The sequence below is a fragment of the Brevibacterium sp. ZH18 genome (genome assembly GCF_022748595.1).
Lineage (GTDB): Bacteria > Actinomycetota > Actinomycetes > Actinomycetales > Brevibacteriaceae > Brevibacterium.
Genome location: NZ_JALDSX010000026.1, coordinates 1 through 53,164, shown reverse-complemented (window position 1 = coordinate 53,164; position 53,164 = coordinate 1). Strand labels below are relative to the sequence as shown.

The following is a 53,164-nucleotide window of genomic DNA, read 5'->3' as shown; positions in this document are numbered from 1 at the left end:
GTGGTCCGCTCGGTGCTGGGCGCTGGGCGCTAAGTGGTCCGCTCGGCGGCTGGTGGCCGGGGTTGTGGCCCGGCCTCGGAACTCAGCGCGAACTCAGTGGTTCGAGTGGTGCGACCGGATCGCCTCGGCGACGGCGATGGCATCGCCCTCCGGGGCGTTCGACTTCCGGTCGGGGCGCGCGATGAAGAGGTAGAGGAACCCGGCCGCCAGCACCACGACGAGCCCGATGAGCACGACATTGTCGGCGAAGAACGACCCGGTGTCCCCGGGCATCGCGAGCAGGATCATCGCGAAGATGCCATAGGCCAGCGCGAGGATGTTGACGATGATTCCCCAGCCGCGGAGCGACCACGGACCGGCCGGCTTCCAGCCCTTGATGCGCTGCCGCAGGGCGCCGAGGACGACCATCTGGAACGAGAGGTAGATGCCGAGGATCGCAAATGAGGTGACCGCGACGAGGATGCCGTCGTTGAACCAGATGAGCACGGAGATCAGGGCCGGCGCGGTGCAGGCGACGATGAGGGCGTTGCGCGGAATCTTCGTGCCGTCGGTGACCTTCGACAGCCACTTGTGCCCGGGCACCATGCCGTCGCGGGCGAAGCTGAAGATCAGCCTCGACGCTGCGGCCTGGAGGCTGAGGACACAGGAGATAAAAGCGAGGATCGCGACGACGAGGAAGATCTTGGCACCCACCGCGCCGAGGCTGCCTTCGAGGATCGAGGGAATCGGATCGGCGACCTCGCCGGCGACGATCTCCTCCAGATTCGGGGCCGCAAGGACGTATCCGCCGAAGGAGAACAGCGCCGAGACGGCGCCGACCACGATCGTCATGAGCATAGCCTTGGGGATGCCGCGGGCGGGGTTGGAGACTTCCTCGGCGACGTCGCCGCAGGCCTCGAAGCCGTAGAAGAGGAACAGTCCTGCCACAGCGGCGCCCAGGAATGTCCCGACATAGCTGCCGTCACCAGCGGTACCCATGGTGTCGAAGAAGACCGAGAAGCTGTGCTTGCGTTCGAAGATGAGGAGGAAGAGCCCGAGGCCGATGACGCCGATGAGCTCGGCGAAGAGTCCGATCCGGGCGATGCGCGCCAGCCATTTGGTGCCGCTGAAGTTGATGGCCAGCGCCAGCACCAGAAGCGCCAGGGTCACAGCGAGCGTGGTGTTGCGGTTGAGTTCGAAGCCGAGCAGGCTCGAAGCGAATCCCGAGCCGAACTCCGACACCGAGGTGATGGTGACGATGAGCGCGCAGATGTAGACCCAGGCAGCCATCCAGGCGTAGCGCTTGCCCCAGAGCCTACGTGCCCACGGGTAGATTCCGCCGGCGATGGGGAACTGGGAGACGACCTCGCCGAAGACCAGTGCCACCAGCATCTGACCGCAGGCAACGATGACGATCCACCAGATCGACGGTGGTCCGCCCGTCGAGAGTGCGACGGCCATGAGCGAGTACACGCCGACGAGCGGCGAGAGGTACGTGAAGCCGAGGGCGAAGTTCGCCCAGGGGCTCATCGATCGTTCGAAGGAGTCGCTGTAGCCGAGGACGGAGAGATGGTCGTCATCGGAGAGATGGGGATTGCGGGATTTCTCGGTCATGAGCCTGAACTTTCATAAGAATCGACGGTGATTCAACGGTGCTCATCGTAGCTCAGGTCTGCCCCGTGCGGACGAGAGCGGAATCATCCGCGCGGCGGAGGCGGCCATGTGGCTCGGGCCGTAGGTTGGAAACCAAGAACAACACGCGCATCCTCGTGAATGGAGCAGAGGCATTCGTGAGGGGTCCGAGGAGGAGCCATGAGCATGGGAACGAGAGACTGCGGAACAGACACTCGACAAGACACCCGACTCGATGAGAAGGGTCGGCCCTTGGCTGTCGTGCCCGCGAAGGTGCCGTGGGTCGCGCTCGGGGTCTTCGTCCTGGTCGCCGGCTGCCTTGCCTGGGTGGCCTGCCTGCCGCTGTGGATTTCCGGCGAAGGCTTGAAGAATATGGTCGCGGTCCAGCTGTGCGGGCAGGCCATGATGTTGGCCCCGCTGGTGGCCGTGATCGCTGCGATGATCGTCCAGCGAAAGCGCGCCAAACGCCGCGGCATCCCGCAGCCCGGCGTAGCGAGATACCTGGGTATCTGGCCTCTGCGCCCGGCCCGTCGAGTTGTCGGATTCACGCTCCTCGCGTTGTTCGGCACCTTCGTCCTCGTTGCCCTCGCGTACTTCCTCAGCGCCGCCTTCGGTTGGGTTCGCCTCGACCTCGCCGGCCTCTCCGGCTTCAAAGCACAGCTGGGGCAGCTGCTGCCGGGTGTGGAGAACCTGCCGATCGGATTGGGTATCGTCATCTACTTGGGCCTCATGGTCTTCAGCACGCTGGTCACAGCAATCTTCACCTTCGGCGAAGAGGTCGGCTGGCGCGGATGGCTGCTGACCTCGCTGCGCCCGCTGGGCACCTGGCCGGCGCTCATCATCGTCGGAGTCATCTGGGGTCTGTGGCATGCGCCGCTCATCCTGCTCGGCTACAACTTCGGCCGTCCCGACATCTCAGGCCTGGGCCTTATGGTCATCGGCTGCGTGATGGTCGGAATCCTGCTCGGCTGGCTGCGGATGCGCACCGGTTCGCTGTGGCCGGCAGTCTTCGGTCACGCCGCGATCAACGGCTCCTCGGGGATGCTGCTCGGCCTCTTCATCGATGCGAATTCGCCCACCCCGGACATGGCACTTGTGGCCCTGCTCGGAGCGGCCGGATGGATCCTCTCCGCCGTCGTCGCCATCATCCTCGTGGCCACCGGCCAGTTCCGCAGGCAGCCCGAGCTGAGCATCGGGCCGCCACCGCCCGTCATTGTCACCCGCACCGAGGCGGACGCTCCCACCGCTGCAGAGACCGGTGATCTGGCAACGACTTATGAGTCCTCGCTTTGAGGCTGGGGTTGGGCATCGGTTAGGCTCAAAACCCACGACTTCAAGGAGAATTCCATGCCTTTAGGATCATCGCTGCTGCAGACTGCAGGACGCGTACTCACCGCACCGATCTTCATCACCGGCGGATACTCGGCGCTGACCAACCCGGGTGGCCGGGTCGAGGCGGCCGCTGCAACGCTGGACACGATGCGCGAATACGTACCTTTCCTGCCTGAGGATGATGAACTCCTGGTCCGCGCCAACGGTGGTCTGCAGCTCCTTGCAGGCACCACGCTGATGTTGGGCATCAAGCCGCGACTGTCCGCGCTCGCCCTCGTCGGATCCCTCGTCCCGACCACGCTGGCCGGCCACTCCTTCTGGGAGATGGAGGGGGCCGACGCCGCCGCGCACAAGACCCATTTCTCGAAGAACGTCGCAGCCCTGGGCGGCCTGCTGCTCGTCGCCGGCACCGACGTGAGCAAGAAGGCCATGAAGAAGGCCGCCGACAAAGCCGCTGACAAGGCTGCGAAGACAGCGACGAAGCAGGCGCTGAAGCAGAACTGAAAAGTGTCTCGGCAGGCTCTATGCTCGGAGCATGTCGAAAGCACTTCTCATCGTGGACGTCCAGAATGACTTCACTGAGGGCGGGGCCCTCGGCGTGACCGGTGGTGACCGCGTCGCCGCCGAGGTCACACGCCACCTCGGTGCTCATGCGGGCGACTACGACGCGATCATCGCCTCCCGCGACTGGCACGATCCCGACAGCGACAACGGCGGGCACTTCAGCCCGCACCCTGACTTCGTCGACACCTGGCCGGTCCACTGCGTTGCCGGCACCGAAGGCGCCGACTACGACCCGCTCCTCACAACCGACGCCGTGACCCACCACGTGCGCAAGGGGCAGGGAACCCCGGACTACTCCGCCTTCCAGGGGACCACGGAAGCCGGGGACCGCCTCGGCGATCTTCTGCAGAACCTCACCATCACCGAGGTGGACGTCGTCGGCATCGCCACCGACCACTGCGTACGCGCCACCGTCCTCGACGCGCTCAGCGCCGGAGTCTTAGTGCGGGTCCTGCGGGACCTCATCGCAGGCGTCGGCGAAGAGTCGAGCGAGGCTGCTCTGACTGAGATGGAGACGGCCGGCGCCGAACTCATCTGAGCTGGTCAGATGCACTTCTCCATCAAAAGTTGCAGATTTTATCTGAACTCCTAGGCGATGTTCTGAGCTCCGAAACTTGATGAGCTTAGGACATGAACACAACACTCACGAAAACCGCCAACACGCTCGTGTCGAAGCGCGGCTCGTGGTTCGTCCTCGGCGGGGTCGTCGTCCTCGTCGCTCTCCTGTTCGGCCTCCTCTCCGGGGCCGGCGAGGACCGAGCCAACGAATCCGCCCCCGCCGACTCCGAATCCACCCAAGTCGACCAGCTGCTGAAGAAGTTCCCCGATGCTGACAAGCAGTCGGTGATGGTCGTCGCCACACGCGACGACGATGCGGCGCTGAGCAGCAAGGACCAGTCCGAACTCGGCAAGCTCGGCGGATCGTTGGGCGACTACGTCAACTCTGAGCAGAAGGATGCGTCGACCAGCTCGACCGGCGCCGACGAGAAGGTCTCCGGGCCGATCGTGAGCGAGGACGGTAAGGCCGCGCTTCTCATGGTCCCCATCCAGGTCGGCCTCAACAACTCTGACACCGCCGACACCGTCGACGGGCTCCGCACCTTCATCGCCGACAACTCGCAGGCGGGCCAGCTCGCAGACTCGGGAATGTCACTCTTGGTCACCGGCGGACCCGCGATCGGCGCAGACATCGCATCGGCGTTCAGCGGAGCGGACTTCACCCTGCTCATCGTCACGATCGTCATCGTTGCGCTGCTGCTCATCATCACCTACCGTTCGCCGATCCTGTGGCTGCTGCCGCTCATCGTCATCGGCACCGCAGACGGGCTCGCCTCCACGGTGACCGCCGCTGTCGGCGACGCGCTCGACCTGCAGTTCGACGCGGGCATCATCAGCGTCCTGGTCTTCGGCGCGGGAGCGAACTATGCTCTCCTGTTCATCTCCCGCTACCGCGAGGAACTCGGCCGCGAGAGCGACCACCGCATCGCCCTGGGCTCCGCCTGGACCCACACGGCATCGACGATCCTCGCCTCGAACCTCACCGTCGTCCTGTCCCTGCTCAGCCTCGTCTTCGCAGTGATCCCGGGAACCCGCGGACTGGGCATCTCCGCCGCCGTCGGACTCATCATCGCCGCGGGCGCCGTGCTCTTCGCACTGCCTCCTGTACTGGCGATCTGCGGCAAGGGCGTCTTCTGGCCCTTCGTGCCGAAGGTCGAAGACGACGCATCCGCTGGAACGAAGTCGGCTGCCAAGCCCTCCATCTGGCGGAACATCGCCACTCGGGTCGTCCGGAAGCCGGGGATCCACCTCGGCGCCGGAATCATCATCCTGGGGGTCATGGCAACGGGACTCATCGGCACCTCGGTGGGACTCGATCAGTCTGAGAAGTTCCGTGTGCAATCGGAGTCAGCGCAGGGACTGGATGTCCTCTCCGAGCACTTCCCGCCCGGTGAATCGCAGCCGATCTGGGTCGTCACCGACACCGCGCAGGCCAAGCAGGTCGAGGACTCTGTCGCGGACCTCGACGGAGTCGTGCGCGCCAACGCCATCGACGACACCGCCGCGAACGGCGGCTCGATCACGAAGATCATGGTCACCGGCGAATTCGCGCCGGACAGTCCCAAGGGCCTCGACCTGGTCAAGGACATTCGCGCCGATGTTCACGGCATCGACGGTGCCGATGCGAAAGTGGGAGGGGCAGCCGCGACCGAGCTTGACGCTCGCGACGGCAATGCGCAGGACTTCTTCACCGTTGCACCCCTGATCCTGGCCATCAGCTTCATCATCCTGCTCGGTATCCTGCGGGCACCGATCGTGGCGGCCACGCTGCTCATCGTCAACGTGGTGTCCTCGGCGGCTGCGATCGGACTCGGTGCGTTCCTGTCCCGAGTGATCTTCGGCCAGGCAGCGCTCGATGCCCAGGTTCCGATCCTCGCGTTCCTGTTCCTCGTGGCGCTGGGAATCGACTACTCGATCTTCCTCTCCCACAGAGCGAAGAAGGAGTCGCTCGTCCACGGCGCTCGCCAGGGCATGATCGAAGCCGTCAGCCACACCGGCGGTGTGATCACCAGCGCCGGCATCGTTCTGGCAGGCGTGTTCGCCGCCCTGGGCATGCTGCCGCTCATGGTCCTCGGACAGCTGGGAATCATCGTCGGCGTCGGCGTCCTCGTCGACACGATCGTGGTGCGCACGGTCATCGTCCCGGCCATCTTCGGACTCGTCGGCAACCGGATGTGGTGGCCCAACAAGGCGATCACCCACTCGGAGCAGACGAAGGCCGATGCGGACGAGGCGACGCCGGTGAGCTCGACGGCAGCTGCCGAGGATGCGCTCAGCAAGCACTGACGAAGGATCGGGCCCGGTCGTCGAGTCACCTCGGCGACCGGGCCCTTCGCCGACTGAAGGTGGGACAGGTGCCGTGTTGAGTGGGCCCGCCTCGGCGGCAGCTGGGAATGCAATCGTCGCGGATGCGGCCGGGACAGTCGCGGATGTGATTGAGTTGGCAGGGAGTACGACAATCAGACAGAACACACGGCTCGGTGCGATTGCGGCCGTGGCGGACATGCGGAAAGGTGAGACCGTGAGCACACGCGGGTGGACAGAGCGGACGATGGAGATCGGCCAGCACGCGATCGCCCTCGTCCTCACCGTCATCTCCTGCCTCCGCGCGATCAGTGACGGAGCCTCCCCGCTGGCGGCGATCGCGGTCAGCGTCGTGTTCCTCGGCTGGTACACCCTCGGTGCCGTTCGGGCCGCCCGCAGCGGAGCCATCGTGCTCGCAAAATGGTGGCTCGTGGTGCTGGCTGCGGCGTGGCTGTGTTCGCTTCTCGTGTCATCCGAATTCATCTGGGTCGCGTTCATTTTGTGGCTGCTGGCCGGGCACCTGTTCTCGCTGCGCATCGCCGTGGTCTTCACCGCGCTGACCTACATCGCCACGATCGTCGCACCGCTGGCCCACCACGGCGAAGTGCGCACAGCCAGCATCATCGGCTCGCTCATCGGCGCGGTCTTCGCCCTGGGGCTCTCCCGCGGCTATATCGAACTCCTGCGGGAAGGTCGTCGCCGCGAGGAGCTGCTGCAGTCCTTGGAACTGGCCCACCAGAATCTGCTCGACCTGCAGGACGAGCTCGCCCTGACCCAGCGTCACGCCGGTGAGATCCAGGAGCGCACCCGCGTTTCCCGCGACATCCACGACACGATCGCGCAGGAGATCTCCTCGATCCGTCTCATCGCCCACGCCGAGGTGGACAAGACCACCGATGAGCACGCTCGCCAGGTTCTGCGCCAAGTTGAGGACCTCGCCGCGCAGAGTTCGCGTGACGTGCGCCGGATCATCGCCGCACTCGCTCCCGCCGAACTCGAGGACGGTGCCCTGACTGCCGCCATCCGCCGGCTGCTCGCACGGTTGGAAGAGGATACGTCCATCCGCGGGAACGTCGACGTCGACGAGACGATTCCGTCTCTGCCCGCCGAGGTGGAGGTGGCGCTGCTGCGGACCGCGCAGTCCGCGCTCGCCAATGTTCGCCAGCACTCGCAGGCTTCGCGGGTCATGGTCAGCCTGATGGATGTGGGCGGCTCGATCCGCATGGACATCGTCGATGACGGAATCGGGATGGCCGATCCCGACTCGCGGCAGAGGGGGTCGGAATCGGGATTCGGGCTCGACTTCATCGGCTCGCGGATGCGCGAGCTGGGCGGCGAGCTCGTCATCGAGACGACGCCGGGGTCCGGCTTCGCGATCTCCGCCACGCTGCCCAACAACGAACGCACACGAGGAGAAGGCGCATGACGATTCGAGTGATTCTTGTCGACGACCACCCGGTGGTGCGTGCGGGCCTGCGGTCCGTCATTGACGCCCCGGACCATATCGCCGTCATCGGTGAGGCCGGCAGCGGCGAAGAGGCACTGACCTTGGTCGAGGAGCTCGAACCCGATGTTGTGATGTGCGACCTGCGACTAGGTGAGGGCATCGACGGCATCGAGGTGACGAAGCGGTTGCAGGCGCTGCCGACGAAACCTGCAATCCTCATCCTCACGACGTTCGACAATGACTCGGAGATCGTCGCCGCGCTCAATGCCGGAGCTTCGGGCTATCTGCTCAAGGACATCAATCCCGAAGACATCTCGACTGCGATCGAGAAGGCCTCCCGCGGGGAGACCTATCTGCCGCCCGAGATCTCGTCGAAGGTCATCGCCGCGATGCGCAATCCTGGTCCGAAGTTGACCCGGCGCGAACGCGACGTTGTGAAGCTGCTGGCTACCGGTGCTTCGAACGCGCAGATCGCCCAGGAGCTCTTCGTCACCGAGGCGACGGTGAAGAGTCACCTGGTCAACGTGTTCACGAAGCTCGGCGTGGACTCGCGTTCCCGCGCCATCCGCGTCGCCGAAGACCAGGGGCTGGTGTAGGGGCCGGCGCTCTGCTGCTTAGGCTGTGCAACCCTCGTCACTACATTTGCCCCGGTGCACCATATGATCAGGACATGAACCGGGATAACGAACAATGAGGTGGCGATCCTCTCTCGCAGTGGCCGCGACGATGCTGATGCTCGCAGGGTGCGGCGAACAGCCTGCAGCGGACCCAGCAGCACCGACTCCGACGACAGTGCCGACGCTGGCCGATCCCATCGAACTAGACTATGCGGCGACCTTGGTGGTCGACGACGGAGCCGGTCATGCGCTGGTGACAGACTGGAATGAAGAGAAGCTCAAAGCCGTGGATTCTTCCGGCAAGGAACTCTGGAAGGTCGACGCGAGACTCAACGACGACATCGGCGGAGGTGTCAGTGGCTTCTCTGCGGCAGGATCGGTGGTCATCAACGACTATTCCGGTGCACTGCGGGCATACAGTTGGTCCGACGGCAGTGAACAGTGGTCATTCGACATCCCGGGCGAGAGCAGCTCCTGTCACCCGGCCGAAGGATTCAGCGCGCAGACGACCGGGACGAATCCCATCCTCGGCGAGGGCGATCTCATTCTCCTCACCTATTCAGGTGTTCTTGAGGAGGACGGATGCGAGACCACGTCGGATAGCGGAAATGCTGTCGTCCTCGCGATCGATCCGACCAGCGGTGAAGAGGCCTGGCCCGCGCTGTCGATGAACGACGAAGGGCGTACGTTCGGCGGCACACCGCTGCACATCACTCCTGATCGCAGTTACGGTTTCCTCTCGTGGTCCGAAGGTAGGGACTCGGTGCTCACTCGCATCGATCTCAAGACGGGCAAGCACGCAGACATGGCCTTGACTAATGCGCGGTCTATCGACGATACGGGAAGCGAATTCTACGACGTCTACCCGACGACCGATCCGACCAAGCTGCTCTATGTCTACGGCTCGGACGACCCGGACAACCCGACAAGTTCGGCGGTCACCCGAGCAGCTGACCTGACGATTCCCGCTGCCCTCGCTGAATCCGATTCGCCGACTATGTCACTCGCGGGCACCTCTGGTGACGATTCTGAAGGCGACGATGTCGGCGACTCCGACAGCGTCACGATGGAGGACACGTTCGAACCCGTGTGCGCCACCGACCTGAGCTTCACTCCGAACGGCGAATCGGTGTGCATCCAGCCGCAGCTGTTCGCTTCGGCGGTGAAATACCAGGGATCGAATGGCACACCTCAGGCGTGGATCGCCGACGCTCCGGAACGGTCGGTGGAGTCGCTGGGGTATTTCGGAGCGTTGGAACCGACTCCAGTTGACGGACCCGATGGGCCTCTGCTGATCGTGCCCGGCACAGAGTCCGGAATCATGGCGGTGAACGCAGCGGACGGTAAGACCGCGTGGACAGCGGGCGACTATGAGACCGATCTGCCTTGGGGCGGACAGGGATACCTGCCCGAAGTGGATCTTATCGCCGTCACCGATGACAAGAAGACAAGCTTCTACACAGCGACGACAGGTGAATTCGTCAACGAACATCCGGCAGGCGAATATGCCTCGTTGAGTTCCGGACGGCGCGTCGTACTCGTCACCGATGAGAACTCAACGACGCTGTGGAGCGTGGTCGACCGCTGAGCGTCTCAGCACCGCGCAAGCGGCCCGAGACGCTCTACTTCTTCGAAATGTCAGGTGAATAACTGATAAGTAACCATTGGGTATGACTCGCCTGGTCACAGACGTGGATCGTCCGAGCGCACCACCCGAATCGGCGTTTTCGCAGGTGTTCCAACTGTCGCGGGTGTCAACATCCAGGTAGGCTCGTCCATGCACATCGAGACCGCGGAGGCGACACATGGCAGATATGAAGAAGATGCTGCACAGCCTCACCGACAATCCGGCGACCCGTCAGTTCGGCGCACTGTCCGGCAACACCAAGGGCATCGGCGCCGATGCGAGCAGCAGCGACTCGGCCGAAGCAGACAGCTCTGCGGGCCCATCAGGTTCGAATGACCCAGCGACGTCCGGTCCGTCGACCCCCGGCTCCAACACTCCGAAGAACCCGCGTTCACCGAAGAGCTCCGCAGATTCCGAGGAATCCGACAATGCGCTGCCGTTGCCGAAAGCCGGCGAACTCACCTCAGCGAGCGAAGATGCCATCGTCGACCCCTCCGAAGCGATCCTCGAACGCATCGATCTCGACTCCTGGAAATGGCCCGAATACTTCGCGTTCTCGTTGACTCGGATGGAAGAGCTCTTCCCCGTCGGCGGCATCCCTCGCGGAATCGGCCCCGTCCGCGACTTCGTCACCGAAGAGCACGACTTCCGCCCGCTCCTCATCGACCGTGAGAAATGGCCCGGCGCCGATGAATCGTGGTCGACCGTCGGCGACGTCCTCGCCAACACCTTCACCGACGCGTGGCTCGTGACCCGCGACGGCGTGGCCCTGGCCGAGGAATACGCGTGGCCGATGAAGCCAGCTCGTCAGCACATGCTGTTCTCGATCAGCAAGTCCATCGTCTCTGCAGTCATCGGCGCGCTCGTCGACGCCGGCAAGCTCTCTCCGGACGACCTCGTGACCGCATGCATCCCGGCTTTGGCTGAGAGCGGCTACGCCGGCGCGACGATTCGCAACCTTCTCGACATGCGTTCGGGCATCAAATTCTCGGAAGAATACCTTGAAGAGGGCTCAGAGATCCGGGCGCTGTTCGAAGCCGTCGATATGGCGCCACGCACCCCCGCCTCGGCGAATGGGATCAAATCCTTCCTCACCGGCCTCACCGCCGAACGCGAGCACGGGGGAGCTTACGTCTACCGCAGCTGCGAAACGGACGTGCTGGCATGGATCTGCGAGTCCGTGGTCGGCCAGCCGTTCTCGGTCATCGCCAGCGAATACGTGTGGTCGAAGATCGGCGCAGCGCACGCCGCGCAGGTATGCCAGGACAAATGGGGCGGATCCATCGCCGACGGCGCCATCAGCACCACCCTGCGTGACCTCGCCCGATTCGGCGAGATGATCGCCCGCGGAGGCACCACTGCTGATGGTCGACGCGTCCTGTCCGGCCAGTGGATCGACGACATCTTCACCGGTGCAGCCGACTCCGCGCAGGTCTTCGCTGAATCACCTTCGGGCAAGTCGTACCCCGGCGGCATGTACCGCAGCCAGTTCTGGGTGCCCTCGGCCAGCCGCGACGTCGTCATCGGCGTCGGAATCCACGGCCAGATGCTCTACATCGACCGCGCCACGCAGACTGTGGGAGTCAAGCTCTCGAGCGACCCCGAACCCGTGAGCATCGCTGCCCAGCATGGCACCTTGGCGATGTTCGAAGCCATCGCCGAGGCGGTCCCCACCCGTCCCGTGCCCACAGCGGATCCGATTGTCACCGACGACCAGACCCCCGCCGAGGCGGTGACAGTCCCGGAACCGACCACGTCCCCTGGGGCCGTGCCGAGCCCCGAAGCCGCTGTGAGCCCCGCAATTCCCGCGGCAGTACCGATTGCAACTGTGGCGGCGAGTGGCGCGGTCGACCCGAGCGGCGAAGTCTCACCGATAGGTGAAGTCGCACCGATCCCACAGGCGATCGATCCTCAGCTTGGTGTCCAGCCGATCGGCGTCCCGACCAGCGTCGCCTGATTGCTGACTGCCGACGACTGACTGCCTACTGCTGGCTGCTGTTCACCGACTGCTGTTTGCGGTCGTCTGGGCGCTGGGAGGCCTGTGCAGGAGACCTGTGGCGGACATCTGTCTGGGAACTCTTATGACGAAACCCCTGGGGTGCGCGCCGGTTTTCGCGTAGCGTGACGGGTGCAAGGACACCTACTCAGGAGGCAATACGCTATGTCTGAATTCCTCGATCGCGAAGGCGACGCCAAGTACGACAAGGCTTACAAAGAGACCACCCCAGACATCCTCAAGGCATTCGGTGGATTCAATGACGCGGTCTTCGCTGAAGAAGGTCGCGAGATCCCGCTGAAGTACCGCGAGCTCATCGCTTACGCTGTCGGTCTGACGACTCAGTGCCCCTACTGCATCGACGCGCACTCGAACAACGCGGTCAAGGCCGGTGCAACGGAGACGGAGCTCGCCGAGACCGCCTGGGTCTCCTCGGCCATCCGCGCCGGTGGATCCTTCACCCACGGTCGCCTCGGCTTCAAGTTCACCGGAACCCACGACCACAGCTGAGGTCTCGCAGAAGCGTTGAAGTGTGGGCCGTCCCGGATTGCTTAGACTGAAGAACAATCATGAGCGACGAACCCCGATCAACACTGCGCCGGACACCCCGTCTGAAGCCGCACCGAATCCTCGTGCTGGCTCTGGGCGGGGTGTCTGCCATGGATCTCGGAATCCCGCTGCAGGTCTTCGGCGCAGAGTCGAATGCCGCTCTTGCACAAGCGCAGGTGCCTACAGGGAAGTGGCCCTACTGCGTCGACGTCTGCGGTGTCGTGCCCGGAATGGTCGTCGGTGCCGACGGACTCTCCTATGCAGTGGATGTAGGACTCGAGGCCATCGAGACTGCCGATACGATCATCATCCCCGGAGCCACCTCGGTGGTCGACGATGAACCACCGGCCGTCGTCGTCGGTGCTCTTCTCTCTGCCTTCGAACGCGGAGCGAGGATTGCTGCGATCTCGACGGGCACCTATGTCCTCGCCCGGACGGGACTGCTCGCTGGGCGGCGAGCCACCACGCACTGGTCGACCGCGAAGGAACTCGCCCGACGCTATCCTTCGATCGAAGTGGACGAGAACGTCCTCTTCATCGACGAAGGACAGCTGCTCACCTCAGCAGGAGCCGCCTCGGCGGTCGACCTCTGCCTTCACCTCATCCGCGGCGATCACGGGGTCGGCCTGTCCAACCAGGTTGCGCGTCGACTCGTGGCCGCCGCGTACCGCAGCGCTGGTCAGGCGCAGTACGTGCCTCGCAGCGTGCCCGAGCCGTTGGGCGACGTCTTCGCCGACACGCGGGAATGGGCCTTGCAGCACATCGGTGAACAGCTGACCCTGACCGATCTCGCGGAGAACGCTGGCGTTTCCGTCCGCACCTTCTCCCGGCGTTTCGTCGACGACACCGGGTACACCCCGATGCAGTGGGTGCTCCGTGCCAGAGTCGATCTCGCCAGAGAGCTCCTCGAGGACAGTGACCTCGGCATCGAGCAGATCGCTGACCAGGTGGGACTGGGTACCGGAGCGAATCTGCGGATGCATTTTCAGCGCATCCTCTCGACCTCACCGAGCGAATATCGCCACACGTTTTCCGAGTGACTGTGGGGGAGGGGCTTGGTCCACGACCGACCTCCTGTTGCTTGGCAATGAAGTAACGGCGGATCTCTGCTGATGCTGAGGTGGGGCGGGTCTCTGCCTGCGAAGTCGATTTCTGCCCGAACGCACGTGCGAGATGGCCCTCACCGGACGCGATAGTTCTGACTGGCCAAATACTTTCGGCATCTGGCAATACAACTGGCTTGAACCTTTCGGAAAGTGTCGTGCTGGCCACTGTCGGAAAGATCTGAAATCGCCGATCATAGAGATGTACCCACAATCAGGTCTCTGCAAGGAGTGACATTGACTCGCATCGCCATCAATGGTTTCGGTCGTATCGGACGCAGCACACTGCGCGCGCTGACAGAGCGCGGCAGCGATCTTGAGGTCGTTGCCATCAATGATCTCGGACCCATCGAGGACCTGGCCAGGCTGCTCAAGTTCGACACCACCCTCGGTCGATTCGGCTACACGGTCGAGGTCTCCGGGGACACGCTCATCGTCGACGGCAAGCCGATCAGGATCCTCGCCGAGAAGAACCCGGAAAATCTCCCCTGGGGTGAACTGGACGTCGACGTCGTCCTCGAATCCACCGGACGTTTCACCAAGGCCGAGAAGGCGCGGGCGCACATCACCGCCGGTGCGAAGAAGGTCCTCGTCAGCGCCCCGTCGAAGGGGGCAGACGTCACGCTGGCCTACGGTGTGAACACCGAGGCGTACAAGCCGGAACACACCATCATCTCCAACGCCTCATGCACCACCAACGCTTTGGCGCCGCTGGCGAAGGTCCTCGACGATCTTGCCGGCATCGAACAGGGCTTCATGACCACGGTCCACGCCTACACCGGTGACCAGAATCTGCAGGACGGGCCGCATAAGGATCCCCGTCGTGCTCGCGCCGCTGCGGCGAACATCATCCCCACGTCGACCGGGGCCGCCAAGGCCATCGGCCTTGTGCTCCCGCAGCTCGAAGGCAAGCTCAGCGGCGATGCCATCCGCGTTCCCGTGCCGGTGGGCTCCATCGTTGAGATCAACACGACCGTCTCCCGTGAGGTCACCCGCGATGAGGTGCTCGACGCCTACCGCACGGCTGCTGATGGAGAGCTCAAGGGCATCCTCGAATACGAGACCGAGCCGGTCGTCTCAAGCGACATCGTCGGTCAGGCCGCATCGTCGATCTTCGACTCCGCGCTGACTCGTGTCGAAGGCAAGCGAGTCAAGGTCGTCGCCTGGTATGACAACGAATGGGGCTTCTCCAACCGCGTCGTCGACAACCTGGAGCTCATCGCGGAAGGCTGAACACTCTGACCTCAGTGCCGACGGTCTGTTGTCAGTACATCACCTGAGGGCGGTCTTCCAGAAGCACCAATGACCCCGAGCATGCGCAACGCATGCTCGGGGTCATTCGTATTTGCCGTGTGAGAGGGTCGGGCCCAAGCAAGGGTGGCCTGAGGGCTGTATCTGTTCGGTCTCAGACGTCGTCGTCGGCGGCCATTCCGCCTTCGCCTTCCCAGCGTTCGATGGCACGGACCTTTGCGCGGTTGAACTTCAGGCGAACGCCGTAGCCGCCGTTGGAATCGTCGCGGACGAACCTGGCGCCGTATTCCTCGAGAGCTTCCAGCAGGCGGTGCTCCTGCTGCTCGGTGAGATCCTCACGTCCCTTTTCGTAATCCTTGAGCTCGGCCTTCTTCAGGTCGGCTCTCGAAGACACTTCTTTTGCCGAGATGCGGCACAGGGCGCGGGCGGCGCGAGCCAGCGGTCCGTCGATGATGATCTCTTCACTGCTCATGGACTCACCATGCCAGAAGCCCTGCGATTCCGCCACATGGTCACGCGGCGAATTCCGGCGCCGGCGCCGACGCGAGCTGCGGTGCACCTGCAGCCTTGGTTCTCGTCACATTTCTAGGCATCAGTTCTTCTTTATGTTCTATTCATGCTCGATCATGTCATGTCAGTGCCGAGGTCTAGTGTCTTTATTGAGCCCGCGACTATGGGGTCGGGGCAGACGCGCCGCCGAATGTGACGCATGACGGAAGGTCAGAACAATGATGATCACGACCAACAGTGTGGCCCGCTTGGCACAGCGCTGCGGAGAGTTCCTTGACGAACTCGGGCAGCCTTTGACGATCGGCTATCCGAGGAGCCTCGCCCTGTGTCTCCTCGACGCGATCTATTCCACTGGGTCGCACCCAAGGGCGGTGGACAACGTCATCGACAGATACACTGCACGGCACGGACGCGAGGACGGCGCCAAGGCATTGCGCTATTCGATCGCCGCCGCCGGTGGGGCGCGCATGTGGGCAGAGTCCGTGGCGTGCAATCTCAAGCCGGCCAGCACCCATCCGGGCGCCTTGCTCAAGGCGGAGGTTGTCGACCGTGCCACCCGGGTCATGGCCGACCACGACATCGACACCGTGGCTGACCTGCTCGATGTGGTCGGGCGCGAACCGTGGATCAGCCCATTCTCCAACGCTGTGTCCGGAAGCTGGCTGGCTCTGCCCAGCCAGAGTTCGGGCATCACGTGGCTCCACCTGCTCATGTTCGCAGGTTCCCCGCATTTCGAAGTCGATGACAGGGTGACGCGCTACCTTGCCGAGGTAGCTGACCCTGAAGCCGAGCTCACCATCGACTATGTGCACGCCGAGATTGCAGCGGCCGCGCATGTTCTCGATGCCGAGGTGGGGATGGTGGAACGGATCGTCTGGCTGGCCTCACATGGGCGGATCCTCTCGAGGCTCAAAGCAGAGGATCTCCTCCCTGCCGCTGGTCCGATAGTGGGGCTCGAAACCACCAGTCTGGTGTGGGAATTTCCCGACGAGTATCGGAAAACCCAAGAGGCGGGGCCCTTCTGAGCGGTTCTCCCGATTAGAAGCGAAAAGGGGAGGTAACACAAGGCCGCGACGGAACTGTCGCGTCAGAGCCCGGCGTTGCGTCGATGCTGCGCGGCCAGGCGCACCGGCGCTCCTGGAGCACCGTAGCCCTGATAGTCGCTTCGGCGTTCGACCATCTCGAAGAACACGGATCCGATGGTGGACGTGTAGAAATGCAGGAACTGGCCGCGTTCGTCGCGGTCATAGAGGATGTTGTTCTGCTCCAAACGCTGCAGGAGGTCCTCATCGAGGTCGAAGCGAGCGGCGAGGTCCTCGTAGTAGTTCCGCGGGACCTGCAGGAACTCGAGCCCGCGCTCTACCGCGGTCGAAGCGGCAGTGAAGATGTCCTCGCAGGCGATGGCCACATGCTCGGGATAGGACTCGGCCGGCGACCCGGTGCCACGGACGGCTGCCTCGACGCTCTGACTGGGGGAGACGTTGAGCGGCATCCGCACCCCACCGTCGGCACTCGACATCACCTGCGACCTGACCAGGCCTGATGGGCTCGGCACGTCCTGAGAGGGTTGGGCATGAAGTGCCAGCAGTGAGGAGTAGAACAGCACCGCTTCGTCGTAGTGATTCGACGGTTGTGCAAGGTTGATGTGATCGATGTTCGAGACCCGCTCGTCCTCGTCGGTTCCGAATTCCGAGACCCAGGCAGGGGTGGAGCCGTTTGACTGGTGGAAGAAGACCTCGGATCCGTCGGGGGCGAAGACTCCGCGCAGCACCTCATCGTTGCGGGTCTGCTCCCTGGGAACCTCGACCGCGTACAGCAGCGAGGCGCGTTCCATGCTCGCCGTCGAATCGTCGACATCGAATCCGATTCCACGCAGGAATGTGCCCTGCAACGGAACCAGCGCCTGTGACGGCACTTTCGCCGAGACCGGAGCCGAGGCGGCTTCATCCCTTGCAGCTCCGACGACGTCTGCTGGCCCGATCATTTCGGTGACGATGATGCGGGCATCTCCGCGCGACCACAGCTGCACGTGCGGCTTCGCATGGTGGAAGCCTATGAATCTGAATCCGAGCTGATGCATCTGCCTGGTCAGTGCGCCGAGATCGTCGGTGCTCAGTTCAACAAAGTTGAATCCGCGGGGCTCGGTGACCTCGGGCAGAGGCTGCAGATCGAGGGTGAAGTTTGCGCCAACGCTGCCGTTGATCCTCGCAGTGACGCTGGCCTCGAGCCAGCGCAGGGACCGCAGACCATCGACAGCCGTCCGATTCGTGTCGGCCTGACGGAACGAGTCGTTGAAGACCTCGAGTGAGACGGGGCCCGCATACCCCGTGCCGGCGACCCGGGTCAGGAAATCGCTGAGGTCCCAGGCGCCCTCGCCGGGGAACACCCGGTGGTGGCGAGACCAGCTGAGGACGTCCATCGTCAGTGCAGGGGCATCGGCGAGCTGGAGGAAGAAGATCTTGTCACCGGGGATCTCCAAGATCCGGTCCAGGTCTGTACTGCGCGAGAGGATGTGGAAGCTGTCCAGGCAGGTTCCGATCCGACGATGATCGGCGGCGCGGACAAGGTCCCAGGCATGGTCGTATTCGGAGACGAAGCGTCCCCACGCCAGTGCCTCATAGGCGATGTCGACGTTGTACTTCTCGGCCAGGTCACCGAGGCGGCGCAGCTGCTCGACGACGACACGGTCGTCGTCGATGGTTGCTGTTCCCACGTTCGAGCACAGGAGCATCGTGTCCATGCCGAGCCTGGTCATGAGCTGGAACTTCGTCTCTGCGCGCCGCAGGTTCTTCTCGAGCTGCGCTTCGTCGACACCTTCGAAATCCCGGAACGGCTGATACAGATCGAGGCTGATGCCCAGGTCGCGGGCCAGCTGTGCAATGGACTCCGGGGAGTCAGGAGAGACGACGAGGTCCTGTTCGAAGATCTCGACCCCGTCGAAGCCTGCCAGCGCTGCGGCCCGGAGCTTCTCCTCCAGGGTTCCGGACAGGCACACTGTTGCTATCGACGTTCTCATGGGCGTCTCTCCTTGGTCTCGGGTGCGGACACAGAGACCATTGTCTCGTGTCCGCGGATGCTGTGGTGTTCGAGCGGGGAAGTGATGGTGCTGCCGGAGTCAGTGCCAGTCGCACTCAGCTAGCGCGAGGAGCACTGACTTCGGCAGCGATGCGGTCAGCGGGAGCGGTCCGCGTGGACGACGTCGATCTCCTCGAGGGTCAGGCCCTTGGTTTCCTTGGCAGTCATCGCTGCCAGTGCGGCGAAGACGCAGACTGCGGCGGTGAAGCTGGCCACGGAGACCCAGTTCTGACCGGTGGCACCGGCGACGGCGGAGGCCAGAACGGGAGCGAGGCCACCGGAGACGGCGAAGCCGATCTGTGTGCCGAGCGCGAGCCCGGTGACCCGAACCTTGGTCGGGAACATCTCCGCATAGAAGGAGGGCCAGATCGAGTTCGCCATCGAGTAGGCGCAGCCGGACATGATCGCGCCGCAGACGAAGATGAGGATCCAGCTTCCGCTGGAGACCGCAGCCAGATACGGGAACATCATCAGCCCGGAGCCCAAGGCGCCGGCGATGAAGATCGGTTTGCGCCCGAAGCGGTCGGAGAGGAGCGCGGCGGCCGGGATCGCGAACAGAGCAACCCCGTTGGCGGTGACGGAGACCATGAGCATGGTCGAACGCTCGAGTCCGACGATCGAGGTGGCGAACGACAGCGACCAGACAGTGAACACCATGTTCACGGTGTTGACCATGGCGCAGGCCGCTACACGAAGGACCGCAGCCTTGTGCCACCGGAACACCGACATGAGCGGTGGCTGGTCTGCGCGGGCTTCCTTGAAAGCGGGCGGCTCGTCCAGGCCGCGACGGATCAGCCAGGCGGTAAGCACCACGAATGCCGAGAGCCAGAAGGGCACCCGCCAGCCCCAGCTGAACAGCGCCTCCTCTGGGAGAAATGCGGTGAAGGGAATGAAGACGGCTGTGGCCAGGAGGGTGCCGAACTGGGTGCCGTGCAGCGTCCAGCTCGTCGTCCAGGCGCGTTTGGTCTCTGCCGAGTGCTCGAGGGAGACGCTGATCGCGCTCGCCTGTTCACCTGCTGCGGACAGGCCCTGGATCACTCGACACAGCACCAGAAGAGCAGGTGCGAGGTATCCGACCTGGTCAAACGTAGGCAGGCAACCGACGACGAAGGTCGAGAACCCCATGAGGAACAGGGTGAGCATGAGGACGAACTTGCGTCCGAACCGGTCTCCCAGCGGCCCCATCACGAGGGCGCCCAGCGGGCGAACCACGTACGCGACGCCAACGGTGCCCATTGCCAGAAGGATGGCCATGCCCGGGGCGGTCGTGTCCGGGAAGAACAGGACGTTGAGCACCAACGCCGCAGCGGTCCCATAGACCGCGAAGTCGTAGTACTCGAGGGCTGAACCCGTCCAGCTCGACAGTGCCGCTCGCAACGGGGTCTTGGCCGGGCGAGCATCTTCGGTCGCGTTGATCATGCTTCCTCGCATCTCTCTATTGCCATAATGTGGAAGTAATTGTTACATTATGGTTTACAGTGTGATTGAGATGACATAGTCTGTCAACGTTCGGTTCATGAAAAGTACTTTCAGATGATGTGCTGAGTGAGTCGCACGGTCTGTGCAGGACAACGAAGCAGGGAGGCGACGAATGCCGGCAAAAGGGTCGAATTCAGTGACCAAAGCCTTCGATATGCTCGAACTCCTCGGCGATCACCCTGACGGCATCAGCGCCGCGCGAGCCTCCGAACTCAGCGGACATCCCTTCAGCACGGCATATAGGCTGCTTCGCGGACTCGTCGAGTCGGACTATGCCGACTATGACACCTCCACCAAGCTCTACACCTTGGGTATGGAGGTGTTCCGCCTCAGCCAGAAAGTTGCGCATCGTCGCGGCTTCAACGGTGCGACCAAGGACCTGCTGCAGGCACTGACGAAAGCCACGGGGGAGTCGAGCATCCTCGCGATCCGTCAGGGCAACGTCGCGCTGACTGTTCTGGCTGTCGATGGCCCGCATTTCCGCACCACGACCGACCCCGGTGACGAATCACCGCTGCATACCTCCGCGATCGGGCAGGCGCTTCTGGCCCACGACCCGAATTGCGATGCGACCATCAATGCCCTCGAGCTGGAGCCGCGGACGCCCAACTCGATTACTGATCCTGCGCAGATGCGCAGGAAGGCCGAGCAGATCAGAGAATTGGGTTGGGCCGGACAGTCGGAGGAGAACGATGTGGGGATGAATGCTCTTGCTGTCCCCGTCATCGACCTCGATGGCAGGCTCCTGGCTTCCCTCGCGCTCGCCGCTCCCGTCTTCCGCAGATCGCTCGACGAACTCGTCGAACTCGTCCCCCTACTGACAGAGGCTGCGACCGCGATCGCCGCCAGATTGCCCAGGTGATGATGAATACCGTCCTCGTCCTCAACGGACCGAACCTCAACCTCCTTGGTGTGCGGGAGCCCGAGATCTACGGGCGCACGACTTTGGCCGACATCGAAGAGATGTGTTCAATCAGTGCCGCCGAGGCGGGGCTCGGCATTCGCTGCGTGCAGAGCAACCATGAAGGCGGACTCATCGATGCCGTGCACGAGGCACGGGAGACGACGGTTGGTGCGGTCATCAACGCAGGTGCCTATACGCACACCTCGCTCGCACTCCATGATGCGCTGAAATCCTATGACCACCCGATCATCGAAGTGCACCTGAGCAATCCGCACGCACGAGAGTCCTTCCGCCATCACTCGTACCTCTCACCGGTCGCCGCTGCGGTCATCGCCGGAGCCGGGGCCAGGGGATACGTGCACGCCATTGAGATTCTGGCGGAGAAGCTCCGCCGCACGGATTCTGCCGAATGACGACGCCAGCCCCGACATCACACGAAAACTTCCCCGACATCACACGAAAGTGAGACCATGACTCGATCACTGCTGCTGGGACTCATCGGAGAGGGCATCTCCGCTTCCCGCACTCCGCGAATGCACGAACTCGAAGGTGCACAGCACGGCATCCCCACGATCTACCGGACCATCGATGTCTCTGAGGCCAGACTCGAATCGGCATCACTGGACGAGCTGCTCACCGCCGCCGTCCGTCTCGGCTTCAACGGTCTGAACATCACCCATCCGTTCAAACAGCAGGTCATCGATCTGCTCGACGAGGTGGATCCGCGAGCCCAGCGGATCGGCTCGGTCAACACCGTCGTCATCGATGAATCGGGGCGAACCACGGGTCACAACACCGATGTGACCGGGTTCGCACGGGGGTTCGAAGCCGGACTCGAGGGTGCGGCGAGGAACCGCGTCGTGCAGATCGGTGCGGGCGGAGCAGGTCGGGCCGTCGCCTTCGCCCTGTCGGAATTGGGGGTCAAAGACCTCGTCATCGCCGACATCAGTGCGGAGCGAGCACAGGATCTGGCCGCCGAGATCGGCGAGCACGTCCGCGCGATCTCCACCTCAGAGCTGGAACCGGCGATCACCTCGGCGGACGGAATCGTCAACGCCACCCCGGTCGGCATGGTAGCCTTTCCGGGCACACCCTTCGACACGGGTCTGCTGGATCCGCAGACCTGGGTCGCCGATGTCGTGTACTTCCCGCTCGAGACCCAACTGCTCAGAGAAGCGAAGGACAAGGGTTGCCGGACCCTCGACGGTTCGGGCATGGCAGTCAATCAGGCGATCGACGCCTTCGAACTCTTCAGCGGATGCAAGGCCGACCCCACGCGGATGCGCGAGACTTTCCTGTCCTTCGGCGCCTGATCAGTCTCCCAAGAGCTCCTTGACTGCGCGATCGATGAACTCGGTGTCGGTGGGGTTCGCGCCGATGCCGGCGAAGTGGCCCCAGACTCCCGGTATCTCTCGGAACTTGCTGCCCGTGATGAGTTCACCGGCCCGCTGATCCTCCTCCGGTGCGAAGTACCGGTCCTCGTGAGCCGGCATCTGAATCAGTCGGGCCTTGATGGCTCCGAGTGCCTTCTTGGTGTCGCCGTCGAAGCCGGCCGTGTTGCCGACGTCTCCGTGCTTCCAGGTCCGGAGCATCGTCAGCAGGTTGTTGGCGTCGCGCTGGAGGAAGTGCCCCTCCCAGAAGCCCACCATGAAGTCGTCGAGGCTGACATATCCGAGTTGGCGCCACACCTCGTCCCAGTAGAACTGTGCGGAGAGACCCCAGCCTGCATATACACGGGCGAACGCGCGAAGGCCGACGTCGGGCTGGCGGTCGTACCATCCGTTCTGCCAGGTCGAGTCGGCGGTGAGTGCAGCGTACAGCGAGTTGAGGAAGACGATGTTGTTCGGCGACGTCTTGGTCGACCCGCAGAAGGGGAGCAGCCCGTCCATCATGTCCGGATATTGCACGCCCCACTGATAGGTTTGGCCGGCACCCATCGACCAGCCCAACACGAGGCGCAGGTGGTCGATGCCGAAGTGCTCGGTCACGAGCTGGTGCTGTGCCCTGACATTGTCGTAGAAGGTGCAGTCGGGGAATCGAGAACCATTGCGGGGCTTCGGGGTGTTGCTGGGCGATGATGATTCGCCGTTGCCGAACAGGGCCGGGATGATGATGAAGTACTTCTCCGGGTCCAGTCCCATGCCGTCTCCGACCAGCCAGTAGTTGTCAGAGATGAACCCCGAGTACCAGGTGGGGTAGACGATCGCGTTGCTCTTCTCGGCGTTGAGTTCGCCGAAGGTCACGTATGCCAACTTCGCTGACTCGATCGTCATCCCGGACTGAAGTTCGAAGTCACCGAGCTCGTAGGTCGTGTAGTTGTCTGTCATGATCAGCCATCCTTCTCACTGGGGGCCGTCAGGTCTGCCAGATCAGATCATGCGGCCAGGAGTGCTCAGCCTGTCGATGCACAACTGCGGTGACGCAGAGCAGGAACGAGAGCGCATTCCTGCAGTTCGCTCCTTTGCGTGAACTCGATCGCCAGCACCGGACTGCGATTCAGTCCGCTGACTGCAAGCTAGCAGGGTTCCCGGGGAATGCAATGGCAGCGGCTCAGTGCGCGTTCTTCTGCTTCCGATATTCCCGGATATAGGTGATGACGAAGATGCCGACGATGATCGCCAGCGTCAGCCACAGCGCATACTTGTCGACGACCTTGAGGACGTCGACGGCGGCCTCGCCCAATTGGTAGCCGAGCGTCGTCCAGATGAGGGTGAAGAGCAGGCAGCCGAGCAGATCGGCAATGAGGAACAGTGACAGTCGCATCCGTGTCCAGCCGGCGACCAGGTAGACGAGTGTGCCGGGAACGCCCGGGCACCGCGACACGATCGTCATGAGGAACAGCGCCCAGTTCGGGATCCGTTTGAGGCTTTCGATGCGTTTGATCTGACGCTCATTCTGAGCGAAGAGTCGCAGGATTCCATCGCCCCAGCGCCTGCCTGCCAGCCAGAACGCCCAGTCGAGCTTGGCCATTCCGATGAAACCGGCGACAATGACGAGCCACAGCGGGATCTCGCCGATGCGGGCGTAGGCGCCGCCAGCGACCACTGCGGTTTTTGCGCCATTGATGAACTCCTGCAGAACAGGAGCGTTGACCAGCATCCACGGGCGCAGCGGCATGAGCGCCAGGTAGACGATCGGCACCCCGATGATGAGGAAGAGCAGAATCTTATCGAGGCGCGTGGCCTTGCCCTGCCACGGTTTGATCGCGGCCCAGGGATTCTCCTCTGACTTTGTGGACGACTCAGCTGTGTCGGGCGCTTCGGATACCTCTGATGCCTCAGATACTTCTGACGCCTCGGACGCCGTGGGCGCCTCGGATACCGGTGAGTCTGTTTCCGCGGGCCTGCCGGTGGAGGTGCTCCGCTCTTCGGAGCAGCTGAACTCGGCTTCGCCGCCGAAATTGCCCGAGTTGCCGGATCTGCCGGAGTCGCCCGAGTTGCCGGATCGGCCGAAATCGCCGTTCGCACCGGAGTCGCCGAATGCGGCTTCGTCGTCGGGGAGTCGGTTGTGGCTCATCGAAGAAGGCTCCTGGGTGCGGCTTGGCGGTCGGCGCTCACGCTATCACGGCAATATTCGCGTCCCCACGCATTGCTTCTGTCCCGGGTTCGTTCCCCGGTGAGAACCGATATTCGCAGAAAGATATGTCAGTCCTTCGTGCTGCGACGAGCATCGCCCCAGATGTCGACTCCGGAGTCGACGGCGAACTCGTCGATTTTGGATAGCTCCTGGTCGCTGAACGGCTCTGCTTTCAGGGCTGCGACATTGTGTTCGAGCTGATCGACTCGGCTGGCACCGATGACCAGCGATGACACGCGATCGTCGCGCAGCGCCCAGCTCAATGCCATCTGCGCCAACGACTGGCCGCGGGCCGCCGCGATGTCATTGAGGCTGCGAATGCGGGTCAGGTTGTCCTCGGAGAGGAACCCGTCCTTGAACGACGGGGTGGCTTTGCCGGCCCGTGAGTCCTCAGGAACTCCGCCCAGATACTTGTCGGTGAGCAGCCCTTGGGCCAGAGGTGAGAACGCGATGACGCCGAGGCCCTCGGAGTCGGTGGCCTCGAGCAGTCCGTCGGATTCGATCCAGCGGTTGACCATCGAATACGAAGGCTGATGAATGAGCAGAGGTGTGCCCAGGTCCCGCGCGATCGCCGCTGCCTGTGCAGTGTCGGCAGCTGAGTAGGACGAGATGCCCACGTGCAGTGCGCGACCCGAACGCACAGCGGTGTCCAGAGCGCCGATGGTTTCCTCCAGCGGAGTCGAAGCATCGGGGCGGTGCGAGTAGAAGATGTCGACATAGTCGAGGCCGAGTCTGCGCAATGACGCATCGAGGCTCGAGAGCAGATATTTCCGGCTGCCTCCGGGGCCGCCGTAGGGTCCGGGGTGCATCGCCCAGCCGGCCTTCGTCGAGATGATGAGCTCATCCCGATACTGAGCGAGGTCCTCCCGCAGCAGACGCCCGAAGTTCGTTTCGGCCGATCCAGGCGGAGGCCCGTAGTTGTTCGCCAGGTCGAAGTGGGTGATGCCGAGGTCGAAGGCCCGACGGACGATGTCGCGCTGGTTCTGGAAGGCGACGTCATCGCCGAAGTTGTGCCAGAGACCCAGAGACAGTGCGGGGAGCACGAGTCCGGATCGGCCGACCGGGCGATAGGTCATCGATTCGTAGCGGTTCTCAGCGGCAAGATACACGGAAGCTCCAGGACAGGCGGAGGATGAACTGTTTACGACCAGCTTAGGCGAGGACGGGAAGGTCTATGAACGGTTCTCGAGAGTGCACACGCAGGCCCGGTTTCCTTCGGGGTCGGCGAGGACGGTGAATGACGGCGCCATCGACTCATCGACGATCGTGCCACCGGCCTCGACTGCGGCACGGATCCGCTCCGGCGCCACCGCCGGCGGGACCGAGATGTCCGCATGCAGACGTTGGTGAGGTACTTCGTGCTCCTCGCAGTCCTGGAACCACAGCAGCGGCATCTGCCCACCCGGGTCGATGAAATCGGGGCCGGAGACGTTCCCCGCGTCTCCTGTCAGCAGGGCGGCCCAGAAGGGCGCTATCTCCTCACGATGGGCGGTGTCCATACCGAGTTCGAGGACCGCGGGGGCGCTCGGATCCGCCTTCACCCCCGCCGAGGCGGCGAGTTCGCTGATACGTGCCGCGAGGTCGAGATCTCGGTCGGTGACTTCGCCGGTGTCATGGCTGGTCAGTCGGATATCGACGTGCGGAAAGGAGCGTGACATCGGGGTGGTGATTGGCCTCCTCGGCAGCGGCGCCGATGCGTTCGAGGAGCTCGACTCCGGTCGCGAAGTCGCCGGTAAGAAAGCGTGCAATGATGCACTGCGGCAAGCCCTGCCAGTCGGTAAGCCCTCTCGAATCGAGCGTGTCGAGCAGATTCTGTCCCGTGTAGGTAGTCATCAATCCATGCTAGGGACTCAAACGCCGTCCGGGAACCCTCACTTCTTGTGTGGGACCCCTGCTGCGGTGCCCGCCTTCTGCTGGCCTGCTCTTCGCGCGGTGGCGGCGCACAGCGTCACGATTGGCGCAGCGGACCGAACAGTAGCGCTGCCGACCGTTGCGCGTGACGTCGACGACGACATTCGTGCACGGATCTCCAGGAGCATGGCCTGCGGCGCAGCGGCGCAGCCGGTGCATGCCCCGAGTCGTCAGGTGGAGTGCCGTGCCGACGCAGATCACTGCTCGCAGCACATGTGCCAGCGACTGATTCTCATCCCGGTAGTGCAGGTGCCAGCCCTCGTCGTCGTGATCGACCAGCCGCGGGTATGCCGCCGCGCTCATCATCACGGCGTTGAGAGTTCGGGCTCGCTCCTCCGGGGTCTCGGCATCGACGATGCTCAGCCACTCGTCAATGACATTGCGGGTGTCGCCGAGGTCGTTGTCCGTTTCCGTGAAACCCATCGTCATCCCGAACTCACGGGTCCTCGCCTCGATCCCGTTCCGATCCGCAGGCCAGTCGTTGGCCAATGAGGCTGCCAGCAGGACCGCATATTCACCGTAAGGGTTGAGTTGCATAAGACCATTACATCAGAGTTGTTCCCATGGCTGCCAGATCAGATCGCTTCTCAAGAGATTCGCTCCACAAAGTCAGGGATTCTCCCTGCACCGAGGATGCGCCCGCCCGCAAGCCCCAGCTCTGTGAACACGGGTGGGAGGTAGAGTCGCGGCACCAAGTATCCGTTGGCACAGTGTTCTATGTTCGGTGCGTCCTCTGTGGAGTGCGTCGGGTCGACGTCCAGAGTTACGCGCAGGAGCCGCCAGTGGCCGTGAGTGCGGAGCTTGCCCCTCGCTGATTCGGCCGAGGTGGGGGAGCGTATCGTTTCTCCAGTGATTGGCCCTACCGCATACCTCGTCGTCCTTCTCTTCGCCTCGATCGCGTTGCTCATCCTCCTCATCAATTGGAAGACCAAGCTGCATCCGTTCCTGGCGCTGCTCATCACCTCAGGGTTGACGGCGTTCGCTGCCGGTGAGGAACTGGGCAAGATCCCCGAGACGCTCATCGCAGGTGCCGGTGACACCCTTGGTGAGACCGGCGTGGTGGTGGCGCTCGGCGCCATGCTCGGACGACTGTTGGCTGACAGCGGCGCCATCCAGAGGATCGCGAACCTCGTCATCGAGCACTCCTCTCCGAGGGCTGCGCCGTGGATCATGACCGGCGTCGCCTTCATCATCGGCATTCCCATGTTCTTCGAGGTCGGACTCGTGGTGCTCATCCCCGTGATCTACGCGGTGGCCTCGCAGCTGGAGAAGAAGACCGGGCAGAAGAAGATCTGGTATCTGCGCATCCTTGTTCCCGCAATCGCGGCCCTGGCCTGTCTGCACGGCATGGTGCCACCGCATCCAGGACCGCTCATCGCCGTCTCCGGCCTGGGCGCCAATGTCGGGCTGACGATCGGCCTCGGGCTCATCTGCGCGATCCCGACGGTCATTCTCGCCGGTCCGGTCTATGCCCGCTGGATTGCGCCTCGGGTGAATCTCGAACCCAGCACTGAACTCATCGACCAGTACACGGGAGAACGCACCGAGGCTGACGCTCGGCCGCTGCGCTCGATTCCCATCTGGCTCGCCTTTTCCACCGTCCTCGTCCCGGTCGTTCTCATGCTCGTCCACACAGTGGTCCAGCTCGTGGCCCCGAACTCTTCCTTCGAACCCGTCGCCGAGGTCCTCGGCAACCCCGTCATCGCTATGCTGGCCGGCGTGGTCTTTGCCGCCATAGCCCTGGGCTGGACCTCGGGGATGGGCGGCGAGAGGATCCGCAGCTCCTTCGGCGAGAGCCTGAAATCGATCGCCGGAGTCATCCTCATCATCGGCGGCGGCGGTGCCTTCAATGAGGTCCTCAAGGATTCCGGGATCGGAGATGCCGTCGTCGGTGCGACGTCCCACCTCGACATGAACCTCATCCTGCTCGGGTGGTTCATCGGCATCCTGCTCTCTTTCGCCACTGGTTCGGCGACCGTCGGGATCACCTCTGCCACCGGAATCGTCGCCCCGCTCATCGGCGACCACTCGGCCGCCTACGTCTCCCTCGTCGTCATCGCGATCGGTTCGGGCTCGATCGGCCTCAACTGGGTCAACCATGCAGGATTCTGGTTCGTCAAGGAGAGCTTCGGCATGACTCTCGGGCAGGCCACGAAGACGCACATGATGGTCCAGACCCTGGTGAGCGTCTTCGGTCTGATCTTCGCCTTCCTGCTGTCGCTGCTGTTCATCTAGCACTCAGATTCCGAGTTCACGCAGCAGCGCAAGTCCGCGGACAAAACCAGCGTGGGCGGTCCCGAGCGCTCGATGATTTCGCGACTAGGGGAGTCGCTCTGCTTGACGGTTTTCGCTCCGGAGCCACGCGTCTCCGCTCCGAGATAACCATCATCGGGACTACCCATGGCAGTGGCGGAGGACTACCGTGGATTGTGCTCCCGACTGGCAGAGGAGAATGTCATGGGCGATACCGAGTATGGCAATGCCGATTCCTCCGCGGACTGCATCATCGCCGGCGGCGGACCGGCTGGAATCGTTGCCGGGCTGCTTCTGGCGCGGGGAGGCATCCGTGTCGTGGTGCTGGAAAAGCACAAAGATTTCTTCCGCGACTTCCGCGGCGACACCATCCACCCGTCGACGCTTCGCCTGCTCGACGAGCTCGGTCTCTACAACAAATTCGCGCGGCTCGCCCATCGACGCGTCACCGGTGTCAGCATCACCGGCGCTGACGGTGAGGAGAAGGTTCTCGCCGATATGTCCCGACTGCATGTTCCCTACCCGTTCGTCACCGTTGCGCCGCAGTGGGATTTCCTCAATCTGCTCGCCGAGGCGGGAGAGAGTGAGCCTGGATTCGACCTTCGGATGGGGGTGGAAATGACCTCCCTGATCTGGGACGACGATCGAGTGGTCGGAGTCCGAACGCAGTCGTCCGAGGGCGACGATGATCTCAGCGCTCCTCTAGTCGTCGCTGCTGACGGTCGTTGGTCGAGAGCCCGGGAGGAGGCGAATCTGTCGATGCGTGAGCTGCGGTCGACGATTGACGTGTGGTGGTTCCGCATCGACACTGAGGCACAGCTCGCCGACTCCATTGCTCCTCGCGGGCGCGATGGCAAAGTATTCGTCGCCATTCCGCGGGATGGGCATGTGCAGATCGCTCGGCTGATCCCAAAGGGCGAGGACGAGAGGCTCCGCGCCGAGGGCGTCGATGTGCTGCGGAACGCCGTCGCTGAGACCTTCCCTGAATTGGCCAGTGATGTCGGAGCTTTGGAGCTCGATCAGGTCAAGCTCCTCGACGTTCGCCGCAATGAGGCCAGACGCTGGTATATCGACGGGCTGCTCTGCATTGGAGACTCTGCTCATGCGATGAGTCCGCTGGGTGGAGTCGGGGTCAACCTTGCGGTCCAGGACGGGGTGGCCACGGCGCGACTGCTCGCTGAGGCGCTGCGGAAGGGCCGCGTGACCACTCACGATCTCCGCCGTGTGCAGCGCAGGCGGATGCTGACGACGAAGGCGGTCCAACTGCTGCAGAGCGGCATTCACCGGATGATCGAACCGGTCGTCCATGAAGGTGGAACGATCAGCCCGCCGGCACCGATCCTGTGGTTGCTCACGACCTTCCCCTCGCTCACTGTGGTCCCCGCGAGGATCCTCGGCATGGGCATCACGCCGGAACACGCTCCGGACTTCGCTCGCAGGTCAGAGACGGAGCCCCAGAATCAGGCAACCGCGTCTTCGGCGTGACCGCGACCGGTTACGGATTTCCTCACCTTTCCAGGTGGTCAGCACCCGTGCGACGGCGCTTGGGTCTGCGTAGCGTAGGGGAAATGAGAAAACTATTTGATTCCATTCGCAATACAGGCTTCCGTCGAGGCCCCGAGCGCATTCTCGGTGGCATTGCCGGGAGCCTCGCCGAGATGACTGGGCTCAATGTCTGGTTGGTCCGACTCCTCGTCCTCGCCTCGTTCCTGCTTCCGGTCCTGGGCCTCGGCGCATACTTGATCGCCTGGGCGCTCACGCCGTGGCAGGACGGCAGCATTCCTGTGGAACAGGTCTTCGGCGGTCGCCTCGAGCGGTGACAGAAGCGGTCGACGGAACGAACAGCAAAGAACCCCTCCGATCCCGATACTGACTGGGATCGAAGGGGTTCTTCTGTGGGTGGGCCCCGTGGGGATCGAACCCACGACCCACGGATTAAAAGTCCGTTGCTCTACCAACTGAGCTAGAGGCCCCGCCCCAACTCGGCCGGAAGGATGAGCATCCATTCGGTGTTGCCGGAGACTCAATAATAGTAGAGGTAAGTTGCCCGAATACTCAAACCAGGAATGCCTTGCCCAGGAGCGCGGGTGTTACTTCTCGAGCTCTGGGTGGTCATCGCCTGGCTGAGTGCCGGATGAGTCGTTCCTCGTGGACGAATCCTGGTCGGCGGCCTCGTCGATGACGTCTGACTCGATCGCCTTGTTCTTCTTGATCTTGCCCCGAAGCGCAGCGATGTTCGTGAGTTTCGACAGCAGTTTGCGATCCTTCTTGGGTGCGACGTACTCAGGGTCTGTCTCCAGAGGGAAGATGGTCGGCGCGGCACCGAAGGCCTCGTTCGCCTCCTTGGCCACCTTCCGTGACATCTGAGAATTGACGACGCCGCCGATGATCGCACCGATGCCGAACGGCAGCAGACGTCCAACAAGCGACCCGCCGGCACGAGCCGCGAACTTGCGAATGAAGGTCTTGCGCAGTTTGCGTAGCATCAGGTCGACGACGGGCGCCGGCAGCTGCTTGGTGACTGTTGAGCCCCAGTTGCCGAGCATCGATTCCGTGCCGCCGGACTGCTTGCTGAAGCGCTGGACGATGTTCTTCCCGTCCTTGCCGAGCATCAGTCCGAGGACCAGAGCGTTCGCGCGATTGGCGTCCTGGACCGGCAGTCCGTGGATCTCAGAGACCGCCTGGGCGAAGAGCGCTGTGCCCTCGAGGAAGCCTGCGGTCTCAGCAGTGGCCACACCCAGTGCGGCTGTTGTTCCGAGGCCGGGAACTGCAGCGGTCGCGCCGACAGCCGCGCCACCTGAGGTGGTCAGCGTCAGGTAGTGCCTGCGAATGATCTTGATGAGCTCTTCCGGAGTCGCCTCCGGGTTCCTCCGGCGCAGGCTGCGCACATAGGCCAAGGCCACAGGCCGCTGGACGGACAACAGCCTCGACAGCATCGACTGGGCACGGGGATTGAGGGTTCCATCGTCATTGACGGCGAATTTCGCCGCCCGATTCAGGCCCGTCTTTGCCACTGATGATTTTGCCACGGGAGTTCCTCGTCGTTGTCTGCGCTCGCATCCCGCGGGTTACGGGCACGAATCTGGCACCAGTTTAGTAGTTTCCATTGTGAGCTCGACGGGCAAACCCTGACCGCGAGGCGAAAGTTCGCACAGTTCGCCGCACAGGTCGCCGCACAGGTCGCCGCACAGTTCGGGGGACTAGACTTTCGTGACGATGACACAGCCACGATTCCACCGCCCCATTCCCCTCGCCGATCTCGACTCGCTCAGCGCTTCGACCGATCCGGTCACGCGTTCCGAGACCTCTCACGCGACGGCCGCACTCCTCCTCGGCGATGCTCAGGGCAACCGTGATGAGGCCGCAACGAGGCGCTTCGTCGAACTCGCCGACGATATCGGGCTCGAGGTCATCGCCGAGATGTGGTCCTCGGCGCCTGCTGTCTCTGCCCCCGGTGCGCTGTGGCGGCTGTATGCGCTGCGCGAATGGATCCTCACCGCCCCGCGCGAACTCGCCGAAATGTTCGCCGTCGGCCAGCGCACGATCACCCAGGGGATCGGGCTCGACGAGATCCTCGCCGGAGTCGAACTTCCCGCTGGCCCCGACGAGGTGGCGCGAGCCATCGATGAGATCCTCGTTGGTGCCTTCCGCGGGGATGTCGTCATCGCGCTGCTGCGCGCCGCGGCCTTCGTCGGCATCTGCGCCGAGGGCACAGAGAGCTCCGAGATCCGGACCCGACTGCACCAGCTGTCGAAGGACCTCAAGGACGCAGCCGTCTCCCACCGCCACGGCGGACTCGACTGAAACGCCTCGACCGAGGTGCCCTAAGCGAACCTCCCCAGCTGAACAGCTTCGGCTGAGACAGAATATTCCTCACCCGGCCCTGTGCGGACTGTGAGATTTTCAACGTACGTTCACCCCGCCTCGGCGGTGGATTCACAAACGTGAGCGAGTATCGTAGGCGGTGGCCTTCGGGCCACCGGACGTTGGATCGTCGAAGCCCCGGGCTCCAATTTCAGCCGCTTCGAGCGGCCTATCGCCGAGAGGCGCTCTCACGGTTCAGCGTCCGGCACATATCATTGAGGCATCATGCACAATCGTCCGGCGTGACCGGGCCCCGGCCAGGAGGAGCGCATGCGGCTCAAACGAGTACCGCAGGACACTGTCTTCTACGAACGTCTCTCTGATCTGGTCGGCCAGATGCGGCAGTGCAACTTGGTGCTTGCCGAGCTCTCCGGCATCGACGTCAGTGAGCGGCGACAGGTTTCGGATCGCCTCCGCGAGATCGGTGATCAGGCCGACGAGGACATGGGTGCGGTGCTTCGAGCACTGCGCGAGAACTACATCACCCCCTTCGACCGCAATGACCTCTACCTGCTCGGTCACCACATGCGCGACATCTGCCACCGCCTCCACGGAGTCGGGTTCATCCTCGCCTCCGAAGCCTTCGACGAGTTGCCCTCGGGTGTCCTGGAGACCCTCGCGGTGCTCTCGAACCAGACGGATCACACCTCGCGGATGATCACCCGACTGCCGGGCAAGCTCGACCAATGGGACTTCGTCGATGCGATCAATCGCCTCACCTATCAGGTTGAGACCTTGCAGTGGCGGATGTCGGACGCTGTCCCCAACGCGAAGCGCGGGCTGACCTACATGGCAGCGGTCTCCCAGTTGGGCCAGAGCTTCGTCCGCGCCGCGCACGGCTTCACCGAGCTCGGCAAGGTCGTCGCGGCCATCGCGATCAAGGAGTCGTAGTCCGTGGAGCTGCTCTTGGCGGGAGTCATCGTGACCGCGGTGATCTTCGCCGGTTCGAACGGGTTCCATGATGCGGCGCTGACGATCGGCAATGCTGTTGTCGGACGCGCTCTCAGCGCGCGCTGGGCCGTGGGCCTGGCCGTGGTGTTCAACTTCATCGGGGCACTGCTGGGCGAGGGCATCGCCTTCGTCGTCGCCAATCACATCATTCATTTCTCCGGTGCGCCCGAGGCGGTTCTCACCTGTCTGATCATCGCCTTCGGCGCAGCGACGATCTGGAGCCTGTTCACCTACTACCTGGCTCTGCCGGTGTCCTCGACGCATTGCCTCATCGGTGGACTGCTGGGAGCGGGACTCGTCCTGGGATTCAACGTCAACTCGGCCGAAACCATGAACTCGGTGATCCTGCCCCTCGTGCTCTCTCCCATCCTCGGGTTCCTGCTGTCTTGGGCACTGACCCTGCTGTTGTCGAAGGTCTTTGCCTCCTCACCACCCAAGCCGCTTTTCCGCGGCGCGCGCATGGTCGACTCGATTCTCACCGCTGCCCTGTCCTTGGTCCACGGTGTCCAGGACGCGCAGAAGATCGCGGCTCTGGTCATGGTCGGGATCCTCGCCGTCGAGACCAGCGGGGGTTCTGAACTCTCCGTTCTCGACATCTCCTGGCCCGTCCGCCTGCTCATCGCGGCGGCGCTGGCGCTGGGAACTGGGCTGAGCGGGTGGCGGGTCGTCCGCACCCTATCGGTGCGCATGGCCAATCTGAACCCGCTGAAGTCTGCGACCGCGGATGCGACCGCCACAGTGCTCATGTACACCGCGGCGATCATCATGCGCGTGCCAGTGTCGCTGACCTTCGTCCTCGGGTCCGCCATCATGGGCACTCAGTATGCGGGGCGCAGAGGTCACCCGCGCGCCCGCTTCGTCATCCCGGTCGCCGGCGCCTGGTTGCTGACCATCCCCGCAGCAGCGCTGCTGGCGATCATCATCGGACTCGTCGTCAGACTGTTCGGCGGGTGAGACTTACCGCTGCGAGACGGTGCGAGCCTTGCGCCCGAACACGATGCCGGTCGTGACCATGGCTACTGCAAGAACAAAGTGCAGCCAGTTGTCGGCGGTGTTGAGCGGTACGAAGTTGCCCATCGATTCCATCGGAACGACGAGACCGTAGATCCACAGCACCCCATAGACGATGCCGCCGACGACGAGGTAGGTCTTCGCCAGTCCTCGTGACCTCAGCCCTAGAAGGCCGACGACTCCGAAGAGCAGGTGGACGATGTTGTGCAGGACCGAGACCTGGAAGATTCCCAGCAGTGCGGCGTGGGAATGGTGTCCTGCGAACATGATCGTGTCCAGGTCTTTGGTGATGCCTGGGACGAAGCCCAGGATGCCCACCAGGAGGAATACGGCACCGAAGACGGCTGAGACCATCTGGATTCGGCTGCGGTGTGTGCGGGTGGATTCGGTGTGTGTAGTCATGGCGGTCCTTTCAGCGATTCTTGTTGTACATCAGCTGATTCGGAGCCGTAGCCAGTGTGGATGGGTCCGCCTGTGGTTTTTTTGCCGCGACTTGAGAATGCGCCGGTCACCTCGAGTTGGCAGCTTGATGCCCGCGCTCGTCTACGGCTGTGTCGGGCCGTTCCAGTGTGTGCTGTTGGCGAGGTCGGCGGTGCTGGTGCTGTTGGCGGTGTTGGCGGGGTCGGATGACCGTGTTGTCACAGCCGCCGGTGACGGCGGCTGAGTCTCCTCTGTCGCAGCAGGGTGGACAGACTGTGGATGAGCGCCGGCACCGAGGCGATGAGCAGCAGTGCGCCACCTAGTGCTGTCGTGGACATGAGCACGGCCCCGCCGACGACGAAACCGGTGAACAGCACGGCCGAGATCACCCCGCGGGCCAGAAGTTCGAGGCCCGCGACCCGACGATCCAACCGGGGCGTGGCCACCGAGAGTTCGCCGTTCTCGAGCCTCTGGACCAGGCTGTCGAGCCGACCCGGCAGCCCCAAGGTCAGGCGCACGAAGTTGAGTGCCTCCTTCGCCACAGTCCCGGCAGCGCCGCTCTTCTCCCCCTCGATCAGTTCGCTCGCATACGGTTCGACGACCTCCCAGATATTGAACGAGGGATTCAGCGAGCTGCACAGACCCGACACCATGGAAAGCGAGCGGATGATGAGGAAGAGGTTCTCGGGCAGCTGCACGGGCAGATCCCGCACCACCGATTCGAAATCCGTGGAGAAGGCTCGCAGCTCCTTCTCGTCGACGTCGCGCAGCTGTGCGAATCCCATGCCTCCGAACCGTGCGAAGAGTGCGGTGAGAGTACGTTCGAGTTCCTCCGTGTCAGCACCGTCAAGCAGAACTCCGATGAGTTCGACGCTGGCGACGAGGCGGCGGGAGTCCCGCATTGCCACGGCGATGATGAGCTCCCGCAAGCCCGTTCGCAGGCTATCGGGTACGTGTCCCATCATCCCGAAGTCGACGAACGTCAGATGCCAGTCGGCCCTCGCCGAGGCTGGGCCTGGCGAGGTTGGCCCCGCCGAGGTTATCCCTGCCGAGGTTGGCCCCGAGGTTGTCCCCGGGTGGGCAGGTGTCACGAAGATGTTGCCGGGATGGGGATCGGCATGGAAGAACCCGGTGCGGAAGAGCTGGTCGAACATTGTGTGCGCGAAGGCCGCAGCGACCTCGTGAGGGTCGATCCCGGCTCGATGCAGTGCAGCGACGTCGTTGGCTTTGATCGCCGTGACGTCCTCCATGGTCAATACCTGCGGTGTGGTCTGCTCCCAGACGATCCGCGGAACCTGTACCCGGGCCGATCCGGTTGCAGAAGCGGCGGTGTCTGCCGACTCAGCTGCATCCGTGGCAAAGGCCTCCGCAGGCTTGGCGAAGGCCTCTGCATCCGTGGCGAAGGCTTCCGCATTCGCGGCTTCATGGAGATAGTCGATTTCCTCGAGGCTGACATGGGCGAACTCTTCGACCAGAGCCGGCATATCTACGCGGCGGGAGACGAACCGAACTCGGGAGAGCCACCCGGCGATCCGGCGCAGGGCACGCAGATCGACCTCGACAACGTCAGCGATGCCCGGGCGCTGAACTTTCACAACCACCTCGGCGAATCCGAACTCTCCAGCCAACTCCGGGGTCAGAGTGGCCGAGTGCGCCTGACCTAAGGATGCGGCAGCCAGCGGGCGTGGACCGAAGGAGTCGAAAGCGTCGTTGAGATCCATGCCCAGCTGTGCCTCGGCGAGGGTGCGGATCTGCTCGAACGGGACAGGTGAGACCTCGTCCTGCAGGCCCTCCAGCTCCTTGGTGATCTCGGGTGGGAGAACATCCATGCGCGACGAGAGGAACTGACCCACCTTGATCATCAGCCCGCCGAGGTCGACGGCCAGGACGCGGAACCTCGTGGCCGTTGACAGCCAGCGCTTCATTCGGTTCCTTGCCGCGAACCGGCTCAGGCCGATCCTCGGCAGCATCATCTCGAACCACCAGGCCATGACCAGCTGGGCCGAGGCGAAGCGGAGGATCCGACCGTAACGAGCCCTGAGGGTTCGCTTCTGATCGGGGCGAACCCGTTTGGTCGGCTCCGAGGCTACGCGTTCCCGAGCCGGAACGTGCCGCTCGGTTCCCGCCGTCATCCGTCAGTCTTCGGCGAGGATCGAATACAGCTTGCGCTTGGTCTCCTCGAGTGCGGTGACCGCCTCGGCGACCTGTTCCTTGTTGCCGGAACGGCCGACCTGAGCTGCTGCCTGTGCAAGCTCGACACCGGCCTTGGCCAGGTTTGCGGCCCTGGGGGCGTCAGGTTTCTTCGCCGATTCCCATGGGGCGTTGGACTCAGGCTCGGCTTCGACCTGCTCGCGTCCGAGCTCGGTGAGCGAATAGGTCTTGCGCCCGCTCGAGGACTCCGCGCTGATGAGACCCTCATCCGTGAGCAGCTGCAGAGTCGGGTAGACCGATCCCGGGCTGGGCTTCCAGCTGCCGCCGCTTCGTTCTTCGATCTCTTGGATGATCTGGTAGCCGTGCATCGGTGCCTCGGCCAGCAGTGTGAGGATTCCGGCGCGGACGTCCCCGCGGTTCATGCGGAAAGGCTGCTTAGGGGAGAACGAGGAGCGCAGCTGCTCTACCGCCTCCCAGATGTTGGCACCGCCCCAATCTCCGCCTCGGCGAGAGAAGCTTCCGTGCGTGAATGGCTCGTTCATGATGACCTCCAGGTCTGGCTGTGTCGCTCTGGCTGTACTGCCTTGACGATATATAACGATATATCGGCGATCTGTTGCTGGGAAGGTCGTTCGGTCGATTGCGGAGGCAACTCCCAGACCGTGTACAGGCGGATGCGACGAAGGGATTCAGTCACGCTTTGCCGCTGCCGAAGGCAGTAATCAGTCGTGCCGCGGCCCGTAGGTCACCAGCAGATTGCCCTTGGCGGTCTGCTGCACATCGGTCAACTCGAGCCGCTTCGGTGCCTCACCGCCGAAGATTCCGCGGCCTGCGCCAGCGACCACGGGATGTATCGCTAGGGTCAGCGCGTCGATGAGTTCGGCGTCAAGCAGCTGGCTGACGACGGACAGTGAGCCCTGCACCGCAATATCTCCTCCGGGGCCCTCCTTGAGTGCTGTGACGTAGTCAACGAGGTCTCCGGTGACGAGCGTCGAATTGGACCAGGTGATGTCTTCGGGGGACAGGCTCCTCGACGCGACGTGCTTGGGAGTCGAGTTGATGAAGTCGGCGAACATCGTGTCCTCGCCTGAGGTCATATTCGGCCAATACCCCGCCCACTCTTCGTAGGTGGTCCTGCCCAGAATGCAGTCGTCGACACGGTTGATGGCTCCGGTCATCCACTGGCCCAGATCATCATCGAACGAATCGAACTGGAAGAGGTTTGGGGCCGAGGCAACGCCGTCGACCGAATGGAACAGGCTGGAGATGAGTCTGCGAGTCATGGGATTCTCCTCATTGAGTGGTTGAGCTATGACTGTGAAGACAGGCTCAGCAAGCAGCCCGCAACTTCAACAATGATCGCCGACCGGGTGCGCGTCAACCACTCAATCATGCTGGGGGAGCATCATGCTGGAGGAGCGCAGACGTGGCTGGCGAGGCGGAGTCGGCATCGCAGGTGTCGACGCAGCCGGGAGCGCATGTGCCAAGAGATCAGAAAACGGTTGGCATGTTCTGCTCGATCCAAGTGTCAGGTTCGAGCAGAACATGCCAACCGTTTGAGGCTGCGGCTGCGGCTACGGCAGCGGCGGCGGAGGCGGAGGCGGAGGCCGCCTCAGATCATCCGAAGCGACCGGAGATGTAGTTCTCGGTCTCTTCCTTTTCCGGGTTGGAGAAGATCGACGAGGTCTCGTTGAACTCGATGAGCTTGCCCGGCTTTCCGGTGCCAGCGATGTTGAAGAACGCAGTCTTGTCGGACACGCGAGCGGCCTGCTGCATATTGTGCGTGACGATGACGACCGTGTACTTGTCCTTGAGGTCGTTGATGAGGTCCTCGATGGCCAAGGTCGAGATCGGGTCGAGCGCGGAACACGGCTCGTCCATGAGCAGGACCTCTGGCTCGACGGCGATCGCGCGGGCGATGCACAGACGCTGCTGCTGACCGCCGGAGAGTCCCGAACCGGGCAGGTTGAGCCTGTCCTTGACCTCGTTCCAGAGGTTGGCGCCGCGCAGGGCGCGCTCGGTCAGCTCATCTGCCTCTGACCGCGACATGCGCTTGTTGTTCAGTCGCACGCCCGCCAGCACGTTCTCCTTGATGCTCATGGTGGGGAACGGGTTCGCGCGCTGGAACACCATTCCGACCTCGCGGCGGACGTTGACCGGGTCGACCCCGGGGCCGTAGATGTTGTTGCCGTCCATGAGGATCTCGCCGGAGACGCTCGCGCCGGGGATGACTTCGTGCATCCGATTGAGCGTGCGCAGCACGGTGGACTTGCCGCAGCCGGAGGGGCCGATGAACGCCGTCACCGAACGCGGTTTGATCTGCATCTGCACACCGTCGACGGCACGGAAGTCGCCGTAGAAGATGTCGAGATCCTTGATGTCGATCTGCTTGGACAATGTGTTTCCTTTCGAAGGAACGTCTGGAGCAAGTATTGCGTAAGTCTGTGGAGAACTCAGGTCCGCCGTTTCGCTGGACTGCAGTCGCGAGTCCAGCGGGCGCCTGCGAGTCCAGCGGGCGCGAGCCCAGCGGGCGTCAGTGCGCCATCAGCGTCCGGCCTTCGGAGCCAGCACCTTCGCGATGATCCTGGCGAGGAGGTTGAGGACCATGACCAGGGTGACGAGGACCAAGGCTGCCGCCCACGCACGCTCCGAGCTTGCCAGAGCGGCGTCGCCGGGGGAGACCGGGCGCAGCTGCGAATCGTAGATGTAGGTCGGCAGCGTCGACATCCAGCCGGAGAACAGGTTCCAGTTGAGCGTCTTCGCGAACCCGGCCGTGACCATGATCGGTGCGGTCTCGCCGATGACACGCGCGATGGCGATGGTGACACCGGAGAGGATGCCCGACACCGAGGTGGGCAGAACGATCTTGACGATCGTCTTCCACTTCGGCACGCCCAGGGCGTACGAGGCTTCGCGGAGGTCCATCGGCACCAGCCGCAGGATCTCCTCGGTGTTGCGCACGACGATCGGGATCATGAGCACCGACAGGGCGACGGCAGCTGTGAAACCGGTCTTCGCGATGCCTGCGGCACCCGGCATGATGACGTTCGCGATCGTTGAGAACAGGGCGAAGGCGAAGAGACCGGCGACGATCGAGGGAATGCCCGTCATCACGTCGACGAGGAAGGTGATGGCCTTGCCCAGCTTGTTCTTGCCCGAGTACTCGACGAGGTAGATCGCTGTCAGCACACCAATGGGGATCGAGATGATGCAGGCGGCGACGGTGATGAGCACGGTGCCGACGATCGCATGGTAGAAACCGCCGGACAAGGTGGCCTCACCAGCAACGTACTGCTGATCGAGGACACCCTTCATCCCGAGCATCGTGCGAGAGAGGAGGTCGCCGTTGATGGCGGCGCCGCCCTTGGAGACTGTCAGCCACAGCAACGAGATGAGGGGAACGCAGGCGAGGATGAACGAAGAGGTGACGATCGTCGTGGCCGCGCGGTCAGTGGCTTTGCGGCGGCCTTCGTAGGACATGGAGAGCGCGAAGACGGCCACGATGTTGATGAGGCCGGCGAGGACCGCGACGACGGGAATGTTGAACCCGCCGAAGGCGATGAAGCTGATGATGATCGCGACGATGATCGAGGCGACGGCGATGACCCACGGTGTGGCCTTGGGCAGCTGCTTCGAAGTCAGGGTGCGCGACTTGGCCGTCGAATTGTCTGAGGTAGTCAACATTCTCAACTGCCCTTCACTGAGGTTTTGGCAACAATTGCACGCGCCGCCATGTTCACCAGCAAGGTGATGACGAAGAGGACCAGGCCGACCGTGATCAGCTCGGACAGACGCAGACCGGCCGCCTCTGGGAAGTTCTGTGCGATCTCGGAGGCGATGGTCTGGTTGCCGCTGACGACCAGCGATGCGGTGAGCAGTCCGGGGGAGAGGATCATCGCCACAGCCATGGTCTCGCCGAGCGCACGGCCGAGGCCGAGCATGGTCGCCGAAGCGATGCCCGACTTTCCGAACGGCAGCACCGACATGCGGATCATCTCCCATCGGGTGGCACCGAGGGCAAGGGCAGCTTCCTCCTGCAGGCGAGGAGTCTGCAGGAAGATCTCACGGGTCAGGGAGGTGATGATCGGAAGGATCATGATCGAGAGCACGAGCGAAGCTGTCAGCAGAGTGCGGCCGGTGTTCGACACCGAACCGTCGGCGTCGGGGGCGAAGATCGGGATCCAGCCGAACCACTTCGACAGCCACAGGTAGAAGGCTGTGAGGTTGCCGGCCAGGGCGATGCCCCACAGTCCGTAGACGACGGACGGGATCGCAGCGAGGAGGTCGATGACGTAGCCGAGGACCGGGGCGAGCTTGCGCGGGGCCATGTGTGTGGTGAACAGTGCAATGCCCAACGCGAACGGTGTGGCCACGAGCAGAGCGATGGCTGAGGAGATCAGCGTGCCGACGACGAGGGGCCAGACATAGGCGAAGAAGCCGTGACCGCCGGTGATCGAGCTCGGATCACTGATCTGAGCGTTGATCGTGTCCTTGGACTGTGCCAGAAGGAACAGGGCGACTCCTGCCAGGATGAGCAGGATCAGGATGCCGGCGATGAGTGTCGCTGCCGAGAAGATCCGGTCGCCGGGTCGGACGACGGCCTTCGGCGTCTGGGCTGGTCCGGACGCGGGTCGCGAGTCCGGATCAGGTGCTCCGGCAGGGCCGGAGACTGTGGTCTGTGTGCTGGTCGGCACAAGTGCTCCTCAAGAAACTTGCGATGGATCCGACGGGCGGATCCTGAGACACCGAAAAGCGGCGCAGTGGGAGCTGCGCCGCTCTTCGACTTATCGAATTACCAGGTCAGAGGCCAAATTTCAGCCTGCAACCTTGATGGAGTCGATGACGGTTTCGATCTGCGAACGCAGGTCGTCGGACAGCGGAGCCGAGCCTGCGGAGTCCGCAGCCGACTTCTGGCCCTTCTCGGAGATAACGAACTTCTCCCAGGCCTTGACCATGTCCACGGTCTCCTGGTCCTTGTAGGACGAGCAGACGAGGTGGTAGGAGACCAGGACGATCGGGTAGGCGCCCGATTCCTTGGTGTCGCGAGCCAGGTCGAAGGCGAGGTCGCCTTCGCCGCGTCCCTCGACCTTGTCCGAGGCGTCGACGACCTTGGTCGCGGCATCAGCGGAGAGCTCGACGAACTCGTCGCCGACCTTCACCTTGGCCTTGGACAGCGATCCGACTGCCGAGGCGTCGGCGTAGCCGATGGCTCCGTCGGTGTCGGTCACGGTCTGGACGACACCGTCGGTGCCCTGAGCTGCTTCGCCGCCGAAGTCCTTCGGGAAGTCTCCGCTGACCTCTGCGTCCCAGGTCTTCTCAGCGGTGGCCTTGAGGTACTCGGCGAAGTTCTCGGTCGTTCCCGAGTCGTCGGCGCGGTGGACTGCGGTGATCTTGAGATCGGGGAGCTTCGCGTCCGGGTTGTCGGCCTTGATGGCCTTGTCGTTCCAGTTGGTGATGTCGCCCTTGAAGATCTTTGCGATCGTGTCAGGGGAGAGGTTGAGGTTGTCGACGCCCTTGACGTTGAACGCCACAGCGATCGGGGAGATGTAGACCGGGAACTCGAAGGCACCGTCGGCGCCGCACGCTTCTTTGCCCTGCTTGACCTCGTCATCGTCGAGGTGGGCATCGGAACCGGCGAACTGAGCGTTGCCCGCGAGGAACTGCTCGCGACCTGCGCCCGACCCGTCGGGAGAGTAGTTGACGGTGACTCCGGAGTTCTCCGAGGTGAAGTCTGCCGTCCACGCGTCCATCGCGGCCTTCTGCGAGGAGGCGCCGATGCCGGTGAGCGTGCCCTTCAGGTCACTATTGCCACCGCCGGATGCTTCCTCTCCGGTGGCGGATGCTCCGCCGCAGGCCGACAGGGTGAGTGCGCCGACTGCCAGGATGGCAGCGGATGGGGCAAGGTGCTTCAGCTTCACGAAGATGCCTTTCGATTTGAGAACACAGCTCGAGATGTCTCGATCTTTCGTGTCCCACGCTAAGGATCATGCGTAAAGCCTGGGGAGTGGCTGGATGAATGGAAGGTGAATGAAACCTGAAGGCTCGGATTCCACCTGAGTGCTCGGTCACATGAAGTCCCGGATCTGTGAAAGCGTGACCGCCGAGGCGGCTCTGCGTACCCGTCCGGCGCGCGATTCACAGCACCGCTGGGACCAGGGAGAACACCAGTTTCTCGGACTCAGAAGCGAGTGCCTCAGGAGTCGATTGGGCGGATGCGCTCGATGTCGACGATGCGCGGCACGGCACCCGGTCGCACATAGGCGATGAGGACCTCGCCGGGCTTGAGATACGGGTCCGTCTTCGGCAGCTTCTCGGAGATCCGCTTCGGTGAGTGCTGCGTGTAGATCTCGAGGATCGTCGGCAGAACCGGGCGGTGGGTGCAGTAGATGACGGGCTTGCCTTTGGCGAGCAGCTTCTCGATGAAGCGGATGGTCTTGTCCGGATTCGCCGCTGTCGACTTCTCGCTTAGGCACGAGGCCTTCTTGATCGTCTTGCCGGTTGCCGCCGCCAGCGGAGCGAGCGTGGCCATGCACCGCTTCCACGGACTCGAGATGAGCTTCTTCGTCTCCCAGGCGGAGAGCAGGCCGGTCAGCGCCATGGCCTGCCGGGTGCCCAGCGCCAGCAGCGGGCGCACATGTTCGGTCTCATGCCACTTCGCGCGCGGGAACGCCTTTCCGTGCCGTACGAGGATGAGCGGCCAGGCCCGTAGGGCATCGGTCGCGTCGTAGGTCTCGAGCGCATCGAGCTGATCGCGATCAGCATACGAGGTCAGCTTGGTTCGCGCTTCGCCGACGGGGAACCAACGCACCTCGTCGACTTCGCGTTTGTTCATCGGTGTGAACGAGTGCTCGCCCGTGACCTGGGCGGACCAGTAGAAGACCTTCTTGAGGTTCTTGCCGCCGACCATGTACTCGGCGGTGGGTAGGGGGACGCCGAGGTGGATGTCGAGTCCCGTCTCCTCCCTGACCTCGCGGATCGCGGTTTCGGGCAGAGTCTCACCGGACTCCACCTTGCCCTTGGGCCACGACCAGTCGTTGTACCGAGGGCGGTGGATGAGGGCGACTTCGAGACCGTCAGGTCCGCTGCGCCAGCAGACGGCGCCGGCGGCGAGGATATCGGCAGAGACGCGCGAGGAGGCCTGCGCGGAGCTGACCGATGCCGAGCTCACGCTTCGTCACCGATCTGCCGGCGCTTGCGGTGCCGACGGATGAGCTCCGTCTGGTAGTCGGTGAGCTGATTGCCGTCATCGTCGTGGGTGCTGCGCGTCCACTTGCCGTCCCCGGAGAGCACGAACGCCGAGGTGGTGTCCGCGAATGCGAGATCGAAGAGTTCGATGACTTCGGCTTTGTGGTTCGGAGCGACGAGCTCGACGAGGGTCTCGACCCGGCGGTCGAGATTGCGGTGCATCATGTCGGCCGAACCGATGTAGACCTTTTGCTCGCCGCCGTTGCCGAAGACGAAGGTGCGGGAGTGTTCGAGGAACCGACCCAGCACCGAGCGGACCCTGATGTTCTCACTCAGTCCCGGGATGCCCGGTCGCAGGGCGCAGATGCCGCGCACGAAGACCTGGACGTCGACCCCGGCCCGCGATGCCATGTAGAGGGAGTCGATGATGGCTTCGTCGACGATCGAGTTCACCTTGATCTGGACCGAGGCACTGCCACCCGCCTCGGCGATGGCGATCTCCTTCTCGATCAGCTCGATCAGCCCGGTCCGGACCCGGTTGGGGGCCACCAGCAGGCGGGAGTACTCGGCGCGCGGGGAGTAGCCGGAGAGCTGGTTGAACAGCTTGGTCAGATCGTCGGCGACGTTCTTGTCCTTGGTCAGCAGACCGAAGTCCTCGTAGCCGCGGGCGGTCTTCGGGTGGTAGTTGCCGGTGCCCACGTGACAGTAGCGCGTGAGCCCCTCGGCTTCCTGACGGACGACGAGGGAGAGCTTCGCATGTGTCTTGAGTCCGACGATGCCGTAGACGACGTGGACGCCGGCGCGTTCGAGCTTGCGGGCCCAGGTGATGTTGGCCTCTTCGTCGAAGCGGGCCTTGATCTCGACGACGGCGAGGACCTGGATGCCGGCCTGCGCGGCGTCGACGAGAGCGTCGATGATCGGGGAGTCACCCGAAGTGCGATAGAGCGTCTGCTTGATCGCGAGCACGTTCTTGTCGTTGGCGGCCTGTTCGAGGAAAGCCTGCACGCTCGTGGAGAACGAGTCGTAGGGGTGGTGGAGGAGGATGTCGCGGCTCGAGATCGCCGAGAAGACATCGACCTGGTCGCTCGACTCCCGCAGAGAGAGGTCCTTGTTCATCTGCGGGACCATCTTCGGGAAGTGCAGATCATCGCGCGGCACGTCGGCGATGTCCGACAGGCCGGAGAGGTCGAGCGGCGTCGGCAGATGATAGATCTCGGGCTCGTCGATGCCGAGTTCGTCCTTGAGCATCTCGCGCACACGGGGGTGGATGTTCTCCGTGATCTCGACACGCACGGCGGGGCCGAAGCGACGGCGCAGCAGTTCCTTCTCGAGTGCCTTGAGGAGGTTCTCCGCATCGTCCTCTTCTACCTCGAGGTCTTCGTTGCGGGTGACGCGGAACGTCGAGTGGTGGATGATCTCCATCCCCTCGAACAGAGTGTCGAGGTGCTCGGCGATGATGTCCTCGAGCGCGACGAAGCGGGAGGGGACGTCGCGGCCGACGGGCCGGTCGGTGGCCGTGGCGACGTTGAAGAAGCGGGGCAGGCGCGGCGGTACTTTGACCCGAGCAAAGAGCTCCTTGCCGGAGTCGGGGTAGCGCAGCAATACGCCGAGGTTGAGCGAGAGGCCCGAGATGTAGGGGAACGGGTGGGCCGGGTCGACGGCGAGCGGGGTGAGGACGGGGAAGACGTGAGTGGCGAAGAATTCGTCGACGCGGGCGCGCTCCTCGCCGGTGAGCTCGTCCATCGAGACCTTCGTGATCGACTCCGCGTCAAGACGGGGGCCGATGTCGGTCTTGAGTAGCTCGGCATGGCGGGTCATCAGCTCGTGGGCCCGCACGCCGATCGCATGCATGACCTGCAACGGCATGCGACCGGTCACGCTGGGCACGGCCAAGCCGGTGTTGATGCGGCGCTTGAGTCCGGCGACGCGGACCATGAAGAACTCGTCGAGGTTGGTCGCGAAGATCGAAAGGAACCGGACCCGCTCGAGCAGCGGGATCTCAGGATCCGAGGCGAGGTCGAGGACGCGCTCGTTGAACGCCAGCCAACTGAGTTCCCGGTCGAGGAAGCGGTCTGCCGGTTCCGGCAGTTCCAGTTCCCTGCCGACTGCAGTGATGTCGTACATCGATCTACTCCTGAGTGCTCTGTGATGAGGAAGAAACGCTGTCCTGCACAGAGGCATCGTTGCGTGGTGACGACGCTGCGCTCTGCGATGGGGATGCCGGCGCATAGGACACATGCGCCACCGCGACGTGGAAGCCCAGCCGCTCATACAACCCTAACGCGCGAGGGTTGTCGGACTCGACGTAGAGTTCGATCGCAGCCACACCTGCCGCGACCATCCGCCGCATGCCTTCGATCGTCAGGGCCTTGCCGACTCCCTTGGCGTGGATGGCCGGGTCGACTCCGACGACGTACACCTCGCCGAGGCGACCCTGGTCATCCGTGTCCGTGATCTTGGTCTGGTGGAATCCGATGACCTGTTCAGTCCCGGTCGCTTCGACGGTGGCGATGTCGTGACTTGGCCTGGCTTCTGCAGCGTCGACGGCCTTGGCGGCGATGACCACGGTGTCCGGGTCGAAGTCGGGGGCGTCGACGATCTCGGCGAAGTCCTCGGGTGTCTGCGATCCCTGTTCGGGATGCCAGTCGAAGGCCGCGTTGTTCACGCGCAGCCAACCTGCTTCGTCACCCGGTTGGAAGGATCGGATCGTGACACCTGCAGGAGGCGACGTCTGCGGCAGATCGTCGAGGCTCAGACCAGAGTCTGTGCGCATCTGATAGAGCACTCGGTCGCGGCCGAGCCCGTGCTTCTCCGCGAGGTGCTTGGCCGCAGGGTGGTCGCCGTGGGACCAGCACCAGGAGTCGGGCTGCTCAGCGAGGATCGTCGAGAGCAGAGCCTCGCCATGTCCTTGGCCGCGGTGGTCGGGAGCGATGAGGAACTCGGCTGCGTGACGCTCACCCTGGAGGGCGCGGATGCCGAAGCCGATGAGAGTGCTCTCGTCATAGACCCGCCAATCGCTGGAAGCGGTCTGCGCGGAGTGCGATTCGTCGTCTCCGGTGGCGATGTCGAGGAGGCCGCCTGAGATCTCGGGGGAGCCGTCGGCCGAGCTCACGCGGTCGAGGAAGTCCAGCTCCGCCTCGGTGAGGGGGGCGATGGCGTTTCCCATCACGGCTCCACTGGCTTCGATCCTCATACCTTCACGTCCTCTTCCTTCGGTGGTTCTGCTTCGTGCGGTTCCTCAGCCTGTGCACTGGTCGTGCCGTCGTCCGCGTCAGATGGCTCGTCCGTCGCGTCCGTCTCGTCCGCCTCGTCCTCGGTCACGGAATCGGGGCTGAAGCGATAGCCGACGTTGCGCACCGTGTGGATGGCGGTCTCAAGGTCCTTGCCGAGTTTTGCACGCAGACGGCGGACATGGACATCGACGGTGCGCGTGCCGCCGAAGTAGTCATCGCCCCACACTCCGAGGAGGATTTCGTCGCGAGTGAACACCCGGTCGGGATTCATCGCGAAGTACTTGAGCAGGGCGAATTCGCGGTAGGTCAGGTCGAGGCTGCGCCCACCCAGATCGGCGGTGAACGAAGTCTCGTCGATGCGCAGCGCCCCGCTGACGACGACCATCGGCTCGCTGTCGCCGCCCCACTGTCCGCTGATGCCCCACTGGTCGCTGCTGGTGCGCGTTCCGAAGCCGATCTGGCGTCCCCCGCCGGCCAACTGTCCGAAACCGGAATGGCCGCCGCTGCCGCTGTGTCCGACGCCGCTTCGGAGGCCGCCCTCGGCGCGTGATCGGCCAGCCGGACCGAGGCCGCCGGCACTGCCGGGTGCGGATGCACGGCCCGGGCCCGCAGTGGTGTGGACGAGCGCCGTGAATCGGTCACGGGCCATGCGCAGCCGGGCGTCCACCTCGGCGGGGCCGGCCGTGGTGAGCATGATGTCAGCCACATTCCACCGTGCTGACGCCGTTGCCAAACCACCTTCGCTGAGCACGACGATGACCGGGGCCGCGATGTTCTTCGCGGCGACCGCCTCGGCGATGGTCGGTGCCAGGGACAGGTCGAGGCAGGCATCGGCGACGATGACGTCGACGGCGGTCGAGGGACTGTCCCTGGCATCGAGCGCGGCGAGTTCGTCGAGCCCCAGCCGCTCGATCTGATGGCCCAGGTACTGCAGAGACTCGGGCGCGAGCGGAGAGTCGGCCCGGGAGGCAGGGCAGATGTGCAGGATCCGCATGTGCTCCCCCCATCTCCTCGGCGTGTGTCGTCTGGAGAAAGTATACCGAGACCGCACCCGCCGAGGTCTGAAACCGCGGTCGGATCGCGTTGCCACAGCCGGATGAGGCACGATAGTCCTGTGATCAGATGGATTCGAGTAGCTGTTGCCATAGTTCTGGCGTTGGCCCTCAGTGCCTCCGTGTACTGGGGCTACACCCTGTTCCTGCTGGCCACAGGACTCATCGTCTTCGGTGTCGCTTACGGATGGCCGCGCCTGACGGACTCGCCCCAGCCTCGTGCGACCTCGATCATGCTCGCCCTCTTCGGCGTCGCGGGACTCCTGGCTGCTTGGCGCGACGATACTGCGCCGTACCTCGACTGGCTCCCCGTCCTGGCGGGCCTCGGACTGCTGTGGGTGTTCGTGCAGAACCTCACGCGCGGCATCGGCGCCTCTGATGCGGTGGCGAACGTCTCGGCCCAGGTCGCCGGCGTCGTCATCGTCCTGTCCGCCAGCACGTGGGTCGCTGCGATCACGGTCCCCGGAGACAAAGAAGCCATTGTCGTCGGGTTGATCGCACTCATCGTCGCAGGCTGCATGACGGCTCTGCCCTGGCCGGCGATCTACACCTCTCCGCTGGCCGTTGCGATGTCGACGGCTGTGGCCGGAATCCTCTCGGTGCTCGTCCTCGAGAATTCGCTCAGCCTGCCCGCCTCCCTTGTCCTCGGCGCGGTCATGGGACTGCTCGTCGCCGCGGTCGACCGGATGCTCGGGCTCGTCGCCCATGCGAAGTACCAGGCGGTCAACCTCGAGCTGTCCCAGAACATCGAGCTGAAGAAGAACGTGGAGAAGGCCCGCAGCTTCGCCGTCCAGCTGGCGCTCGGAGCCACTCCCATCGCCCTCGGAGGAGTCGTCGTCTACTCGCTCGAGCGCATCGCACTCTGAGCACCGGCGTCGAGTCCACGAGGCCCTCGTCTCACGACCTGCTCACCATGTTCTCGCGGTGGGGCACCGAGTGGGCAGTCCACTGCGGTCGAATGTAGACTGGAGGCATGGAAAACCTCGTCGCTCTTGAAATCGTCTTCTCCAGTCTCGTCGGCCTGGCCGCCCTCGGCGCCCTGGGCGTCGCCGTCAAGGTCATCACCTCGATGTTCAAGACAAATCACTGAATCCAATGATCGAACTTGATTCCTCGATCAATCCCGAGCTCGTTCCTCTGTCCTGGCTCATCGGGTCGTGGGAAGGCGTCGGAGTCGTCGGCTATGCCGACACCCCGGAGAAGCAGTTCGGCCAGCGCATCGACTTCGTCGCCCATGAGGGCACACCGTACCTGCAGTACACCGCCCATGCGTGGCTGCTGACCGATGACGGCGAACTCGAATCGACGCTGACGCTGGAAACCGGGATCTGGCAGCTCGTCCGCCCGCATGATGCCGGAGACGTGGGACCGGGCATGCTCGTGCCGACCCAGGAGCCCAGCTTCACCACGGCAGCAGCGGTTGAGACCCTGCGCACGAATGTCGACGGCTTCGAGATCGAAGCCGAGATCGTCCATCCGCACGGCGTGATGGAGCTCTACGCAGGTCTCGTCAAGGGACCGCGCATCGACCTCTCGACCGATGTCGTCGCCCGCACGAAGACGGCCAAGGAATACACGGCGTCGACGCGCATGTACGGCCTCGTCGGCGGAGAGTTGATGTGGGCCTGGGACATGGCGGCACTCGGACACGAACTCGCGACCCACTCTTCGGCGCGGCTGAAGAAGCTGTCCTGAGATGACCGAACCTGAGCCAGTCGTGCAGACGCGCCCGTCGTCGCTGTCGCGTGGGTTGAGTTCGACAGCGGTCGTCGGACTCGGCGAACTCCAGCACACACCCCTGCACTACGGATCGCCCCTGCGGGAGCAGCGGGCCCTGGTCGAGAAGGGCGCCATCGTCGATCTCGCCCACCTGCGGGTCCTGCGTCTGAGCGGAGCTGATCGTCTCACCTGGCTCAACTCGATCACGACGCAGAAGCTCGACACTCTGGCCACGGGCGTCTCCACGGAGACCCTCGTGCTCGATCCCAACGGCCGCATCGAAGGCTGGTTGCGACTCATCGACGACGGTGAGGCGCTGTGGGCCATCAGCGACTTCCGCACCGACGACACTCTCGAATTCCTGCGCAAGATGGTCTTCATGATGCGCGTGGAGATCGAAGACCTCAGCAGCGAATACCAGTGCATCGGCGCCGTTCGCGCTCTTCCGGAGTCCCTGCCCGTGACACAGCTGTGGGCTGATCCATGGCCGCACATCGGCACGGGCTCGGCCTCGTACGCGCAGGTCGACCTCGGTCACGAGGTGGTGGCGGAGGACCACCCCGGTCTTGAGACCCCGTTCGTCATCGGGATCGTCAAGCGCGAGGACCTGAAGTCCACCTCGGCGAGCGAATTCACAATGGCCGGATTCGACTCCTGGGAGGCCCTGCGCATCGCCGCTTGGCGCCCGGGTCCGGGCGAGATCGACCATAAGTCGCTCGTCGGCGAACTCGACCTGCTCCGCACTTCCGTGCACCTGGCCAAGGGCTGCTACCGCGGCCAGGAAGCCGTGGCGCGCGTACACAATCTGGGCCAGCCGCCTCGGCGCCTCGTCTTCGTCCACCTCGACGGTTCCGGGCATATCCAGCCCGAAGCCGGCGCCGAGGTGCTCGCCGAGGTCCGCGGTTCCGAGCGGTCCGTGGGTCAGCTGACCTCGGTCGGGATGCATTGGGAACTCGGACCGATCGGCCTGGCAGTGATCAAGCGCAACCTCGCGGCAGATGCCCCGCTGAACTTCGAACTCGGAGACGACGGCGGACGCGTCGACGGCGCCCAGGAGACCATTGTTGCCGTGGCGCGCGAACACGACCGTGAGCTGCCGGGACGCAACAAAGACGTCGACATGCGGAATCAGCACCGCTAGGTTTCTCCCTCGGCGGAATCTGTGGCTCCGGCCACAGAATTCGTGCCCGATGCTGATCTCGGACACCGGCAGCGCTGCTGACGATCGATGTGAAGAGGCCCACTCTCAGTGGGAATCTGCATCCGGTGCACGGGCGTCCGGCGCTGTCCGAGGCCCGACATTGCGCGGATCTTGGAGATGCTTCAGCGATTTGCGCCGCCGTGCCGTCACGTCGATCCAGGGTGCTCCGGGCAGTGCGGAATCCTCTGCGAAGTTCGACGGAATTCGCATTCATCGCGGGCTCGCCCCATTCGTTCTGCCCACCCTGCGGACGGCGTGTGACAAAAGCCGTCGTGAGGCCCTATTCTTCCCCGTATGACAGCTTTGGAAATTGGCGGCGAAGCTCTGCCGCAGGAACGTAAACTCGTCACCGAGATCCCCGGGCCGAAGTCCCGTGAGATCGAGGCGCGCCGCAAGTCCGCAGTGGCCCCAGGAGTCGGTTCCAGCCTGCCCGCCTATGTGGTGGCTGCCGGTGGGGGAATCCTTAAGGACGTCGACGGCAATCAGCTCATCGACCTGGGCTCGGGCATCGCTGTGACAACTGCCGGCAATGCCAACCCGCGCGTGGTCAAGGGCGCTTCCGAGCAGCTCGAAGCGTTCACGCACACCTGCTTCATGGTCAACCCGTACGAAGGCTACGTGGAGGTCGCCGAGGCGCTCAACCGCTTGACCCCGGGTGACCACGAGAAGCGCTCCATCCTGCTCAACTCCGGCGCCGAGGCTGTCGAGAACGCCGTCAAGATCGCCCGTGTCCACACCGGTCGCGATGCCGTCGTCGTCTTCGACCACGCTTACCACGGCCGCACGAACCTGACGATGTCGATGACTGCGAAGGCCACCCCCTACAAGGCCGGCTTCGGTCCGTTCGCCGGTGAGGTCTACCGCGCACCGATGTCCTACCCGTACCGCGACAACGACGCGGCCGGCACCAAGGTCAGCGGCGAAGATGCAGCAAAGCGCGTCATCACCATGATCGAGAAGCAGATCGGTGCCGAGAGCGTCGCTGCGATCGTCATCGAGCCCATCCAGGGTGAGGGCGGCTTCATCGTCCCGGCCGAGGGCTTCCTGCCCGCACTGGTCGAATTCGCCAAGGAGAAGGGCATCGTCTTCGTCGCCGACGAAGTCCAGTCGGGCTTCGCCCGCACGGGCAAGATGTTCGCCTCCGAATGGGAGGGCATCGTCCCCGACCTCATCACCACTGCGAAGGGCATCGCCGGCGGTCTCCCGCTTTCGGCCGTGACCGGTCGCGCGGAGATCATGGACTCGGTCGGACCGGGTCGCCTCGGCGGCACCTACGGCGGAAACCCCGTCGCCTGTGCGGCAGCACTCGGCGCCATCGCCTCCTATGAGGAAGACGGACTCGTCGACAACGCCGGACACATCGGCGAGATCGTCACCGCCCGCCTCGAGAAGCTGCAGGCCAAGTACCCCGAGGTCGGCGACGTTCGCGGACGCGGTGCCATGATCGCTGCCGAATTCGTCCAGCGCGACTCGATCGATCCGAACCCGGACCTGGTCAAGAAGATCGCGGACTTCTGTGCGAAGCAGGGTGTCCTCGTGCTCACCACGGGAACCTTCGGCAACATCCTGCGCTTCCTGCCGCCGTTGACGATCTCCGATGAGCTCCTCAACGATGCGTTCGATGTCATCGAAGAGGCTGTCGCCGCTTCGGTGGCCTGAGCCTCAAGGACTCTCACAAACTCAACGCTTCAAATAGCAACCTGACGGCGG

At 63.7% G+C, this 53,164-nt stretch carries 47 protein-coding genes, 1 tRNA gene and 2 pseudogenes; 25 read left to right on the top strand and 25 right to left on the bottom strand.

Annotation, left to right across the window (positions count from 1 at the left end):
• Positions 1-93: 93 nt before the first annotated feature.
• Positions 94-1,593: an amino acid permease gene (locus MPN20_RS10845; protein ID WP_242781999.1), complete on the bottom strand. Its 1,500-nt coding sequence runs from the start codon at positions 1,591-1,593 to the stop codon at positions 94-96.
• Between the two features lie 198 nt (positions 1,594-1,791).
• Here MPN20_RS10845 and MPN20_RS10840 point away from each other — a divergent pair, with 198 nt between their 5' ends.
• From MPN20_RS10840 to gap, 11 genes are all read left to right on the top strand, one after another.
• The gene (locus MPN20_RS10840; RefSeq protein WP_242781995.1) at positions 1,792-2,904 is read left to right on the top strand and encodes a CPBP family intramembrane glutamic endopeptidase; all 1,113 of its coding nucleotides are present in this window, start codon (positions 1,792-1,794) and stop codon (positions 2,902-2,904) included.
• 54 nt (positions 2,905-2,958) lie between these two features.
• On the top strand, positions 2,959-3,447 hold the full coding sequence (locus tag MPN20_RS10835; protein WP_242781993.1) for a DoxX family protein: 489 nt from the start codon (positions 2,959-2,961) through the stop codon (positions 3,445-3,447).
• Between the two features lie 31 nt (positions 3,448-3,478).
• Complete coding sequence (locus tag MPN20_RS10830; RefSeq protein ID WP_242781991.1) at positions 3,479-4,045, top strand: isochorismatase family protein; 567 nt, start codon at positions 3,479-3,481, stop codon at positions 4,043-4,045.
• 92 nt (positions 4,046-4,137) lie between these two features.
• Positions 4,138-6,351: an MMPL family transporter gene (locus MPN20_RS10825; RefSeq protein ID WP_242781989.1), complete on the top strand. Its 2,214-nt coding sequence runs from the start codon at positions 4,138-4,140 to the stop codon at positions 6,349-6,351.
• Positions 6,352-6,586: 235 nt separating this feature from the next.
• Positions 6,587-7,795 (top strand): sensor histidine kinase, encoded by a 1,209-nt coding sequence (locus tag MPN20_RS10820; RefSeq protein WP_242781987.1) that lies wholly within the window; start codon positions 6,587-6,589, stop codon positions 7,793-7,795.
• Complete coding sequence (locus tag MPN20_RS10815; protein WP_242781985.1) at positions 7,792-8,412, top strand: response regulator transcription factor; 621 nt, start codon at positions 7,792-7,794, stop codon at positions 8,410-8,412. Before MPN20_RS10820 ends, MPN20_RS10815 begins: the two co-directional genes overlap by 4 nt.
• Before the next feature lie 94 nt (positions 8,413-8,506).
• The gene (locus tag MPN20_RS10810; RefSeq protein WP_242781984.1) at positions 8,507-10,021 is read left to right on the top strand and encodes a PQQ-binding-like beta-propeller repeat protein; all 1,515 of its coding nucleotides are present in this window, start codon (positions 8,507-8,509) and stop codon (positions 10,019-10,021) included.
• A gap of 217 nt (positions 10,022-10,238) precedes the next feature.
• A complete protein-coding gene (locus tag MPN20_RS10805; protein ID WP_242781982.1) occupies positions 10,239-12,017 on the top strand; it encodes a serine hydrolase in 1,779 nt (592 codons plus the stop codon).
• Positions 12,018-12,221: 204 nt separating this feature from the next.
• Positions 12,222-12,566: a carboxymuconolactone decarboxylase family protein gene (locus MPN20_RS10800; protein WP_242781980.1), complete on the top strand. Its 345-nt coding sequence runs from the start codon at positions 12,222-12,224 to the stop codon at positions 12,564-12,566.
• Between the two features lie 59 nt (positions 12,567-12,625).
• Complete coding sequence (locus tag MPN20_RS10795; RefSeq protein ID WP_242781978.1) at positions 12,626-13,645, top strand: DJ-1/PfpI family protein; 1,020 nt, start codon at positions 12,626-12,628, stop codon at positions 13,643-13,645.
• A 300-nt stretch (positions 13,646-13,945) separates the two neighbouring features.
• A complete protein-coding gene (gene gap, locus MPN20_RS10790) occupies positions 13,946-14,941 on the top strand; it encodes a type I glyceraldehyde-3-phosphate dehydrogenase (RefSeq protein WP_242781976.1) in 996 nt (331 codons plus the stop codon).
• A gap of 172 nt (positions 14,942-15,113) precedes the next feature.
• Here the strand turns inward: gap and MPN20_RS10785 are convergent, their stop codons facing one another.
• Entirely contained in the window at positions 15,114-15,431 is a 318-nt protein-coding gene (locus MPN20_RS10785) for an XRE family transcriptional regulator (RefSeq protein ID WP_242781974.1), read from the bottom strand.
• Between the two features lie 256 nt (positions 15,432-15,687).
• Between MPN20_RS10785 and MPN20_RS10780 the strand changes: the two genes are divergently transcribed.
• Positions 15,688-16,494: a hypothetical protein gene (locus tag MPN20_RS10780; RefSeq protein ID WP_242781972.1), complete on the top strand. Its 807-nt coding sequence runs from the start codon at positions 15,688-15,690 to the stop codon at positions 16,492-16,494.
• A gap of 62 nt (positions 16,495-16,556) precedes the next feature.
• On the opposite strand, the gene MPN20_RS10775 is transcribed toward MPN20_RS10780, so the two are convergent.
• Both MPN20_RS10775 and MPN20_RS10770 read right to left on the bottom strand, forming a co-directional pair.
• Positions 16,557-18,485 carry a sugar phosphate isomerase/epimerase and 4-hydroxyphenylpyruvate domain-containing protein gene (locus MPN20_RS10775; RefSeq protein ID WP_242781970.1) on the bottom strand — a complete coding sequence of 643 codons (1,929 nt, stop codon included), beginning with the start codon at positions 18,483-18,485 and terminating at the stop codon, positions 16,557-16,559.
• Between the two features lie 155 nt (positions 18,486-18,640).
• Entirely contained in the window at positions 18,641-19,963 is a 1,323-nt protein-coding gene (locus MPN20_RS10770; RefSeq protein WP_242781968.1) for an MFS transporter, read from the bottom strand.
• A 196-nt stretch (positions 19,964-20,159) separates the two neighbouring features.
• On the opposite strand from MPN20_RS10770, the gene MPN20_RS10765 reads away from it, so the two are divergent.
• The 3 genes from MPN20_RS10765 to MPN20_RS10755 are packed head-to-tail and all read left to right on the top strand — an operon-like array spanning position 20,160 to position 22,240.
• A complete protein-coding gene (locus MPN20_RS10765; RefSeq protein ID WP_242781966.1) occupies positions 20,160-20,885 on the top strand; it encodes an IclR family transcriptional regulator in 726 nt (241 codons plus the stop codon).
• The gene (gene aroQ / locus MPN20_RS10760) at positions 20,885-21,340 is read left to right on the top strand and encodes a type II 3-dehydroquinate dehydratase (protein WP_242782003.1); all 456 of its coding nucleotides are present in this window, start codon (positions 20,885-20,887) and stop codon (positions 21,338-21,340) included. Before MPN20_RS10765 ends, aroQ begins: the two co-directional genes overlap by 1 nt.
• Before the next feature lie 57 nt (positions 21,341-21,397).
• On the top strand, positions 21,398-22,240 hold the full coding sequence (locus tag MPN20_RS10755; protein WP_242781964.1) for a shikimate dehydrogenase: 843 nt from the start codon (positions 21,398-21,400) through the stop codon (positions 22,238-22,240).
• On the opposite strand, the gene MPN20_RS10750 is transcribed toward MPN20_RS10755, so the two are convergent.
• The 6 genes from MPN20_RS10750 to MPN20_RS10725 all read right to left on the bottom strand — a co-directional run bounded on the left by MPN20_RS10750 (position 22,241) and on the right by MPN20_RS10725 (position 26,951).
• Positions 22,241-23,254 carry an alpha/beta fold hydrolase gene (locus MPN20_RS10750; protein ID WP_242781963.1) on the bottom strand — a complete coding sequence of 338 codons (1,014 nt, stop codon included), beginning with the start codon at positions 23,252-23,254 and terminating at the stop codon, positions 22,241-22,243.
• 223 nt (positions 23,255-23,477) lie between these two features.
• Entirely contained in the window at positions 23,478-24,443 is a 966-nt protein-coding gene (locus MPN20_RS10745) for a VTT domain-containing protein (protein WP_242781962.1), read from the bottom strand.
• A 128-nt stretch (positions 24,444-24,571) separates the two neighbouring features.
• Positions 24,572-25,612 (bottom strand): L-glyceraldehyde 3-phosphate reductase, encoded by a 1,041-nt coding sequence (gene mgrA, locus MPN20_RS10740; RefSeq protein ID WP_347566824.1) that lies wholly within the window; start codon positions 25,610-25,612, stop codon positions 24,572-24,574.
• A 63-nt stretch (positions 25,613-25,675) separates the two neighbouring features.
• Positions 25,676-26,161: a VOC family protein gene (locus tag MPN20_RS10735; RefSeq protein WP_278189838.1), complete on the bottom strand. Its 486-nt coding sequence runs from the start codon at positions 26,159-26,161 to the stop codon at positions 25,676-25,678.
• Positions 26,115-26,336 carry a 4a-hydroxytetrahydrobiopterin dehydratase gene (locus MPN20_RS10730; RefSeq protein ID WP_278189837.1) on the bottom strand — a complete coding sequence of 74 codons (222 nt, stop codon included), beginning with the start codon at positions 26,334-26,336 and terminating at the stop codon, positions 26,115-26,117. The genes MPN20_RS10735 and MPN20_RS10730 overlap by 47 nt, the downstream gene beginning before the upstream one ends.
• Positions 26,337-26,345: 9 nt before the next feature.
• Positions 26,346-26,951 (bottom strand): CGNR zinc finger domain-containing protein, encoded by a 606-nt coding sequence (locus MPN20_RS10725; RefSeq protein WP_242781961.1) that lies wholly within the window; start codon positions 26,949-26,951, stop codon positions 26,346-26,348.
• A 312-nt stretch (positions 26,952-27,263) separates the two neighbouring features.
• On the opposite strand from MPN20_RS10725, the gene MPN20_RS10720 reads away from it, so the two are divergent.
• The 3 genes from MPN20_RS10720 to MPN20_RS10710 all read left to right on the top strand — a co-directional run bounded on the left by MPN20_RS10720 (position 27,264) and on the right by MPN20_RS10710 (position 30,487).
• A complete protein-coding gene (locus tag MPN20_RS10720; RefSeq protein WP_242781960.1) occupies positions 27,264-28,649 on the top strand; it encodes a gluconate:H+ symporter in 1,386 nt (461 codons plus the stop codon).
• 222 nt (positions 28,650-28,871) lie between these two features.
• On the top strand, positions 28,872-30,152 hold the full coding sequence (locus MPN20_RS10715; RefSeq protein ID WP_242781959.1) for an FAD-dependent oxidoreductase: 1,281 nt from the start codon (positions 28,872-28,874) through the stop codon (positions 30,150-30,152).
• Positions 30,153-30,235: 83 nt separating this feature from the next.
• The gene (locus tag MPN20_RS10710) at positions 30,236-30,487 is read left to right on the top strand and encodes a PspC domain-containing protein (protein WP_242781958.1); all 252 of its coding nucleotides are present in this window, start codon (positions 30,236-30,238) and stop codon (positions 30,485-30,487) included.
• 80 nt (positions 30,488-30,567) lie between these two features.
• Here the strand turns inward: MPN20_RS10710 and MPN20_RS10705 are convergent.
• Positions 30,568-30,640 (bottom strand) — tRNA-Lys (locus MPN20_RS10705).
• A 117-nt stretch (positions 30,641-30,757) separates the two neighbouring features.
• Entirely contained in the window at positions 30,758-31,696 is a 939-nt protein-coding gene (locus MPN20_RS10700; RefSeq protein ID WP_242781957.1) for a hypothetical protein, read from the bottom strand.
• 187 nt (positions 31,697-31,883) lie between these two features.
• On the opposite strand from MPN20_RS10700, the gene MPN20_RS10695 reads away from it, so the two are divergent.
• The 3 genes from MPN20_RS10695 (at position 31,884) to MPN20_RS10685 (ending at position 34,436) form a co-directional block, all read left to right on the top strand.
• Positions 31,884-32,471: a hypothetical protein gene (locus tag MPN20_RS10695; RefSeq protein WP_242781955.1), complete on the top strand. Its 588-nt coding sequence runs from the start codon at positions 31,884-31,886 to the stop codon at positions 32,469-32,471.
• A gap of 330 nt (positions 32,472-32,801) precedes the next feature.
• On the top strand, positions 32,802-33,422 hold the full coding sequence (locus MPN20_RS10690; RefSeq protein WP_242781953.1) for a DUF47 domain-containing protein: 621 nt from the start codon (positions 32,802-32,804) through the stop codon (positions 33,420-33,422).
• 3 nt (positions 33,423-33,425) lie between these two features.
• Entirely contained in the window at positions 33,426-34,436 is a 1,011-nt protein-coding gene (locus tag MPN20_RS10685; protein ID WP_242781951.1) for an inorganic phosphate transporter, read from the top strand.
• A 3-nt stretch (positions 34,437-34,439) separates the two neighbouring features.
• On the opposite strand, the gene MPN20_RS10680 is transcribed toward MPN20_RS10685, so the two are convergent.
• The 13 genes and pseudogenes from MPN20_RS10680 to MPN20_RS17535 form a co-directional block, all read right to left on the bottom strand.
• Positions 34,440-34,895, bottom strand: a complete 456-nt coding sequence (locus tag MPN20_RS10680) for a DUF4383 domain-containing protein (RefSeq protein WP_242781949.1) — start codon at positions 34,893-34,895, stop codon at positions 34,440-34,442.
• Between the two features lie 236 nt (positions 34,896-35,131).
• Positions 35,132-37,045, bottom strand: coding sequence for an AarF/UbiB family protein (locus MPN20_RS10675; RefSeq protein WP_242781947.1), 1,914 nt, complete (start codon positions 37,043-37,045; stop codon positions 35,132-35,134).
• 3 nt (positions 37,046-37,048) lie between these two features.
• The gene (locus MPN20_RS10670) at positions 37,049-37,606 is read right to left on the bottom strand and encodes a PadR family transcriptional regulator (RefSeq protein WP_242781945.1); all 558 of its coding nucleotides are present in this window, start codon (positions 37,604-37,606) and stop codon (positions 37,049-37,051) included.
• Positions 37,607-37,786: 180 nt separating this feature from the next.
• The gene (locus MPN20_RS10665) at positions 37,787-38,347 is read right to left on the bottom strand and encodes a dihydrofolate reductase family protein (protein ID WP_242781943.1); all 561 of its coding nucleotides are present in this window, start codon (positions 38,345-38,347) and stop codon (positions 37,787-37,789) included.
• A gap of 334 nt (positions 38,348-38,681) precedes the next feature.
• Positions 38,682-39,461, bottom strand: coding sequence for a phosphate ABC transporter ATP-binding protein PstB (gene pstB / locus MPN20_RS10660; protein ID WP_242781941.1), 780 nt, complete (start codon positions 39,459-39,461; stop codon positions 38,682-38,684).
• A 147-nt stretch (positions 39,462-39,608) separates the two neighbouring features.
• Positions 39,609-40,748: a phosphate ABC transporter permease PstA gene (pstA, locus tag MPN20_RS10655; RefSeq protein ID WP_242781933.1), complete on the bottom strand. Its 1,140-nt coding sequence runs from the start codon at positions 40,746-40,748 to the stop codon at positions 39,609-39,611.
• 2 nt (positions 40,749-40,750) lie between these two features.
• Complete coding sequence (gene pstC, locus MPN20_RS10650; protein WP_242782000.1) at positions 40,751-41,641, bottom strand: phosphate ABC transporter permease subunit PstC; 891 nt, start codon at positions 41,639-41,641, stop codon at positions 40,751-40,753.
• Between the two features lie 237 nt (positions 41,642-41,878).
• Positions 41,879-42,982 carry a phosphate ABC transporter substrate-binding protein PstS gene (gene pstS / locus MPN20_RS10645; RefSeq protein ID WP_242781931.1) on the bottom strand — a complete coding sequence of 368 codons (1,104 nt, stop codon included), beginning with the start codon at positions 42,980-42,982 and terminating at the stop codon, positions 41,879-41,881.
• 275 nt (positions 42,983-43,257) lie between these two features.
• A complete protein-coding gene (locus MPN20_RS10640; RefSeq protein ID WP_242781929.1) occupies positions 43,258-44,232 on the bottom strand; it encodes an NUDIX domain-containing protein in 975 nt (324 codons plus the stop codon).
• Positions 44,229-46,373 (bottom strand): RNA degradosome polyphosphate kinase, encoded by a 2,145-nt coding sequence (locus MPN20_RS10635; protein WP_242781928.1) that lies wholly within the window; start codon positions 46,371-46,373, stop codon positions 44,229-44,231. The genes MPN20_RS10640 and MPN20_RS10635 overlap by 4 nt, the downstream gene beginning before the upstream one ends.
• Before the next feature lie 4 nt (positions 46,374-46,377).
• Positions 46,378-47,442, bottom strand: coding sequence for a mycothiol synthase (mshD, locus tag MPN20_RS10630; protein WP_242781926.1), 1,065 nt, complete (start codon positions 47,440-47,442; stop codon positions 46,378-46,380).
• Positions 47,443-47,576: 134 nt separating this feature from the next.
• Positions 47,577-47,861 (bottom strand): annotated as a pseudogene (locus MPN20_RS10625) (winged helix-turn-helix domain-containing protein); the annotation flags it as partial.
• A gap of 276 nt (positions 47,862-48,137) precedes the next feature.
• A pseudogene (locus tag MPN20_RS17535) lies at positions 48,138-48,476 on the bottom strand (transcriptional regulator); the annotation flags it as partial.
• A 162-nt stretch (positions 48,477-48,638) separates the two neighbouring features.
• Here MPN20_RS17535 and MPN20_RS10620 point away from each other — a divergent pair.
• The 4 genes from MPN20_RS10620 (at position 48,639) to gabT (ending at position 53,113) form a co-directional block, all read left to right on the top strand.
• Positions 48,639-49,400: an ammonia permease gene (locus MPN20_RS10620; protein WP_242781924.1), complete on the top strand. Its 762-nt coding sequence runs from the start codon at positions 48,639-48,641 to the stop codon at positions 49,398-49,400.
• Between the two features lie 229 nt (positions 49,401-49,629).
• Positions 49,630-50,229, top strand: a complete 600-nt coding sequence (locus tag MPN20_RS10615; RefSeq protein ID WP_242781922.1) for an FABP family protein — start codon at positions 49,630-49,632, stop codon at positions 50,227-50,229.
• A gap of 1 nt (position 50,230) precedes the next feature.
• Positions 50,231-51,394, top strand: a complete 1,164-nt coding sequence (locus tag MPN20_RS10610) for a folate-binding protein (protein ID WP_242781920.1) — start codon at positions 50,231-50,233, stop codon at positions 51,392-51,394.
• A 354-nt stretch (positions 51,395-51,748) separates the two neighbouring features.
• Positions 51,749-53,113, top strand: a complete 1,365-nt coding sequence (gene gabT, locus MPN20_RS10605) for a 4-aminobutyrate--2-oxoglutarate transaminase (RefSeq protein WP_242781919.1) — start codon at positions 51,749-51,751, stop codon at positions 53,111-53,113.
• Positions 53,114-53,164: the final 51 nt, after the last annotated feature.

Excerpts from the sequence above, each read along its gene's own strand:
- MPN20_RS10845 (WP_242781999.1), bottom strand. The coding sequence starts at position 1,593 with ATGACCGAGAAATCCCGCAATCCCCATCTCTCCGATGACGACCATCTC.
- MPN20_RS10840 (WP_242781995.1), top strand. The coding sequence starts at position 1,792 with ATGAGCATGGGAACGAGAGACTGCGGAACAGACACTCGACAAGACACC.
- MPN20_RS10835 (WP_242781993.1), top strand. The coding sequence starts at position 2,959 with ATGCCTTTAGGATCATCGCTGCTGCAGACTGCAGGACGCGTACTCACC.
- MPN20_RS10830 (WP_242781991.1), top strand. The coding sequence starts at position 3,479 with ATGTCGAAAGCACTTCTCATCGTGGACGTCCAGAATGACTTCACTGAG.
- MPN20_RS10825 (WP_242781989.1), top strand. The coding sequence starts at position 4,138 with ATGAACACAACACTCACGAAAACCGCCAACACGCTCGTGTCGAAGCGC.
- MPN20_RS10815 (WP_242781985.1), top strand. The coding sequence starts at position 7,792 with ATGACGATTCGAGTGATTCTTGTCGACGACCACCCGGTGGTGCGTGCG.
- MPN20_RS10810 (WP_242781984.1), top strand. The coding sequence starts at position 8,507 with ATGAGGTGGCGATCCTCTCTCGCAGTGGCCGCGACGATGCTGATGCTC.
- MPN20_RS10805 (WP_242781982.1), top strand. The coding sequence starts at position 10,239 with ATGGCAGATATGAAGAAGATGCTGCACAGCCTCACCGACAATCCGGCG.
- MPN20_RS10800 (WP_242781980.1), top strand. The coding sequence starts at position 12,222 with ATGTCTGAATTCCTCGATCGCGAAGGCGACGCCAAGTACGACAAGGCT.
- MPN20_RS10795 (WP_242781978.1), top strand. The coding sequence starts at position 12,626 with ATGAGCGACGAACCCCGATCAACACTGCGCCGGACACCCCGTCTGAAG.
- MPN20_RS10785 (WP_242781974.1), bottom strand. The coding sequence starts at position 15,431 with ATGAGCAGTGAAGAGATCATCATCGACGGACCGCTGGCTCGCGCCGCC.
- MPN20_RS10780 (WP_242781972.1), top strand. The coding sequence starts at position 15,688 with ATGATGATCACGACCAACAGTGTGGCCCGCTTGGCACAGCGCTGCGGA.
- MPN20_RS10775 (WP_242781970.1), bottom strand. The coding sequence starts at position 18,485 with ATGAGAACGTCGATAGCAACAGTGTGCCTGTCCGGAACCCTGGAGGAG.
- MPN20_RS10770 (WP_242781968.1), bottom strand. The coding sequence starts at position 19,963 with ATGATCAACGCGACCGAAGATGCTCGCCCGGCCAAGACCCCGTTGCGA.
- aroQ (WP_242782003.1), top strand. The coding sequence starts at position 20,885 with ATGATGAATACCGTCCTCGTCCTCAACGGACCGAACCTCAACCTCCTT.
- MPN20_RS10755 (WP_242781964.1), top strand. The coding sequence starts at position 21,398 with ATGACTCGATCACTGCTGCTGGGACTCATCGGAGAGGGCATCTCCGCT.
- MPN20_RS10750 (WP_242781963.1), bottom strand. The coding sequence starts at position 23,254 with ATGACAGACAACTACACGACCTACGAGCTCGGTGACTTCGAACTTCAG.
- MPN20_RS10745 (WP_242781962.1), bottom strand. The coding sequence starts at position 24,443 with ATGAGCCACAACCGACTCCCCGACGACGAAGCCGCATTCGGCGACTCC.
- MPN20_RS10735 (WP_278189838.1), bottom strand. The coding sequence starts at position 26,161 with ATGTCACGCTCCTTTCCGCACGTCGATATCCGACTGACCAGCCATGAC.
- MPN20_RS10730 (WP_278189837.1), bottom strand. The coding sequence starts at position 26,336 with ATGACTACCTACACGGGACAGAATCTGCTCGACACGCTCGATTCGAGA.
- MPN20_RS10725 (WP_242781961.1), bottom strand. The coding sequence starts at position 26,951 with ATGCAACTCAACCCTTACGGTGAATATGCGGTCCTGCTGGCAGCCTCA.
- MPN20_RS10715 (WP_242781959.1), top strand. The coding sequence starts at position 28,872 with ATGGGCGATACCGAGTATGGCAATGCCGATTCCTCCGCGGACTGCATC.
- MPN20_RS10710 (WP_242781958.1), top strand. The coding sequence starts at position 30,236 with ATGAGAAAACTATTTGATTCCATTCGCAATACAGGCTTCCGTCGAGGC.
- MPN20_RS10695 (WP_242781955.1), top strand. The coding sequence starts at position 31,884 with ATGACACAGCCACGATTCCACCGCCCCATTCCCCTCGCCGATCTCGAC.
- MPN20_RS10690 (WP_242781953.1), top strand. The coding sequence starts at position 32,802 with ATGCGGCTCAAACGAGTACCGCAGGACACTGTCTTCTACGAACGTCTC.
- MPN20_RS10680 (WP_242781949.1), bottom strand. The coding sequence starts at position 34,895 with ATGACTACACACACCGAATCCACCCGCACACACCGCAGCCGAATCCAG.
- MPN20_RS10675 (WP_242781947.1), bottom strand. The coding sequence starts at position 37,045 with ATGACGGCGGGAACCGAGCGGCACGTTCCGGCTCGGGAACGCGTAGCC.
- MPN20_RS10670 (WP_242781945.1), bottom strand. The coding sequence starts at position 37,606 with ATGAACGAGCCATTCACGCACGGAAGCTTCTCTCGCCGAGGCGGAGAT.
- MPN20_RS10665 (WP_242781943.1), bottom strand. The coding sequence starts at position 38,347 with ATGACTCGCAGACTCATCTCCAGCCTGTTCCATTCGGTCGACGGCGTT.
- pstA (WP_242781933.1), bottom strand. The coding sequence starts at position 40,748 with ATGTTGACTACCTCAGACAATTCGACGGCCAAGTCGCGCACCCTGACT.
- MPN20_RS10635 (WP_242781928.1), bottom strand. The coding sequence starts at position 46,373 with ATGTACGACATCACTGCAGTCGGCAGGGAACTGGAACTGCCGGAACCG.
- mshD (WP_242781926.1), bottom strand. The coding sequence starts at position 47,442 with ATGAGGATCGAAGCCAGTGGAGCCGTGATGGGAAACGCCATCGCCCCC.
- MPN20_RS10615 (WP_242781922.1), top strand. The coding sequence starts at position 49,630 with ATGATCGAACTTGATTCCTCGATCAATCCCGAGCTCGTTCCTCTGTCC.
- MPN20_RS10610 (WP_242781920.1), top strand. The coding sequence starts at position 50,231 with ATGACCGAACCTGAGCCAGTCGTGCAGACGCGCCCGTCGTCGCTGTCG.
- gabT (WP_242781919.1), top strand. The coding sequence starts at position 51,749 with ATGACAGCTTTGGAAATTGGCGGCGAAGCTCTGCCGCAGGAACGTAAA.